Origin of the sequence: Pseudomonas sp. NPDC089554, from assembly GCF_050280645.1 — a bacterium.
Classification (GTDB): Bacteria; Pseudomonadota; Gammaproteobacteria; order Pseudomonadales; family Pseudomonadaceae; genus Aquipseudomonas.
This window is the reverse complement of sequence record NZ_JBNNVR010000013.1, coordinates 1-55,414: the sequence shown is the minus strand read 5'-3', so window position 1 is coordinate 55,414 and position 55,414 is coordinate 1. Positions and strand designations below refer to the sequence as shown.

Below are 55,414 nucleotides of genomic sequence, written 5' to 3'. Positions count from 1 at the left end.
TCATTGCCTTGCCCTGGGCTGGAAACCGGCGGCCATTGTCGGCTGGCCGCCGTTATTTGGCAAAGCGCACGGCTCAAGCCTTCAGGCGGCCTGGTAGCGGCAGCGCACCAGTGGCCAGCGCCCTGGCCCGGTCCACGCCCCAGGCCAGGGCGCGGGTCATGGTCTCGCCGGGGCGCGCGGGGTAGAACTCTTCCAGCAGTGCCTTGCCGTCGCGGGCATACAGGCCCAGGAACAGCTGGGTTGCGCCCAGGCACGAGAGCCGCACTTGTACATCCAGGCTGGTGCCATCGCTCAGTTCTTCATCGTGGCAGCGGCTGTGCAGGTGCGCATCGGCCCATTGCCAGTAGGTTTCTTCCCTGATCCTCATGACGCTCAATACTCCTTTTCTGAACCCTGCACAGGAAAACACAACGGACTTGGCTCGACGAGGGCTACCCGCCGAGACCCTGAGCAAGGTCAAGGAATACGAGGAAAACGCTGCCGTTCGGCGCCCGAGCCCAAACGAAAAAGCCCGCCCCTGGATCAGGGGCGGGCTGGGTCTGGTTGCCGCAGGTTCAGGACTTCTTCGCAGGCACTCGCGGGGTGAAACGCCCCTTCTTGCTGCGTTGCAGGCTTGCCGGAGCCAGTTGCTCCGAATCGTCCAAGGTCATGTTGGCAAAGCCCAGGCGAAAGGCTGACTGGCCGCAGCGCACCTGGCTGTTGATCGGGAATGCCTCATTGGCGTCTTCGAAAAAGGATTCGCTCATGCCCTGTGTCCCTCCAATGACAGCCACGCCGACCAGCAGATCGCTGGCCTAGAAAAACGCAGCCCGTTGAACTGAGACTAGCCGGTCATTTGCAGACCAACCGGACGAAAACTGCTTGCCCGACCAGTGGCACGACGCCCTACTTCAAGCGTACCGCCGTGCCCGTGGCGAACACCACGACCATACCGCCCTGCACCGATGGCATGCTGATCTCGAAGTCCACGCCCAGCACTGCATCGGCTTGCAACTGCCGTGCCCGGACCATCAGCTCTTCGGTGGCTTGCTCACGCGCCAGCTTCAGTGCGCTTTCCAGGGTCTGCGAGCGGCCGCCGAAGAAGTCGCGAAACCGTGCGAAGAAATCGCGCACGAAGTTGATGCCTTGCACCGACTCGGCGCTGACCACCCCGAGGTATTCGGCAACCGGGCGGCCTTCGAGCTGGCTGGTGGTGGAGATGATCATGGCGCGGCTCCTGCTGGACAAAGACCCGCATCCTAGCAGCAACCCGCTCTATTGTGCGGTCGCCCCGCGCAGGCGCCGTCCCAGGCGTGGCCCGAACACGTTGATCAAAAGCCCGGTCATCACCAGCAGCGCGCCCCAGCCTTGCACCTCGGTCAGCCGCTCGCCGAGCAGCCAGGCCGAAGAACTCAGGCCGACCACCGGCACCAGCAGCGAGAATGGCGCCACCTTGCCCGCCGGGTGACGCGACAGCAGCGTGCTCCACAGCCCGTAGCCAACCATGGTGGCGCCAAACGCCAGGTACGCCAGGGACAGCACCGACGGCAGGCCGATATTGGCCAGGGCATGACCAATGCGCTCGGGCCCTTCCAGCCAAAACGACAACGCCAGGAACGGCAACGGCGGAATCAACCCGCCCCAGATCACCATCGCGACCAGGTCCACCGAACCAAAACGCCGGGTAATGATGTTGCCCATGCCCCACATGGCACCGCCGCACAGGGTCAGCAGCAGCGCGACCAGCGGCACATGGCTGCTGTCCTCGCTGCCGATCAGCGCCAGGCCACTGGCCGCCACCAGCAACCCGAGCACACTGGCCAGGCGCAGGCGCTCACCCAGAAACAGCGCCGCGAAGCACAGGGTGAAGAACGCCTGGGACTGCAACACCAGCGACGCCAGGCCCGGCGGCATGCCGCTGTACATGGCCTGGAACAGAAAGGCGAACTGGCCCAAGGAAATGGTCGCGCCGTAGGCGATCAGCCAGCGCCAGGGCAGGTTCGGGCGCTTGATGAACAACACCGCGGGAAATGCCACCAGCATGAAGCGCAAGGCACCGAGCAGCATCGGCGGCAAGCCATCCAGGCCGACCTTGATGACCACGAAGTTGACTCCCCACACGACGATCACCACCAGGGCGATCAGCAGGTCCTTGAGCGGCATTGCGGCATTCCTTCTACAGGCGTTTTAGACATATTCCGTTACAGCATAAGGGCAAATGCCACCTCTGAACCGGTACAGCTGGGCGGCAGCGTTGCGCAACAGTCCGCAGGCAACCCACGTATCAACATACCTGTAGGAGCGGGCTTGCCCGCGAACCGGGGCTCGGCCCCGGCCATGCACCGCGGTGATTTCTTCGCGGGCAAGCCCGCTCCTACAGCGAGTGCAGCGCTCTTGAAAGCAGGCCCCGCAACTCACGAATTTGTTAATTGACCCATCTTGTATATACATGCTCATATAACCACAAGCCCCCATAACAACAAGCAAGCGGAGCCCTCTCCATGTCCAGCAAGCCCGTGATCGAGCGGCGCTCGATCGATTACATCCCCGAAGCCGAACGCCATGGACGCGTCTACAGCCAGTTCACCCTGTGGCTCGGTGCCAACCTGCAGATCACCGCCATCGTCACTGGCGCCCTGGCCGTGGTGCTGGGCGGCGATGTGTTCTGGTCGCTGATCGGCCTTCTCCTGGGCCAACTGGTCGGTGGCGCGGTCATGGCCCTGCACGCCGCACAAGGCCCACGCCTGGGCCTGCCGCAGATGATCTCCAGCCGCGTGCAGTTCGGCGTCTATGGCGCGGCCATTCCCATGGTACTGGTGTGCCTGATGTACCTGGGCTTCACCGCCACCGGCACGGTGCTTTCCGGTCAGGCCATCGGCCAGTTGCTCAGCGTCAGTGACAGCGCTGGCATCCTCATTTTCGCTGGGGTGATCGTACTGGCGACCCTGGCTGGCTATCGAGTGATTCACTGGATCGGCCGGGTGGCCAGCGTGCTGGGCATCATCGCCTTCGTCTATTTGTTCAGCCGTATCCTGATGCTGGCCGACATCGGCCAGTTGCTGGACAACCGCCACTTCAGCTGGGCCTCGTTCCTGCTCGCGGTCTCGTTGGCGGCGTCCTGGCAGATTGCCTTCGGGCCTTACGTGGCCGACTACTCGCGCTACCTGCCCAGCCACACCTCGCCGCTCAAGACCTTCCTCGCGGCCGGCCTGGGTTCGGTGCTCGGCGCACAGGCCTCGATGATCCTCGGCGTGTTCGCCGCGGCCATCGCCGGTGGGCAGTTCTCCGGCCGTGAAGTGGCCTATATCGTCGGGCTGGGCGGTGCGGGCACCACAGCAGCCTTGCTGTATTTCTGCATCGCCTTTGGCAAGGTGACCATCTCCACGCTCAACAGCTACGGCAGCTTCATGTGCATCGCCACCATCATCAGCGGGTTCCGTGGACACTTGCAGATCAGCCGCGTGCAGCGTCTGGTATTCGTGCTCGCCATTGTTGGCGCGGCAACCCTGGTGGCGCTGCTGGGCCAGCATTCGTTCCTCAGCGCGTTCAAGTCGTTCATCCTGTTCCTGCTGACCTTCTTCGTGCCCTGGAGCGCGGTGAACCTGGTGGACTACTACTTCATCACCCGCGAGCGCTACGACATCCCTGCCCTGGCCGACCCGAACGGCCGCTATGGCCGCTGGAACTGGCCGGGGATCAGCGTCTATACCCTCGGTGTGCTTGTGCAGATGCCGTTCATCGATACCAAGCTGTACACCGGGCCCATGGTCGCGCACCTGGGCGGGGTGGATGTGTCGTGGCTGATCGGGCTGGTGGTGCCGAGCGTGCTGTACTACTGGGTAGCGCGCCACCGCGCAGCCGAGGCGCCAGCGGCCATCGTGGTGCCTGAGGGGCGCTAGGTTGGCCGTCATTTTTCATTCACGTGGCTGTCGTAATCTGCGGACACCTTCATGTCATTAGGATTACGGCATGCCGCGCCTGCCCACCCTGCTGCTGTGCTTGCTCCCGCTGATGGCGATGGCTGAGCCTGGGGCACTGCGCATCCACGGCTCGAATACCATCGGCGCGGCCCTGGCACCCGCGCTGGTGCAGGGCATGTTGCAGGCCCAAGGCGCGACCGCCATCACCCGCCTACCGGGTGCACAGGCCAACGAAACCGAGATTCACGCCCACAGCCACGACGGCCAGCCCATTCGCGTCGAGATCGCCGCCCATGGGTCGAGCACCGGGTTTTCCGACCTGGGCGATGGCACTGCGGATATCGCCGCCGCCTCGCGTCCGGTCAGCGATGACGAAACTCAGCGATTGCAGGGCCTGGGCGACCTGCGCAGCGCTGCCAGCGAACAGGTGATCGGCCTGGATGGCGTGGCGGTGATCGTGCACCCCGGCAACCGACTGCAACAGATGACCACCGAGGAACTGGCCAGGGTGTTCTCCGGGCAGATCCAGCGCTGGGAGCAACTGGGCGTACCGGGCGGGCCGATACGCCTGTACAGCCGCGACAGCCGCTCAGGCACCTTCGAGACCTTCAAGGCGCTGGTGCTCAGCCCGCTACACCTGGAGTTGGCGCCCCAGGCGCAACGCTTCGAGTCCGCCGACGCCTTGGCCGCCCAAGTGTTGGCCGACCCACAGGCCATCGGCTTCAGCAGCCTGGCCACGACCCACGACGCCAAGGTGCTGGCGATCGCCGAAGGCGAAGCTGCTGCGATGCTGCCGACGCCAGCACGGGTGGCCAGCGAAGACTACCCCCTTTCGCGCAGGCTTTATTTCTACCTGCCGACCAACCCAACCGCCCAGGCCCAGGCCTTGGCCGAGTTCGCCCAGAGCCCGGCAGGACAAACCATCGTCGCGGCCCAGGGCTTCGTGTCCCAGCAGGTCAAGGCCCAGCCGGTCGTCGACCAACCCGACATGCCACCGGCCTACCGGGCATTGGTCGGGCAGGCCCAGCGCCTGAACGTCAACTTTCGCTTCCAGCAAGGCAGCGCCAGCCTCGACAACAAGGCCCTGCGGGACGTGCAACGGGTGGTGGAATACCTGCGCCAAGCCGGCAAGCTGAACGACAAGGCGGTGCTGGTAGGCTTCGGCGACCCCAAGGAAACCCCGGGTCGCGCTGCCCTGCTCTCACGCCTGCGGGCGATGGCGGTGCGCCGCGAGCTGGCGCGCCATGGCGTGGAAGCCCGCGAGGTGACCGGCCTGGGCGACGAACTGCCGGTTGCGGGTAACCACCAACAGCAGGGCCGCCTGCGTAACCAGCGCGTCGAGGTGTGGGTCTACTGAGGCTGGCTCAAGGCATCGCGAAAGCGCTGGGTGCTGGCCACTGCCAGCCCTAGCCCGGCCAGCGCCACCACACCGCCCACCAAGCCGATGTTTGCCACGCCCAGCTGGCTGCTGACGATGCTGCCCAGCAACGCCCCGCCGCCAATACCGATGTTGTAGATGCCGGAGAACAGCGCCATGGCCACGTCGGTGGCGTCGGAGGCCAGTTTCAGCGTCTTGGACTGCAACGACAGGCTGAAGCTGAGGATCGCCACGCCCCAGAACATGCTGAGCACGGCGAGCACCGGGAACTGCCCCGACAGCGGCAACAGCAACAGCAGGCACGTCGCCAGGCCGCCAATAGAGCCGATCAGAAAGCCCTGGGGGAAACGCTCGCTGTAGCGGCTGAACAGCAGCGAACCGAACACCCCTGCGCCGCCGAACAGCAACAGTAGCAAGGTGGTGCGTTCACCACCGATCTGCGCGACATGCAGGGCAAATGGCTCGATGTAGCTATAGGCCGTGAACTGCGCGGTGATCACCAGCGTCACCAGCACGTAGGTAATCACCAGCGCCGGGCGCCCGAACAACACCGGCAGGCTGCGCAAAGAGCCGGAGTTCTGGCTGGGCAACAATGGCAGCGACTTCATCAGGCACAGCATGGTCACCAGCGCCACCCCGGCAATGCTCAGGAAAGTGATACGCCAGCCCAGCGCCTCCCCCACCACACGCCCCAGCGGAATGCCCAGCACCATCGCCAGCGTGGTGCCGGTCGCCAGCAGGCCCAATGCCTTGGCCTGCTTGCCCGCCGGGGCCACGCGCACCGCAAGCGACGCCGTGATCGCCCAGAACACCGCGTGCGACAAGGCAATGCCGATGCGGCTTAACAGCAACATTGCGAAGCTCTGCGACAGCCATGACAACAGGTGGCTGACGATAAACACCAGGAACACGAACATCAGCAACCGACGCCGCTCGATATTGCGGGTGAGCAGCATCATCGGCAACGACGCCAGGGCCACCACCCAGGCATAGATGGTCAGCATCAGGCCAACCTGCGCGGTGCTCATGTCGAAACTGCGGCCGATGTCGCTGAGCAGGGCCACCGGAACGAACTCGGTGGTATTGAAGATGAAGGCCGCCAGCGCCAGCGCGATCACGCTCAACCAGCTACCACCTTGCACGGGGGCGGGCATCGTCGGGGGAATGGGTCCATTCATGGATACAGGTACAGCTCCGCAGGCATAGCAACACCACGCGCACCACTGGCCACGGGGGCGGCAGCGGGTGCACGGTGTTCTTATTGGAAGGATTACCCGGCATGGTACGCGTCAAGGGCGGGCCTCACAACCACGAGGCAGCGGCACGTGCCAGGGTGCTGGACAGCCAATGGGGGAAAATGCGACTGTCCGGCTTTCAATCCAGGGCTCCGTCATGCAGTTGACCCGCCACCTCGATGCCAATGCCACGCTCTGCTCGCTGGTCCGCAGCTTGGCCGGACGCGCAGGCTTCGTCCCGACCGCCCTGCCCCAAGTGAAGGTCATGTTGTGGAACCACTACGTGGCCAGCAGCCCACAGCTCTATGAACCGAGCCTGATCATCCTCGCCCAGGGCAGCAAGCTCGCACGCCTTGGCCCACGCACGTTCGAGTACGGCGCGGGCCACTACTTGGTGCAGGCGCTGTCGGTACCCTTCATGTGCGAGACCTTCGCCACCGACGAAACGCCACTGCTGGGCGTGGCCGTGGACATCGACCGGGTCATGCTGGGGGAGTTGGTACAGAGCATGGCGCTGCCACCGGACGCCTCGGTGCAGGCGCAGACGCCGCAGTCGATGAGTTCAGCCGAACTGGATGCACCGATGCGCGAGGCGGTCGAGCGCCTGCTGCGCTGCCTGCTGGACCCGCTGGAGGCCAAGGTGCTGGGGCCCGCCCGGGTACGTGAGGTGCTGTATGCCGCGCTGCGCGGCTCGCAGGCTGGAGTGTTGCGCGCACTGGTAGAGCAGCAAGGGCACTTTGCCCGTATCGGCACGGTGCTGAACTACGTGGGCGAACACTACGCCGAGCCGCTGAGCGTCGAGACCCTGGCAGGCCTTGCCAACATGAGCGTGTCGACCTTCCACGAGCATTTCAAACGCAGCACCGACCTGGCGCCCATGCAGTACCTCAAGCGCCTGCGCCTGCTGAAGGCGCAGCAGATACTGACCCGTGAAGGCCTGGGCGTGGCACAAGTGGCGCACCGTGTGGGTTACCAGAGCACCTCGCAGTTCTGCCGCGAGTACAAGCGCCAGTTCGCCCGCAGTCCAGGTGAAGAACTCAGCTACCAGGGCCAGCCAGCCTGAGCCCCGGGCCCTACTGACGCTCGACCATCGCCACGATCGTCGCACGCAGCTCGTCTTTAGCCTGCTGTGGCGTCAGCTCACCCATCGCGGCAGCCTGCGACAGGCACTCTACCGCGCCCATCAGCAAACGCAGCCCCGCCACGCTGATGGTTCCGCTGGCCGAGAATGGCCGCAGGGCTTCGCGACACTTGGCCAGGAACACGTCCTCATAAGCGCGCTTGAGTGCCTCCATCTCGGGCGAGCCTTCCAGGGCCGCCGTCAACCCGGGAAGCTCGCGCCCCTGGGTCATCACGCAATCCACGTAGGCCTCGGCGATTACCCCGGCACGGCTTTCCAGAGTTGCCTGGCAGGTGGCCAGGGCCACCTCGAGCATGGCCGTCTGGCGGGTGTCGTACTCGCCATACAGGGCCGCCAGCAGGCCCAGGCGGGTCTCGAAATGGTCATACACCACGGGCTTGGTCACGCCCGCCTGCTCGGCGAGACGCCCCAGGCTCAGGGCGTCGCTACCCTCTTGGCGCAACAGTTGCCAGGCTACATCGAGCAACTGTCGACGGCGATCCTCACGTGACATCCGCTTGCGCGGGAGCTTTTCTATGCTTGACATCAATAACCTACCAAAAGTAACTTACTAAACGTAACTTACCCCGAGTATATAACGCTCGAGGCCGTCATGCACAGACCCTGCGGAGAAGCAACATGCATGCCCTGATCGTCGTCGCCCACCACGACAAGCAATCCCTCACTCATGCCCTTGCCCAGCAAGTGGCCAAGGGCCTGGCCAGCGCCGGGCACACCAGCGAAATCGCCGACCTGATCGCCGAAGGTTTCGACCCGGTGTTCTCCAAGGCCGACCACGCCGTGCACCACGGCCTGGCCACCCCACCGCCAGATGTGCGCGCCGAGCAGACACGCATCGACCGCGCCGACACCCTGGTGCTGGTCTACCCGGTCTACTGGTGGTCGATGCCCGCGCTGCTCAAGGGCTGGGTCGATCGGGTGTTCAGCAATGGCTGGGCATTCGGCTACAACGCCGATGGGTCCACTCGAAAGCTGCTACGGGGCATGAAGGTGCACCTGCTGGCCGTCGCTGGCGCCGACACCGGACTGTTCCAGCGTCACGGCTACAGCGAAGCGATGCGCGTTCAGATCGAGCACGGCATGTTCGACTACTGCGGTGCCCAGGTGCTGAGCTCGACCCTGCTGACCGACAGCGAAACGCAAGACCCAAAAGCCCACCTGCGAACCGCGTTGGCAGTGGGTGAGCAGCTGTTCGCCGAGGTCAGTCCGTCAACGACCATTCGGCCAACGGCCAGTAACGCCCCTTACGCGACTCGTACAGCGTGAACTGACGGGCATTGAGGAAGAACTCCGGTGCCACGCCGGCTTCAGGCGGCTGGCCACGAAAATCCCGTGACAGGGTCAGGTGCGGCCGGTACTCGCGGCTAGGCCCCGCAAGGCCCAGAGTCAATGCTGCCTGCTCCAGGGCATAGACCAGCTGGCGCAGCACCGCAGGTGTATCCCTGGCGCCCAGCACCAGTGCGCCCGCCTTCGGCCACGCCTGCAACTGGTCGAGCAGCAGACGCAGCGGTGCGCCGGGGCGCTTGACCTGGTCAACGGCCGCGCACAATGCGGGCACCTGGATGGGGTCGACATCGCCGAGGAACAGCAAGGTCACATGGAAGTTTTCCGTCGGCACCGGCTTGCCGCTGCGCAGGTTCAAGCCGCGCCGCCATTGGGCGACGGCGCGGCGCTGGGTCTCGCCGATCGACAGGGCGAAGAACAGCCGCTTGAAAGGGGCGCCGCTGGGGCGTGCGTCCTGGGGCATGGGATCTCCTGGGCGGATAAAACGTTTGCGCCGTCGCTCGCGCTCAACGTAACAATATGTTCAAAGCACGGCGATGATTGTTTATGCTGGCGAGCTCAGGCCATGGCGCATGGCCATTTTCGACAAGTATCCGTCCATGAAAATTGCACTCGTACTGATTTTCGCCCTCTCGATCGCCTATGTGCACCTGCGCGGCCGCGTGCGCCACAAACTCACCCGCCAACTGGGCGACCACTCCAGCTTCCTGGCCCCGGTCAACAGCTTCCTCTACCTGTTCTCCCGCCACCCGGCCAAGCCTTACCTGCCGGTCGAGGCGTTCCCCGAGCTGCAACCGCTCAAGGACCATTGGCAGGAAATCCGCGAAGAAGCGCAGCACCTGCTGCATGCGGGCGAAATCAAGAAGTCTGACAACTATGACGACGTCGGTTTCAATTCGTTCTTCAAGACCGGCTGGAAGCGCTTCTACCTGAAGTGGTACGGCGAGAGCCACCCTTCGGCGATGACCCTGTGCCCACGCACCACCGAGTTGCTGCAAGGCATCGGCACCGTCAAGGCAGCGATGTTCGCCACCCTGCCGCCAGGCGCCAAGCTGGTGCGTCACCGCGACCCCTATGCCGGCTCCTATCGCTACCACCTGGGCCTGGACACACCTAACGATGATGGCTGCTACATCAATGTGGACGGCGAGAAGTACGCCTGGCGCGACGGCGAGGCGGTGGTGTTCGACGAGACCTACATCCACTACGCCGCCAACACCACCGAGCACAACCGCATCATCCTGTTCTGCGACATCGAACGCCCGCTCAAGTACCGTTGGGCCACCGCCTTCAACCGCTGGTTCAGCCGCAACGTGATGGCCGCCGCTGCAGCGCCGAACGACGCCAACGACAAAACCGGCGGCATCAACCGCCTGTTCACCCGCATCTACAAGATCCGCGAACGCGGCAAGGCGATGAAGAAACGCAACCGCACCCGCTACTACCTGGAAAAGTGGGCCGTGGTGGCTGGCTTGGTGCTGGTGTTCATCTATATCTGAATCTTCGTGTAGCCTGGGCGCTCCTACCAACCTGACCAGGTGAAGACAATGAGCATGATGGACTGGGACGCCTACCGTAAGCAGCTGATGGCCGGTATCGGCGACCTCAAGCACCTCTCCCCCGACACCGTCGCTGGCTATGCAACCGCCAGCGGCGCCGGCGCCAAGACCAACCACCTCGACGCCAAGACCCGCGAACTTATCTCCCTGGCAGTGGCTGTTACCACCCGCTGCGACGGCTGCATCGCGGTGCATTCCAAACAAGCCGTCAAGCATGGCGCCACCCGCGAGGAAATCGCCGAGGCGCTGGGCGTGGCGATTGCCGTGAACGCCGGTGCCGCGCTGGTCTATTCGGCACGAGTGCTGGATGCCGTGGGCAAGCCCGACGCGTGAATGCCCTGGCGCCGCCAGCCTTGCACGGTGGCGGCGCAACACCCAGACTGGCGCCCTCCCCGCACAGGTACCCGCATGATTCACATTCGCCCCATGGCCATGGACGACTTCGAGCGCTTCTGGCCAACCTTCCAGGCCATTGCCCAGGCCCGTGAAACCTACGCCTACGACCCCGACCTGAACCTCGAGCAGGCGCGCCAGCTGTGGCTGGAGCTGCCGTTGCACACGCTGGTGGCCGAGCAAGATGGCGAGCTGCTCGGCAGCTACTACCTCAAGGCCAATGCCGCTGGCCCCGGCGCCCATGTCGGCAACTGCGGCTACATGGTCTGCGAGGCGGCGCGCGGGCGCGGCGTGGCGCGGCTGATGTGCGAGCACTCGCAGAAGCTGGCGCGCCAGGAAGGCTTCCTGGCCTTGCAGTTCAACTCGGTGGTGGCCAGCAACGAAGCGGCGGTGGCGCTGTGGAGCAAGCTCGGCTTCGAGACGGTCGGGCGCCTGCCCAAGGCGTATCGCCATGCCCGCCTGGGGTTGGTGGACTGCCTGGTGATGTACAAGTGGCTGGCCGATGAGCCGGTGGTTGAAAAACCGCCACTGCTGATCGGGCGCAAGAATATCGAGGCGCGGGTATCGCGCCGACGTGGGCGATAAGCCATCACTCGCCCCATCTGCATTCCTTTTACCTATTCAAACGATTGACTACCCACCTGTTCGATGGTCATATGCGCGCCAGTTTCAGGTGTCCTGCGCCGCCGTGCGCAGGGTGAAACGGGAAGCCGGTGCGTCTTCATGACCAGTCCGGCGCTGCCCCCGCAACGGTAAGCGAGCGAACCCTTCGACACACCACTGTGCGCAAGCATGGGAAGGTGAAGGCTTCATGACCCTCGTAAGCCCGGAGACCGGCCTGAAGCTTCGGCTTTGTACGAAAAGTGCCTGCGCAGCGATCCTGCTGCGTTGAAAACAGGCTCGGAATGCTCATTGACAACCAGTCAAGTCGAGCGCGACTCCGACCGTTCCTCGCCTGTTTTCGCCTTGCAGGATCGCTGCTCGGCGACTTTTCGCACAAACCCAAGTTGGCAAACCCGCGGTGGGCGGGCGCAGGCCGGTGTTCGCGTGCGCGCCTGCGTGCGTGGTTGCTCGTCTTTGCGTTGTTTCCACCGGGATCCATTCCGTCCTGCAACAGTGGAACGACATGTCCCGTACCTACAAGCTTCATACCCTGGCGGCGTGCCTCGCCGTCTCGCTCCCGGCCCTGGCCGAAGAGCCTGGCAAGGGCGTCCTGGCCCTGCCCTCGACCGCCATCACCGATACCCTCGACGAGCAGAAGGTCGACCTGGCCACCCCGACCAAGGCCGGCTCGCGCCTGAACCTCAGCGCCCTGGAAACCCCGGCCAGCACCAGCAGCATCACCGCCGAGCAAATCCAGCAGCGCAACAACGTCACCGTACAGGACGCCGTGACCCGCTCCCCCGGCATTACCTCCATCGGCACCCCCGGCAACGGCAACACCGCCCTCTCCGCCCGCGGCTTCACCGGCCACACCTCGGTGATGACCCTGTTCGACGGCGCGCGCCTGTACACCGGTGCCGGCACCCAGACCTTCCCGGTCGACCCGTGGATGGTCGAGCGTATCGACGTGATCCGCGGCCCGGCCTCGGTGCTCTACGGCGAAGGCGCCACGGGTGCGGTGATCAACGTGATCCCGAAAAAGCCCTTTGCCGGTGAGATCCGCAACCACCTGCGCCTGGGCTACGGCTCCTGGGACCGCCAGCAACTGGGCCTGGACAGTGGCGGCAGCCTGAGCGAGCGTCTGAGCTACCGCGTCACCCTCAACAAGCAGGAAGCCAACGGCTGGGTCGACCGCACCGACTCACGCAGCCTGGCCCTGAGCGCCGCGCTGCGCTTCGACGCCACCGACGACCTGAGCTTCACCTTCGCCCATGAACGCGGTGACCTGGAGCCGGCCAACTACTTCGGCACGCCACTGATCAACGGCCATTACCGCGACAGCCTGCGCAAGAAGAACTACAACATCCAGAACGACGTGCAGCGCTACCACGACGAATGGACCCGCTTCAACACCGACTGGACCCTGAGCGACAGCGTCAGCGCCAGCAACCAGCTGTACTACATCAAGAGCCGTCGCCACTGGCGCAACGCCGAAGACTACAGCTGGGACCCAAGCCGCGAGCAACTGGCCCGGGAAAGCTTCCTGGAGATCAAGCACAACCAGGAGCAGATCGGCGACCGCCAGAGCTTCACCTTCGACCACGCGCTGTTCGGCATGGCCAGCAGAACCGTGGTGGGTGCCGAATACAACAAGATCCGCTTCAACGTCGACAACAACTCGCCCTACATCGATGTCGGCGGCGACTACATCGACCCGTGGAGCCCGGCCCCAGGTTGGTTCCAGAGCCAGTCGGTGCTGCGCCCGCAAACCCTCTCCACCACCCACACCTTCGCCCTGTTCGCCGAGAACCGCACGCAACTGACCGAGCGCCTGTCGCTGGTCACCGGCGTGCGCCGCGACCAGAACCACATCGACCGCGACAACCTGGTCAACGGCACCCGCGTCGACCGCAGCCTGCAAGGCGGCAACTGGCGCGCGGGGCTGGTGTTCGCGGTCACCGACGACCTGTCGCTGTACGGCCAGTACTCCACCAGCGAAGACGGGGTCAACAACCTCATCAGCCTGAGCCCGGCGCAGATCGACTACGACCTGACCGAGTCCAAGCAGACCGAACTGGGCCTCAAGCAGCGGTTCTGGGAAGGGCGTGGCGAATGGACCCTGGCGGCGTACCACATCGTCAAGAAGAAGCTGCTGGTCTACGACCCGGTCTTCAATACTCAACAACAAGCCGGCCAGCAGACCTCCGACGGCCTGGAAGCCACGCTTGAGCTGGCCTTGGGCAACCAATGGCAGCTGTCGGCGAACGCCGCCGTGGTGCGCGCCAAGTACGACGACTTCGAGGAAAACACCTCGGCAGGCGTGGCCGACCGCGCCGGCAAACGCCCGGCCAACGTGCCACGGCGCACTGCCAACCTGTGGCTGAGCAAAGGCTTCGGCCAAGCCGTCGACGCGGGCATCGGCCTGCGCTACGTCGACGAGCGCTATGCCAACACTGCCAACAGCCAGAACGTGCCGGGCTACACCGTGGTCGATGCCAACCTGGGTTGGCAGGTGCTGCCTGATGTGCGCCTGGGCTTGCAGTTGAACAACCTGTTCAACCGCGACTATGTGGTGGCTGCGCACAGCGGCGAGCAGTGGTTGCTGGGGGCGCCGCGGTCGTATTTCGCGACTGTTGATTACAGCTTCTAACGGTGCGAGTCGCTCCCCGGTCTAGCTGCCGTGGGAGCGACATGAGAGGTAAAATCACCACAACAATAAAGATACAAGATAACATTGCGAAATCTTCACTCGTAACTACCCTCCCTATGCAAACACCTTCCCTACGCCTGCACAGCATCGACGCCCTGCGCGGCCTGGTCATCCTGTTCATGCTGCTGGACCATGTCCGCGAAACCTTCCTGCTGCACCGGCAGGTCAGCGACCCGATGGACGTCACGGTCACCGAACCCGCCTTATTCCTCAGCCGCACCCTGGCGCACCTATGCGCGCCGGTGTTCATCCTGCTGACTGGCTTGTCAGCCTGGCTGTATGGCGAGAAGCACCAGGGCCTGCGCGATGTCTCGGCCTTCCTGTTCAAGCGGGGGCTGTTCCTGGTGGTGCTGGAGTTCACCCTGGTCAACCTGGCCTGGACCTTCCAGTTGCCGCCTTCGGTCATCTACCTGCAAGTGATCTGGGCCATAGGCCTGAGCATGATCGCTCTCTCGGCCCTGGTCTGGCTGCCGCGCCCGGTGTTGATCGGGCTGGGTCTTGCGATCATCGCCGGGCACAACCTGCTCGACGACCTGCACTTCGCAGCAGGTTCGGCGATGCATGTTCCCTGGGCGATCCTGCATGACCGTGGCTGGCTGGAGGTGTCGCCATCGCTTCGTCTGCGCACGTCCTACCCGGTGCTGCCATGGGTCGGCGTGATCGCCCTGGGCTACGGCCTCGGCCCCTGGTTCGCCCGTGCCCGCCAGGCACCGCGTCGCCAGGCACAGTTGCTGCTGGCGGGAAGTCTCGCGCTGCTGGGCTTCATCGTGCTGCGCCAGCTCAACCAATACGGGGAAGCGCCCTGGCAGGTCTACCCCAGCCTGGTGCAAACCTTGATGAGCGTGCTCAACATCACCAAATACCCACCATCGTTCGCCTTCCTGCTGCTGACGCTGGGCGTCGGGCTGCTTCTGCTGCGGGCCTTCGAACGCGCCGGGCAGGCACGCTGGATCAAGGTACTGGCGGTGTTCGGCGCCGCGCCCATGTTCTTCTACCTGCTGCACCTGTATATGCTCAAGGCGCTGTATCTGGCGAGGCTGGGGGTGTTCGGGCGCAACCAGGGGACGTACTTCGGCTTTGATAGCGTCGCGGCGATGTGGCTGCTATCCGCCGTGCTGGCGGTGTTGCTGTACCTGCCGGTGCGCCGCTTTGCCCGGTTCAAGGCGCAGCGGCGCGATATTGCCTGGCTGAAGTACTTCTAGACGCTACTGGCCCACTTGCCAGTGCTGGCGCTCCTGCGGCGTCAGGGTCCGCAACACGTGGTCGAACGCACCTTGCAGCTCGCCACTCACATTGCCGAACGCCTTGAAGTTGGTCAGCAGGTAGCGCTTGACCGTGTTCGGCCAGATACCGGCGTGGTACGCCGCATTGAGGATGCCCTTGGCGTCCTGGTAGTTGGCCGTGGGCTTCACCTCGCCCAGGCGGCGGTCGAACTGGGCGAAGGTCCACGGGTCGTCGCGGGCTTCGAATTCATCCAGCAGTTTCACTTTGTAAAGCGCCAGGTCAGGCATCGGCTTGCTCCTTCGGATCACGTCCGTTGTGGGGAATACCCCCACGGTAAGCAAAGCCAAAGAAACTGAAAATGAACGCAATGCACCTTTGTCTGAGTTGCCAGTAGGAGTCTTCCTAACACTTGGTAAAAGAAGCGCTCGGCGAGAGCCGGACAATTCGATTACCATCGCGCCCTTTCGCCTGCGGAAACCTGTTGCCATGAACAGAATGATCCAATTCATCGCCGTGGTGCTGACCTGCACCTTGATCGGCGTGGCCTGTGAGCGCTACGGCGTGAACCAGTACCTGAAATGGCTGCTGATGGCCCTGCCGGCGATTATCTGGGTGCGCCTGCGCAAGCCGCTCTAGGCCTCACAGCGCAGCTTCCTTGAGCAGCCAGTCGCGAAACGCCTGCACCTTCTCCAGCGCTGCGCTTTCAGGCCGGTAGACCGCGTAGTACGCCTGGGTCAGTGGGCAATCCAGCCCCTTGTCGGCGAATGGCCGGATCAGCCGCCCGGCGGCCAGGTCGTCGCGCACCATCACACTGCGCGCCAACGCCAGGCCCTGGCCGTCCATGGCCGCCTGCAACACGGCGGCGGAATTGTTGATACGCAGCCCCTGGTTGGCCTTGAGCGCGGTGTAGCCCGAAGCGTCCAGCCACATGCGCCAGGTGGGGTAGTCGGGGTCGCTGGCCATCGACAGGTCGTGGATCAACGTACTGCGCGCCAGGGCCTCGGGCGTCAGCTTGCCATCCTTGAGCAAGGCAAAACCTGGGGCGCACACCGGGAAGATCACCTCGTCCATCAATTGCACGGCATGCAGGCCAGGCCAACGTCCGCTGCCGTAGCGCACGCCGATATCGATGCGCTCGGCCTGGAAGTCCAGCGCGCGGGCATTGGTGTCGAGCAGCACATCCAGCTCCGGGAACGCCAGCTGGAAACGCTCGATCCGTGGCAACAGCCATTTGGAGGCGAATGCCGGGCTGACACTGACCGTAAGCCCCGTGCGCGCCCCGACCTCACGCAGCCGTGTCAGCCCCAGGGAAAGACGCTCGAAGCCATCGCGAATGTCCGGCAAGGCCGCACGCGCAGCATCGGTCAGCTCCAGGCGCGTCGAACCACTGCCGGCGCGGGTGAACAAGCCAATGCCGAGCCAGGCCTCGAGGTTGCGCACCTGCTGGCCGACCGCCGCCGGGGTGACATTCAGCTCCTTGGCCGCCGCCGAGAAGCTGCGGTGACGGGCAGCAGATTCGAAAGCGCGCAGGGCATTGAGGTAAGCAGGGCTGGTCATCGATAGTTTTTCTTTTCTAGTAATGGAGTGATGGGCATCGCCGCAGACCGACAGCTGCGACTATAGCAAACCGCTGTTGCTTGGGAGCGTGGCGCAGATGAATAGTTTTTCTAGTGCTCAAGCCTTCGGTTCATGGCGCTTCGCTACCGACAACACCTGCTTGCCCAGCTACAGTAGAATCGCCATTCACCCGTGCCACCCAAGGCTTCCAACCCCATGCCTCGCCTGTCCGCCCTGCTGCTGCCGTTGTTCCTGCTCGCCACCCTCGCCGCCTGCGACCAGAAACCCACCCGTGAAGAAAAGATCCTCGCCAACCTGCCTTTGCAGGAAGCCTACGACCACAACATCGGGCGCATGGCCTCGCTGCTGGCAATGACTCACCCGCAGCTGAACGAAGAACAGATCAAGGAGGTACTGCGCAAGCACCTGACCGTCGACGACCAGCGCAAGGACCTGTTCAAGCTCTACAGCGAGAAGAACTTCAGCGACGCCGAGTTCGACACCATCGTCGCCGCCACCCAAGACCCGCAGAAAGCCCGCGAGCTTGGGCAGAGCGAGGCAGGCAAGCAGCTCAGCGAGAAGCTCACCGGGCTGATGCGCGAAAGCGCACGCGACCCCGAGGTGCAGGCGTTGGCTGAAAAGCGCATGCAACAGGTGGAAGACGAACTGGCGAGCCTTGCCGTAGCCCCGACGCCTCAGAGCGAGTAAGGTTATTCCTACTGCCCTGTAAGCGAGGTGTGGATTGCCACACGCCAAGCAAGGCCTGCGCCTGGACCTGCGCACGCTCATCCTCCTGCTCTCTACCCTCACTGCCCTGGTGATGCTGCTGACCAGCTATTTCGCCAGCTACCGGGTGCAGCGCCAGTTGCTGATCGACCATTCCCTGGAGTCCAACCGGGTGTACGCAGCAAAGCTTGCGTCGATCACCGAGACCTTCATCAGTAGCGCCATGCAGCAACTGGCGTTCAGCGCCCAGGACCGTGTCCGGCAGATGGACGACACGGCGGTGCTGGACGCCGAAACCGAGCGCCTGCAACGCCAGAGCAGCGCATTCAACTCGGTGTTCGTGGTCGACGCCCAGGGCGTGATGCGTGCCATCTCCCCTGCCCCCTTGCGCAAGGTGGTCGGCAAGAAACTCGACTCACCAGGCGCCATCGAAGCCCTGCGCGAGCAGCGCCCCCTGGTTTCGATGCCCTACGTATCAGCGGCCAACAACCTGGTGGTGGTGCTGTCGCAACCCATCCACGACGCCCAGGGCAAGTACCTGGGGTATGTGGGCGGCACGCTCTACCTGCGTGAACACAATGTGCTCAACAGCCTGCTGGGCAAACACTTCTACCAGGACGGCTCCTACCTCTACGTGGTCGACCGCAACCGCCGCCTGCTCTATCACCCCGACCCGCAGCGGGTGGGCACGGTGGTGGGCGACAACCGCCTGCTCGACGACCTGGCGCACCGCGCCCAAGGTACCGAACGTCTGTACAACAGCCTCGGCGTCGAGATGCTGGCCGGCTTTGCGACCGTACCCAGCACTGGCTGGGGGGTGATTGCGCAACAACCGCTGGCCCGCACCGTCGAACCTTCACAGGGGTTGATCCTCAATGTGGTAACCCTCTCCGCGCCCTTGGCACTGCTCGGTGGCCTGGCGCTGTGGTGGCTGGCGCTGACCATCACCCGCCCGCTCTGGCAACTGGCAGCCGGCGCGCGGGCGCTGGACCACGCTAGCACCCCCGAACGCATTCGCGCGGTGCGCGCCTGGTATTTCGAGGCTGCCGAGCTCAAGCGTGCGCTGCTGTTCGGGCTGAACCTGCTGCAAGAACGCATCGGCCGCCTGCACCGCGACGTGCAGACCGACCCACTCACCGGCCTTGGCAACCGCCGCGGCCTGGACCTCACCCTGTCGCTGCTGCAAGCCGAAGGCCAGGCCTTCTGCGCCATCGTGCTGGACGTCGACCATTTCAAGCGGATCAACGACAACCACGGCCACGATGTCGGCGACCAGGTGCTGCGCGCCCTGGCCGAGCTGATGCGTAGCTGCTGCCGGGAAGGCGACATGTTGTGCCGCACCGGCGGCGAGGAATTCCTCATGCTGCTGCCCGGCGCCTCGCTGGACCGCGCCAGCAGCGTGGCCGAGCGCCTGCGCCGGGTGGTCGAGGACGCCGCGATCGACCCGGTGGGCGCGGTGACCATTTCCCTGGGCGTGGCCCGCTGGGCAGGCAACGACGAGGACCCGCTGCTGACCCTCAGCAAAGCCGACCGCGCGCTGTACGTCGCCAAACAAGGTGGGCGCAACCGTATCAGCATCGCCCCGGCCTGAGCATCCGTTGAACCATTGGGCTGGCAGTGGATCCATCAGCACACCCACGCTGTCCAACCTGCACGCCCCACCAGGATCACCCCTATGCCTCGCCTCGGCTTCGCCTGCCAATACCGCCACCCGCACCGCGACCTGTCGATCAAGGAACTGGAAGACATCGAGCGCAGCTTCAACCCGCGCACGACCACACTGCGCTGGCTCAGCGGCGCCAGCCATGAGCAGGCGGCGGCCAAGCTACTGGAACTGGTCGAGCACAACCTGGCCGCGCAGTTGCGCCTGCTGGCCCACGTCGCCGAACAGCCCGCGATGCTGCGCATGGTGCGCCTGTCCAGCGACCTGCTGCCGCTGTACAGTCACCCCGACGTCGCGGCGTTCTACCAGGCCAGCGACGTGCAGACCCTGTTGCACAGCCGCTTTGCCGCCATCGGCGCCTTCGCCCGCAGCCATGACATCCGCCTGTCGTTCCACCCCGGTCAGTACTGCGTACTCGGCTCGGACCGCCCGGAGGTCGTGGAGAACAGCCTCGCCGAGTTCGAATACCACGCCGACATGATCCGCATGATGGGCTACGGCCAGCGCTTCCAGGACTTCAAGTGCAACATCCACATCGCCGGACGCCTGGGTGCCGAGGGCGTGCGCGCGGTGTGGCCAAGGCTTTCGAGCGTGGCGCGCAACGTCATCACCTTCGAGAACGACGAGAAAACCTATGGCGTGGACGACTGCCTGGCGCTGGCCGACCTGGCGCCGGTGGTGCTGGACATCCACCATTGCTGGATTCACGAAAACGACTACATCTGCCCTGATGACCCACGGGTGCAACGCATCATCGACAGCTGGCGTGGCGTGCGCCCGGTGATGCATTACTCGCAACCGCCAGAGCGTCTTCAGGAACTGGGTTTTGACGCCGAGCACAAGCTGACCCTTCCGGCACTGCTGGAGAAGGTCAACAAACGCGACCTGTACCTGCACAGCGACCGCATGTGGAACGACTGGACCAACCGCTACGCTCTGCAATTCGTCGAGCGCTTCGACATCATGTTCGAGGCCAAGCACAAGAACCTGGCGACGCTGGATTTCTACCAGCGCTATTGCTAACCCGCATTCCTTCGGGCAGCGGCAACCGACTGCGGCTGCCGCACTTATGACCTGCGCTCATACCCCCTTGATTTCTTCTCCCTACTGCCACTTCCCGCCCGCCTGATAAAAATCTCGTCACTGGCCCCGCCAGCACAGTTCGCCCCACAACAACAAAGAACTCCGCTAGTGATCGAGGTATTCCATGCTGCAACTCGCCCTGTACATCGGTGAAGGTTTCGAAGGCCCAGGTGTCAATGCCGCGCATATCAACCTCATGATGGGCCCGCGCAACGGCCCTGCCGGCCAGGCCTTCGCCAACAGCCTGGCCTCGCCCAGCCAGGGCCACTGCCCGTTCATGGTCATCGCCCAGCCGAACCTCCCGGTCAAGCCCATGACCCTCTACGTCAACAAGGCCGAGATCAACGGCGACCTGCATGCCAACGCCACCTGGGGCGCGTCCCAGGCCGGTATCGCCAAGGCCGTCACCGAAGCCCTGCTCGACGGCACCCTGCCTGCCGAGGCCGAGGATGAGTGGGCCATCGTCACCGCCAACTGGGTCAACCCCGCCTGCAACGACCTCGACGCGGTGTACCTGAACAACTACAACGCCTGCCGCACCGCCATCCGTGCCGCGCTCCAGGGCCTGCCGCAACGCGCCCAACTGGCCGATGTGGTGAACCAGATCGCCAACCCCTTCTACACCCCGAAAGCCTGAGGAGGCCCGCCATGCAATACATCCGTCTGGGCCATTCGGGCCTACAGGTGTCCAAGCTGTGCCTGGGCACCATGAACATGGGCACCCCGCAGTGGAAGCCATGGATCTTCGACGAAGCGGCCAGCGAGCCGATCGTGCGCCATGCGCTGGACAAAGGGGTGAACTTTATCGACCTGGCCGACTTCTATTCGGCCGGCGTCGGCGAAGAAGTGGTGGGGCGCATACTCAAGCGCCTGGTGCGCCGCGAGGACGTGGTGGTGACCACCAAGGTGGGCTACGGCACCCGCAGCGGCATCAACGCCAGCGGCCATTCGCGCAAGCACATCCTCGATGGCATCGACGCCTCCTTGCAGCGTGCCGGCATGGATTACTTCGACGTGTACATGCTGCATTTCTTCGACCTCAACACCCCGGTCGAGGAAACCATGGAAGCGCTCAACGACATCGTGCGCGCCGGTAAAGCCCGCTATATCGGGGTTTCGACCATGCTCACCGGGCAGCTGGCGAAGATCCTCCTGGCCTGCGAGCGTAACGGCTGGGCCAAGCCGATCAACATGCAGCTGCAGCTGAACTGCGCCTACCGCGAGGAAGAGCGCGAGATGATTCCGTTCTGCCGCGACCAGGGCCTGGGCGTGTCGGTGTTCAGCCCGCTGGCCCGTGGCCTGCTGACCGGCGACGCGCAGTCCACGCGCAACCAGACCGACTTCTTCACCCAGCAGATGTATGCCGACGAAGCCTCGTTCGCCATCGCCCAGTCGGTGCAGCGCGTGGCCCAGCGCCACGGCGTGTCCAACGCCCAGGTGGCCCAGGCCTGGGTGCTGCAACACCCAGGCGTCGACAGCATGCTGGTCGGCGCCGACTCCACCGCACAGTTCGACAGCGCCCTGGCCGCCCTGGACATGCGCCTGGACGAGGACGACCTGTTCGAGCTGGAACGTAACTACACCCCCTGCGACCTGATTAACGACTACACCGCCGGCAAGCGCATCCTGCGCGTCGCGCGCCCGCCGCGCGGCGACTTCGCGCTCAAGGAGGCCGTGGCATGAGTGCCTTGCTCAAAGCCGGCCACTACATCGACGGCCAGTGGCTGAGCGGTGGCCCGACCTACGCGGTACTCAACCCGGCCAGCGGCGAAACCCTGGCCCAGGTGCCCAGCGCCGGGGCCGAGGAAACCAACGCGGCCATTGCCGCCGCCGCACGCGCCCTGCCCGCCTGGCGCGCCAAGCTGGCCAAGGAGCGCGCCCAGGTGCTGCGCCGCTGGAGCGAGCTGATGCTCGAACACCGCGACGCGCTGGCCAGCCTGCTCAGCCGCGAACAGGGTAAGCCCCTGGCCGAGGCCAAGGGCGAAGTAGCCTACGCGGCGAGCTTCCTCGAGTGGTTCGCCGAGGAAGCGCGCCGCGTCTATGGCGATGTGATCCCCACGCCCAAGGCCGATGCCCGGGTGCTGGTGACCAAGGAGCCGATCGGCGTGGTGGCGGCCATCACGCCATGGAACTTCCCCCTGGCGATGGTCACCCGCAAGGTCGGCCCGGCCCTGGCCGCCGGTTGCACGATGATCCTCAAGCCGTCCGAGGAAACCCCGCTGTCGGCCTTCGCCCTCGCGGTGCTGGCCGAGCAGGCCGGCGTGCCGCCCGGGGTGTTCAATATCGTCTCCGGCGATGCCCCGGCCATCGGCGGCGCGCTGCAAGCCAGCGGCGTGGTGCGCAAGCTGTCGTTCACCGGCTCCACCCGCACCGGCAAACTCTTGATGCGCCAGGCCGCCGACACCTTGAAGAAGGTGTCGCTGGAGCTGGGCGGCAACGCCCCGTTCATTGTCTTCGACGATGCCGACCTGGACGCCGCCGTGCGCGGCGCCATGGCTTCGAAATTCCGCAACACCGGGCAGACCTGCGTGTGCGTCAACCGCTTCTACGTGCAGGACGGTGTGTACGAAGCCTTCACCGCCAAGCTGGCAGAAGCCGTGCGCGCCCTGCGTGTGGGCGATGCCTTGCAAGGCGAGAGCGACCAGGGCCCGCTGATCAACACAGCGGCGCTGGACAAGGTCGAGCAGCACGTGGCCGATGCGCTGGAGCAAGGTGCGCGGCTGCTGTGCGGCGGCCGTCGCCATGCGCTGGGCGGCACCTTCTACGAGCCCACCGTACTGGCCGATGCCCAGCCAAGCATGCTGTTCGCCAGCGAAGAAACCTTCGGCCCGGTAGCCGGGTGTTTCCGCTTCAAGGACGAAGCCGAGGTACTGCGCCTGGCCAACGACACGCCCTACGGGCTGTCGGCCTACTTCTACAGCCGCGACATCGGCCGCGTGTGGCGCATGAGCGAAGGCCTGGAGGCCGGCATCGTCGGCGTCAACGAGGGCATCATCTCCACCGAAGTGGCGCCGTTTGGCGGCATCAAGGAATCGGGCATGGGCCGCGAAGGCTCGAAGTACGGCCTGGAGGATTACCTGGAGATCAAGTACGTGCTGATGGGTGGCCTGAACGACTAGGAACAGCCTGTGGGAGCGGCCTTGCCGGGGCGCTCCCACAGGGATAGCAGCGCTTTTAAAATTTCCCCCTGACCCAAACAAGAACAACGAGGTGTCAAATGACGGGACAGACAATCAAGATCGATGACCTGCCGATCGGTCGTTTCCATATCAAGATCGCCGGCCTCACCTTCGGCGCGCATTTCACCGACGGCTACATTCTCGGCCTGATCGGTATCGCCTTCACCCTGATCAACCCACAAATGCAGCTCGACCCGTTCTGGCAAGGGCTGATCGGCGCCTCGGCACTGCTGGGGCTGTTCTTCGGCAGCCTGTTCTTCGGCTGGATCTCCGACCGCCTGGGGCGCCAGAAGATCTTCCTGATCAGCTTCGTGCTGATCACGATCGCCTCGGTGATGCAGTTCTACGTCGAGACGGCCATGCAGCTGTTCCTCTGCCGGATCCTGATCGGCATTGGCCTGGGCGGTGACTTCAGCGTCGGCCACGCCATGCTCGCCGAGTTCGCCCCGCGCAAGCACCGCGGTGTGCTGCTGGGCTCGTTCAGCGTGATCTGGACCTTCGGCTACGTTGCCGCCACCTTCGTCGGCACCGCCCTGCTGCCCCTGGGCGACGATGCCTGGCGCTGGATGTTGGCGTCCTCGGCCATTCCGGCGGCGCTGATCCTCATCGCCCGCATCGGCACGCCCGAGTCGCCGCGCTGGCTGATGCACCAGGGCCGCAGCGAGGAAGCACGGGCCATCGTGCGCAAGCACCTGGGCGCCAACGTGGTGCTCGACGATGAAGTGGCACGGCCCAGCCACGCAGGCTTCAGCGCGCTGTTCAGCCGCGAATACCGCAAGCGCACGGCGTTCAACTGCCTGTTCTTCATCTGTATCGTCATGCCCTACTTCGCCATCTATACCTTCCTGCCGTCGATTCTCAAGAAGATGGGCCTGGCCGAGGGCTTCGGCACCGAGATGATGCTCAACGCCCTGCTGGTGGTAGGTGCGCTGCTGGGGATCTGGGCCACAGTGCGCTTCAGCCGCCGGGGCTTCTTGATCAACAGCTTCCTGATACTGGCTGGCGCGCTGTTCCTGCTGGTGCTGATGCCGTCGAGCATGGCCTGGGCGATGGTGGCGCTGTTCGGGCTGTTCACCCTGGTGTTGTCGGCGGTGAGCAACCTGGTAGGCGTGTACCCGGCCGAGAGTTTCCCCACTGAGGTGCGCGCCAGCGGTATCGGCCTGGCCACCGCTGCCAGCCGACTAGGCTCGGCAGTGAGCACCTTCCTGTTGCCGGTGAGCGTGGCGGGCATCGGGCTGAACCCGACCATGGCAATACTGGCCGGCATCCTGTTGCTGGGGGCGCTGATGTCGATGGCCTGGGCGCCGGAGACCAAGAGCCTGTCGCTGGCCGAGGCGTGCCGTGGCGACGAGGGGGCTGAGGTACAGCCTGCTCGAGACGCAAGGCCGCTCGCGCAGGGCTAGTGCCTCAGGGGTTGCTGACCAACGCCAGCCAATCCGCAAAGCGCTCCACCTTCGACAACCCGCGCTTGTCGCTCGGTACCTCGAGCCAGTAGCCATAAGGGCCGATCACCTCCACCGGGGTGATCGGCAGCAGGCTACCGGCGGCCAGCTCGCGCTCGATCATCTGCCGGTCGATCACCGCCAGGCCGCCACCGGCCAGCGCGGTGTGGATCACCTGGTCGAGGGTGCTGAACTCGATGCCGCTGTCGGCATCCACGTCGCTGCGTCCGGTGGCCGCCAGCCAGTTCTCCCACACCCGCAGGCGCCGGCCCTCATGCAGGATATGCAGCAGCGGGTGGTCGCGAAGGCAAGGTTCGCCGCCGTCGACGAACAGCTCCGGGCTGGCCACGGCGATATGTCGTTCCATCACCAGCAAGCGGCGGTTACCAGCGCCTTCGTCTTCGCGACTGAACAGGATGCGGCAATCCAGCTCGCCGGGGTGTTCGTCGTCGCGCTGGCTGGTGACGCTCAGGCTGATGTCCGGGTAGCGCTGCATGAACCCGCGCAGGCGCGGCGACAGCCAGCGCGTGGCCCAGGTTGGTGGCGCCAGGATACGCAGGCGCTGGCGCAGGTTCGGCACGCGCACCGCTTCCAGCGCCCGCTCGATGCGGTCGAACGCCTCGCCCAGGTGCGGCGCCAGGGCCTGCCCGGCTTCGGTCAGCGCCAGGCCGCGCGGGCCACGCATGAACAACACCACGCCGAGGTAGTCCTCCAGCTGCTTGACCTGTCGGCTGACGGCGCCCTGGGTAACGTTCAGCGCATCGGCGGCGCGGTTGAAGCTGCGGTGGCGGGCAACTTCCTCGAAGACCTTGAGCATGTTCAAAGGCGGCAGGGTACGCATGGGCAGGGATCGCTGATCGTTGTTTTTGTAGGACGATTCTACGATTCCACGAACGCCTGTAAACATGCGTTTTTCTCGGGTTAGTGCGGCGTAATGGTCGTTTGTGTGGGTGCATGAGCCTTAGATAGGGTCGCCCCCTATCGCGGGCTTGCCCCGCGATGGGCTGCAACGCAGCCCCAATAACGACAAGAAGACACCAAAGGTTTCCCCCATGTCCGCACTTCACCTGCGTCACGCCCTGCTTCCTGCCCTGCTGACCCTGAGCGCCACGACCCAGGCCGTACAGGTCACCGACCACCTCGATGTCGGCGGCGCCATCCGCGCACGCTTCGACCACGACCCGGACCGCGACATCGACAAGGCCGGCCTGGACGCCATCATGCTGCGCGTGAACTACGACTCAGACACCTGGATCGGCGCCGCGCGCTACCGCTTCTACGGCAAGGCCTACCCCTACCAGTACACCGACAAGGTCGGCGACGTGCAGTTCGCCGAGTACGCCTGGGTCGGCTACAAGTTCGACGAAAACCGCCAGTTGCACGTGGGCCTGAACAAAATCCCGTTCGGCTTGCAGCCGTTCTTCGGCAGCACCTTCTACGAAACCCTGGGCAACGTCATTGGCCTTGAGGACGTCGAGGCGGTCGGCGCCAAGTACATCCAGCAGAGCGGCGACTGGAACCTGCAGCTGGGCCTGTACGGCCGCAACGCCTGGCCGGGGCGCGGTACCAGCAATGGCAGCACCTATTCCAGCGTGGTGACCAAGGCCGACGACTACGTCACCGATGGCAGCAACAATCAGGAACGGCAGATCGCCGTGGCGCGGCTGGCCTACGCCTTCAAGCTCGGCGGCTGGCAATCGGAGGCCGGCATCTCCGGGCTGACCTCGCGCCTGGAAAACCGCGACACCAACGATGATGGCCGGCGCAATGTGGTGGGCGTGCACTACCTGGGCCAGAACGGCCCGTGGGGCATCCAGGCGCTCGCCGCGCGCCAGCAGATGTCGCCGCGCAACGCCGGCAGCGACGAGCACGTGACCTTCGGTGGCTACGACGGCACCTACAATGTCGCCAGTCGCGGTAACCTGTACGTCGGCGACCTCAGCTACAGCGTGCCGGGTGCTTTTCTCGGCGACTGGGTCAGCGGGGTCAAGCTGTATGGCAACTACAGCCGCTACGACAAGTCGGCCGCAGGCTTCGATGCCTCCGAGCGCTTCATCCTCGGCACCTCGTTCTCGGTGCGTAAGTTCTACATCGCGCTGGAGTGGCTGAACGGGCGCAACGACCCCTACATCGGCGGCAGCAGCTACACCGACAGCCTCGCCCAGGGCGGTACCGACCATTGGGAAAACCAGCTGTACATGAACATCGGCTATTACTTCTGAGAACACTGGGGCCGCCTTGCGGCCCTTTCGCGACACAAGGCCGCTCCTACAAGCAGCCCCAAAGGAGCCCCGCAAGTGAAACGCAAGATCCCGGCACTCAACGCCCTCAAAGCCTTCGAGGTGGCCGGCAGCACCGGCAGTTTCACCCGCGCCGCGGAACTGCTCAACGTGACCCAAAGCGCGGTCAGCCGCCAGGTGCGCCAACTCGAGGAGCAGTTGGGCGAGCCGTTGTTGCAACGCCGCCACCACCATTTGCAACTGACCGATGCCGGGCGCACGCTGCTCAACGCCTTGCAGCAGTCGTTCGACCGCATCGAACTGACGGTACGCGGCATCCAGCAGCGCAAGCAGCCCACGCGCATCCGCCTCAACGCCCCGCCGACCTTCGCCAGCCGCTGGCTGCTGCCACGCCTTGGCCGTCTGCGCGAGGCCTGCCCGGGGCTTGAGGTGACGCTGACCACGCACTTGCAGGACAACCTGGCGGAAATTGCCACGCTCGATTGCGCGATCCGCTTCGGCAACGGCGAGTGGGATGGCCTGGACAGCTCGCTGTTGATGCACGAACGGCACATCGCCGTGTGCTCGCCCGCGCTACTGGCCCAGCAGGAAGAACGCCGGGTGGACTTGCGCAACATGCCCCTGCTGCATGTGCTGGCCCGTGAAGACCAGCGCTTCCTGACCTGGCGCCACTGGCTGGATGCTGCGCGCATCCAGGGCGTGGACCTGCGCGGCGGCTATGAATTCGACACCCTGGACCTGTCGATCCGCGCGGCCATCGATGGGCTCGGCATCACTATCACCGACCGGCAGATGGTCGCCCGCGAGCTGGCGGCCGGGCAGTTGGTGCAGGTGCTGGACGTGCAGGTCGACGGGCATCAGTCGTACTGGCTGGTGACCCGCCCGGAGCAGGAACTGCCGCCCCACGTGGAGCAATTCCGCGACTGGCTGATGCAGGAGGTGTGGCTGGCCGAGCGCAACCTGGGTGGGCCTTCGGAAGTGGCGGTCTGCGAGTAGGCGGCGCTCTTTTCGTGGGTAAAACCGCTCCCACAAGTTCATCGCCGCACCTAAGAGCAACGCTGTGCCTGTGAGAGCGGGTTTACCCGCGAAGCAGACAACGCGGTGTATCCCCTGAACCCTCACTAACATGCGTTTTTCGCACGTTACCCCCACGCATTAATCGTTTGTTCCCCCACCCCCGCCTGCGACAAATTGTCCGCCATAACCCACAAGAAAACCGCTGCGCGCCCTGCCCGCGCGCCAGCCCTTGTGGGGTCGTTCAACCCGCAAGCGGAACCTGCCATGCGTACAGAGCACAACTTCATCGACGCACGCTTCGTCGACGCCCCCGACCAGCCACGCCTGAGCGTCTTCGACCCGGCCACCGGTGCGCCGGTCGGCAGCGTCAGCGCCGCCAGCCATGCACAGGCCACTGCCGCCGTCGACGCGGCCGCAAAGGCCCAGAAGGCCTGGGCCAAACTGCCATCGATCGCTCGCGGCCAGTACCTGCGCCGCCTGGCCGACGCCCTTGAAGCCTGTGCCGACGACATCGGCGCAGCCTTGGCCAGCGAGTCCGGCAAGGCCCCGCAGGAAGCACGCAACGAAGCGCTGTACGCCGCCGAGATCACCCGCTACCACGCCGAATGGGCGCGCCGTATCGAAGGCGAAGTGATCCCCAGCGACACCCCGGACGAAACCCTGCTGCTGCAACGCGAACCCATCGGCGTGGTGGCCTGCCTGATCCCGTTCAACTACCCGGTGTACACCCTGCTGCGCAAGGTCGCCCCGGCCTTGATCGCCGGCAACACCGTGGTGGTGCGCCCCAGCAACAACACCCCGCTGTCGGCCTTCGCCATCGCCCGCGCCGTGCAGCAAGCGCAACTGCCCGAGGGCGTGGTGAATATCCTGGCCATGCAGCACGACGTGGCCGCCACCCTGTGCAGCCACCCGGCCGTGGGCATGATCACCCTGACCGGCAGCGTACGCGCCGGGCGTACCGTGCTCGACTACTGCAAGGCCAATATCGCCAAGCCCTCGCTGGAGCTGGGCGGCAAGACCCCGGCGATCATCGAGGCCGACGCTGACCTGGAGGCCGCCGCCAGCGCCATCGTCGCCTCCAAGACCACCCACTGCGGGCAGCTGTGCACCGCCATCGAGCGGGTCTATGTGCAGGCCAGCGTGCACCAGCGTTTCCTTGAACTGCTGCGCGAGAAATTCGCCGCCGTGCGCATCGGCAACCGCGCCGAAGATGCCAGCTACATGGGCCCGCTGATCAGCGCCAGCGCCCGCGAGGATGTACACGCCAAGGTGCAGCGTGCCGTGGCTGCCGGCGCCCGTATCGAAGCGGGCGGCGTCATGCCCGAAGGCCCAGGCCACTTCTACCCCGCCACCCTGCTCAGCGATTGCCGCCAGGACATGGAGATCGTCCAGGAAGAAACCTTCGGCCCGGTGCTGCCGGTGTTGGCCTACGAGACCCTCGACGACGCCCTGGCCATGGCCAACGACCACCAGTTCGGCCTGTCGTCGGTGCTCTACACCGAGCACTACCGCAACGCCATGAAGGTGGCCAACGCCATCGAAGCCGGCGAGCTGTACGTCAACCGCACCCCGGCCGACCCCTACCAGGGCTACCACGCCGGCTGGAAGCGCTCGGGCCTGGGCGGCGACGACGGCAAGCACGGCATGCTCGAGTTCACCCAGACGCGCCTGGTCGTCCTGAAGTTCTGAAGCAGATCGGCGCGCCTGCCTGCGCGCCCCTACCCACCCTTGGGGCGACAGCCTCGCCCTCGAGAACCACAATGAAAAAAACAATAAATACCGAGGCAACCGCTGTGGCCGCACCTTCTGCCGCCAATTTCTCGCGCTACCTGCAACTGGCCCTGCTGGTGCTGGCGGCCGGGGCCATCTACCCGATGCTGTACCTGCGCCAGGTGTACCAGAGCACCATGCTCGAGGCCCTGGCCATCAGCAACAGCGAGCTGGGCTACCTGTACTCGATTCTCGGCACCGCGTTCCTGGTCAGCTACCTGCCCAGCGGCTGGCTGGCCGACCGTCTTTCCCCGCGTTTCTTGATCAGCTTCTCGCTGGTCGGTACCGGCCTGCTGGGGGTCTGGTACGCGCAACTGCCCGACTTCACCTCATTGCTGGTGATCTACTGCGGCTTCGGCATCACCACCGGCCTGACCTTCTGGGCATCGCTGATCAAGCGGGTGAAGATGATCGCCGGTGAGTCCGAGCAAGGCCGCTTCTTCGGCGTGCTCGACGGTGGTCGCGGGCTGGTAGAGGCGCTGCTGGCGACCATCGCCATCGCCCTGTTCGCCCAGGTGGCCGACAGTGCCGGCGGCACCGCCCTGGGCCTGACCCGGGTGATCCACTTCTATGCCGCCTGCTGCGTGCTGCTGGGCCTGGCCCTGTTGTTGGTACGCGACCCACAGGCCAAGAGCGACGCGCCCAAGGTTCGCGAGAAGGCCAACCTGCTGAATGACCTGCGCACCTTGCTGGCCATTCCCGAACTGTGGCTGGTCACCGCCATCGTGTTCTGCGGCTACCACTTCTTCTGGGCCACCTACAGCTTCTCGGCCTACCTGCAAGAAGGCGGCTTCGGCCTGAGCGCCACCGCGGCCGGGCTGATCACCACCATCAAGCTGTGGATGCGCCCGCTGGGTGGCATCGGCGGCGGCTGGCTGGGCGACCGCTTCTCCAAGGTCGGCGTGCTGGCCTGGGCCATGGTCCTGGCGGCGCTGGGCATGGTCGGCCTGATCGTGCTGCCGAGCCTGCGGGTATTGGGCGTACTGGTGTTCCTGGTGATCTTCATCGGCCTGATGACCTACGCCATCCGCGGCCTGTACTGGGCGATCCTGGACGACTGCCAGGTGCCGCTGCGGGTCACGGGCCTGGCCATCGGCATCATCTCGCTGGTGGGCTACTCGCCGGACGTGTTCCTGCCCCTGCTCAACGGCTGGATCACCGACCGCTTCCCGGGCTTCCTCGGCTACCAGATCTACTTCTCCTACGTGGTCGTGATGGGCCTTCTGGGCGTCGTCGCCACCCTCATCCTGAATAAACGCATCAAGGCAAAGGCGGGCAAAGCATGAAGATCGTTTCCCTGCAGACCCACGTGGTGGCTGTGCCGCCACCGCATGTGGGCGGCATGTACTGGCTGTTCGTGACCCTCAAGACCGACTGCGGCATCGAAGGCGTCGGCGAGATCTACGCCGCCACCTTCCACCCGCGCGCCATGGTGCCGGTGATCGAGGACGTATTCAGCCGCTACCTGCTCGACCAGGACCCGCACCATATCGAACGCTTCTTCCGCCGCGCCTACTCCAGCGGTTTCACCCAGCGCCCCGACCTGACCATGATGGGCGTGGTCAGCGGCCTGGAAATGGCCTGCTGGGACATCATCGGCAAGGCGGCGAACAAGCCGGTGTACGAGTTGCTGGGCGGCCAGGTGCACGAACGCCTGCGTTCCTACACCTACCTGTACCCGGTCAACGCCCAGGGCGAATACGACTACAGCGACCCGGACCTGGCCGCCGAGTGCGCGGTGCAGAACATGGAACTGGGCTTCACTGCGCTGAAGTTCGACCCGGCCGGCCCCTACACCGCGTTCTCCGGCCACCAGCTTTCGCTTGAGGTGCTGGAGCGCTGCGAGACCTTCTGCCGCAAGATCCGCGAGGCGGTGGGCAACCGTTGCGACCTGCTGTTCGGCACCCATGGGCAGATGGTGCCCTCCTCGGCCATTCGCCTGGCCAAGCGCCTGGAGAAATACGACCCGCTGTGGTTCGAAGAGCCCATCCCGCCTGGCCAGGAAGAGGCCATGGCGCAGGTCGCGGCGAAAACCAGCATCCCCATCGCCACCGGCGAGCGCCTGACCACCAAGTACGAGTTCTTCAAGCTGCTGCAAGCCGGTGGCGCGTCGATCCTGCAAATGAACGTGGGCCGCTGCGGCGGCCTGCTCGAGGGCAAGAAGATCGCCAGCATGGCCGAGGCCTACTACGCGCAGATCGCCCCGCACCTCTACAACGGCCCGATCGGCGCGGCGGCGAGCTTCCAGTTGGCGGCCTGCACACCGAACTTCCTGATCCAGGAAAGCATCGGCACCTGGGACGGCTTCCATGCCGAGATCCTCACCAAGCCCTTGCAGTGGGAGGACGGCTACATCATCCCGTCCCGCGAGCCGGGCCTGGGGGTAGAGCTGAACATGGACGTGGTTCGCCGTCATTCGGGCTACGAGGGCGAGCGCCTGCACCTGCAAATGGCGCCCCACCCGGTCGACGTCAAGGACGTCTCCCCGGCCAAGGGCTGAGCGCCGAGCCGCCCCCTGCGCGGGGCGGCCCTTCATTCACAGGGTTAGCGATACATGAAAGATTTCGACTACATCATCGTCGGCGCCGGTTCCGCCGGTTGCATCCTCGCCGCACGCCTGAGCGCCTCGGGCCAGCACAGCGTGCTGCTGCTCGAAGCCGGCGGCAAGGACAGCTCGCCGTGGTTCAAGCTGCCGGTGGGCTTCGCCAAGCTGTACTACAACCCCACGTTCAACTGGATGTACTACAGCCAGCCCCAGGCCCAGTTGGCCGGGCGCAGCCTGTATGCACCACGGGGCAAGGTGCAGGGCGGCTCGGGCTCGATCAACGCGATGATCTACGTGCGCGGCCAGGCCCACGACTTCGACGACTGGGCGGCCAACGGCGCCGAAGGCTGGTCGTTCAAGGACGTGCTGCCGTATTTCCGCAAGCTCGAGTCGCACCCGGCGGGCGAAAGCGAATACCACGGCGCCAGCGGCCCGATAGGCATCACGCCCATGAAGGGCCAGGCGCACCCGATCTGCGATGTGTTCCTCAAGGGTTGCGAGCAGCTCGGCTATCCGCGCAGCGAAGACTTCAACGGCCAGCACTTCGAAGGCGCGGGTATCTACGATGTGAACGTGCGCGATGGCCGACGCAGCTCCAGCAGCTTCGCCTACCTGCACCCGGCCCTGGGCCGACCGAACCTGACCATCGAGCACCATGCGCTGACCGAACAGGTGCTGTTCGAAGGCCGCCGAGCGGTGGGCGTGCGTGTCTCCCAGCAAGGCCAAACCCGCGAGTTCCGTGCACGCCGCGAGGTGATTTTGGCGGCCGGGGCGGTGGACACACCGAAGCTGTTGCAGCTGTCCGGCGTGGGTGACCGCGCGTTGCTCGAACAACACGGCATCAACCTGCGCCACCAGTTGCCGGCCGTGGGCAAGAACCTGCAAGACCACCTGTGCGTGAGCTACTACTACAAGGCCAGTATCCCGACCCTGAACGATGAGTTCGGCTCGCTGCTGGGCAAGCTCAAGCTGGGCCTGCAATACCTGCTGACCCGCAAGGGGCCGCTGGCGCTCAGTGTGAACCAGTCCGGCGGGTTCTTCCGCAGCGACGCGCAGCAGCCGCACCCGAACCTGCAGCTGTACTTCAACCCGTTGTCGTACCAGATCCCCAAGAACAACAAGGCCAACCTGGAGCCGGAGCCTTACTCGGGCTTCCTGCTGTGCTTCAACCCGTGCCGCCCGACCAGCCGCGGCGAGATCCGCATCGCCTCCCGCGACCCGCAGGCCCCGGCGCTGATCGACCCGAACTACCTGAGCACGCAGAAGGACATCGACGAGGCGATCCAGGGCAGCCGCCTGATGCGCCACATCATGAACGCCCCGGCGCTCAAGGCGATCACGGTCGAGGAAGTGTTACCAGGCGCGGCGGTGGACGACGACGAAAGCATGCTGCGCTATTTCCGCGAGAACTGCGGCTCGATCTACCACCTGTGCGGCAGCTGTGCGATGGGCAGCGACCCGGACACCAGCGTGGTGGATGCGCGCCTGGCTGTGCATGGGCTTGCGGGTTTGCGCATCGTCGATGCGTCGGTGTTCCCCAACGTGACCTCGGGCAATACCAATGCGGCGGTGATGATGGTGGCGGAGAAAGCGGCCGACCTGATTCTCGAGGATGCCCAGGAGCAACAGCGCTGCGCTTGAGGCGCTGCGCTGTCGACACCGGCCCCTTCGCGGGCAAGCTCGCGAAGGGGCCGGGATTGACCCACTGCGATTAGTCCTACAACATAAAGGGGTTTCTCTCGAGCGAGCAAGGCCATTAAGCTTCGCGCCCAACCGGAGCAAGTATGCTCCGTCGCCCGCTCAAGGATGTCTCCCGTGTTCGATACCGCTTTAACCTCCCGTCCATTGAAACTGGGCCTGGCGCTGTCTGCTGCGTTGCTCGCGGCCTGCCAAGGCATACGCCCTGCCCCGGCCGATCCCCAGCTTGTCCAAGCCTGGCAAGGGCAGATTCTGAACATGTTGCAGCGCGACATGCTGGCCGCCTCCGGCGGCAGCATGGTTGGCGCGATCAACCTCAATATCACCCTCGACCGCCTGGGCCGCCCCATCGCCTGCTCGACCCAACGGGCCAAGCACTCGTTTGCCCAGGCGATTTCTCCCGACGCCCTGCTCACCGACCGCAAGGTGCTGGCCCGGGCCGTAGAGGCGCAGTGCTGGAGAAGTGTCTACCCTTTGCCGCCGGATGCATTGTTCGAAGGCGATACCCTGGAAGTCGTGGCCCCGCTGATCCTGATGAAGCCACCCTACGTCAGCGAGAACGAGCAGGCACGACGCCAGGCCGCCGCCCGACAGGCGTTTTTCTGGACAGCCCTGATGCGCGAGGAACCGGTGGCCAGCATCGGCCTCGCGGAAATCCGCTACCAGACCAACCCCACCGGCAAAGTCACCGGCTGCCTGGTCACCCTCAACCCGCACCCGCTGCGCAGGGACGCCTTCCGCCTCGACGGCGAGCTACAAGCACGCCTGACCCAACGCTGCAATGGCCTCGACCTGCAACAGCTGCCCGGCTTTGCGCCTAGCACCCCAGGTGGTCTCGAAGGCTACACCCGGGTCGAATACGCGCCATGGAAGGTCGGGCGCAACTGACCCGGCGCACGCGACGATACCTGCCGTCGGCAGCGAGTACGGGAATTTCCCTCCGGCTCTCGTTGCCGCGCACATTTGCCGGTATGGTGTTGTCAAAGAAGGATGTTTTACCCGCACAGGAAAGACTTAGATGCTCCAACGCAATGTCATCAACGCATCCGTCAGCCCCAAAGGCAGCCTTGAAACCCTCTCGCAACGCGAAGTGCAACAACTGAGCGAAGTCGGCACCGGCAGCCTCTACAACCTGTTCCGCCAATGCGCCCTGGCCATCCTCAATACCGGCGCCCATGTCGACAATGCCAAGACCATCCTCGAGGCCTACCGCGACTTCGAAGTGCGCATCCACCAGCAGGACCGCGGCGTACGCCTGGAACTGCTCAACGCCCCGGCCGACGCCTTCGTCGACGGCGAAATGATCGCCAGCACCCGGGAAATGCTGTTCAGCGCCCTGCGCGACATCGTCTACACCGAAAGCGAGCTGGCCAGCCAGCGCATCGACCTGGAGAGCTCCCAGGGCATCACCGACTACGTCTTCCACCTGCTGCGCAACGCCCGCACCCTGCGCCCGGGCGTGGAGCCGAAAATGGTGGTGTGCTGGGGCGGCCACTCGATCAGCAGCGAGGAATACCAGTACACCAAGAAGGTCGGCCACGAGCTGGGCCTGCGCAAGCTGGACGTCTGCACCGGCTGCGGCCCAGGCGTGATGAAAGGCCCGATGAAGGGCGCCACCATTGCCCACGCCAAGCAGCGCATGCACGGCAGCCGCTACCTGGGCCTGACCGAGCCGGGCATCATCGCCGCCGAGGCGCCGAACCCGATCGTCAACGAACTGGTGATTCTGCCGGACATCGAAAAACGCCTGGAAGCCTTCGTGCGCGTGGGCCACGGCATCATCATCTTCCCCGGTGGCGCCGGTACTGCCGAAGAGTTCCTGTACCTGCTGGGCATCCTGATGCACCCGGACAACCAGGGCCTGCCCTTCCCGGTCATCCTCACCGGCCCACGCAGCGCCGAGCCCTACCTGCAACAGCTGCACGCCTTCGTTGGCGCGACCCTGGGCGATGCGGCGTACCGCCATTACCAGATCATCATCGACGACCCGGCCGAGGTATCGCGACAGATGGTCGAGGGGCTCAAGGCGGTGAAGCAGTTCCGCCGCGAGCGTAACGACGCCTTCCACTTCAACTGGCTGCTGAAAATCGAGGAAAGCTTCCAGCGTCCGTTCGATCCCACCCACGAAAACATGGCCAACCTGGCCCTGCGCCAGAGCCTGCCGCCCCATGAACTGGCGGCCAACCTGCGCCGGGCGTTCTCCGGGATCGTCGCGGGGAACGTCAAGGACAAGGGCATTCGCCTGATCGAAGAGCATGGGCCGTACCAGATTCGCGGCGACAGTGCGATTCTCGACCCACTGGGCCGGCTGTTGCAGGCGTTCGTCGACCAGCACCGGATGAAGCTGCCCGGCGGCGCGGCGTATGTGCCGTGCTACCAGGTCGTAAGCTGATAATGGCGGCGGCCCCGCAATGGGGCCGCCGCAATATCTTGCAGACAATTCCCACGCCAATCGGTGAACCTGCCGACAAAAAAACGGTCTTTCGCTGACGGTCAATCCACCGACCGGTTCGCCGGCCCAGTCATCGGGCCTTCAATTGTCCTGATTCAGCGAAGACAACCATGCCTGATTTGCGCCTTCCCACCCTGTTCGCCGCCCTGCTCGCCACCGCCCCCCTGGCCCATGCCGAAGAACCCGCCAACGATGCCCGCTGGGTCAGCGATGGCCTGAGCACCTATGTGCGCAGCGGCCCCACCGATGGCCACCGGATCGTCGGCTCGCTCAAGTCCGGGCAACAGGTTGCCCTGGTCACCAGTCAAGGCAACTACAGCCAGGTGCGTGGGCAAAGCGGTGACCTGGTGTGGATTCTCACCAGCGACCTGCAAGCGGTACCCGGCCAGAGCGAACGCCTGCCGCAGCTCGACGCCCAGGTCAGCGAGCTGTCCGCCCAGCTCAAGACCATCGACGACGGCTGGAAAACCCGCGTGCAGGGCATGCAGGAAACCCTCGATTCGCGCAAGGCACTGGTCGATGAGCTGGAAAGCCGCAACAAGGCCCTCAACGAACAGCTCGAACAGGCCCAGTCGAGCCTACGCGAAACCCAGGCACGCCTGGGTGACGAGAACAAGCAGGTGATGATGCGCTACATGGTGTACGGCGGCAGCATCGCCGGCGCCGGCCTGCTGGCCGGCTTGATCCTGCCGATGCTCAGCCGCGGGCGCAAACGCAACGACCGCTGGTTCTGAGGCTACTTCGGCTGGTTGGTGACGCCGAACGGGATGTGCACAGAGGGCACCACGGTGCTGGTGTTCTTCAAGTGGCCGGTCTGGTCGTCGAAGAAGATATGCGGCTTGAGCACCTGCAACACCCGCCGCTTTTCGATGCCACCCAGGAAGAACGCATCGTTGGCCATCACGCCCCAACTTTTCAGGGTATTGAGTGCGCGCTCGTGGGATGGCGCGCTGCGCGCCGTCACGATCGACACCCGCAGGCGGTTCGAATAGTCGGGGTGCGTCAGTTTGTACTGTTCCTCGACCGCCTGGATTCTGGCGATACGCACGAAGAACTCCTTGAGCGGCCCTGGGTTATGCGGCTGTGTGGCGTTCAACACTTCATGGGCATGGAAACTGCCCAACCCTGACGATTGCATGACCGCTTCGGACTCGTCATTGGCCAGCACACCGTCGAAGTCGAAGGCGATACGCAGGCTGTCATCGCTCTCGTCGTCATCGAATTTCGAATCCAGCACAGTGCCCGCTGGGTAGCCGGCCTTGATCGCCGCCTCTACATGCGTCTTTTCGGCAGACAGGAACAGCGCGATGTTTAATGCCGGGATGTACTCGTAGGGTGAACGCCCCTGCATGAAGATGGCGCGGGTCATGTTCAGCTTGTAATGCTCGATGGTCTTCATCACCCGCAAACCCGTGTCCGGGTCGTTCTGCGACAGCAAGACCACCTCGACCAAGGGGTCCTCAGGGTCGGGGCTCAGGTCATTGAGTGCCAGCAGGCGCTTGATGAAGGGAAAGGCGATGCCCTTCTCCAAGGGGCTGTTCAAGTTCTTGCGCTGGTACTTGCGGTACTGCGCCTCGCCTTTCTTTTCGAAGACGGCGTGCGACTTGCTCAGGTCGAATACCGCACTCGACGCCACGCCGATCACCAGGCGGTTGTCCAACTCATAGGGCATAGGCCGTTCCTTGTTCTACATTAGGCGTCAGTGCGCCCTTCCAGGCGCGGCGTCCAGTCTTCCAGCTCACGTTGCTCGAGGCGCCGCTGCAAGGTCTTGCGCCATGACGGCACCAAGGGCAGCGCCAGGCATTCGCGCAACAGGTCGGGCTCCAGGCGCTTGTCGAACAGCACTGCCGACAGCCGCGCCACCGATCAGTCGCCGAACGGCCGCTCGAGCAGTTCCAAACGCTCGCCCGCCTGCACCACGCCTTCCTCCAGCACCCGGTAGTACCAGCCGGTGCGCCCACTCTGCTGCACCCGCAGGGACATCTGCGCCACCGCGAAACGGTCGTTGAGCTTCCAGCACGGCAGTCGCCCCTGGGACACTTCCAGCAAGGCACTGCCCACTCGGACGCGATCACCCAGGCAAACATCGGCCTCGCGCCAGCCGCTGCTGCTGAAGTTCTCGCCGAAGGCGCCCGGTTGCTCCAGCAGAGGATGCTCGCCCAGCTCGTCGGCCCAGGCGGCGTAGTGTTCGTACGGGTAGTGGTGGATGGCTTTCTCGACCCCGCCATGCACCCGCAGGTCGCCCTGTTGGTCGCCTTCGATACCCAGCGTGGTCACTTTATGAGGGCCCTGGCGCGGCTGCTTGTCGATGGCACTGTGCGACCCGGGCCGGGTGAAGGGACGGGCAATGCCGATGAGCAGCTCATCGAGTACGAGACTGGCCAGGGTCATGGTGGGTTCTCTGGGAAAGGGTGAGAAGCCCGCAGGATACATCAGGGAGCCGCGCGGCGGCTCCCCGGATTACAGCAAGCAGCATTCAGCGCGAACGTGCCTTGTTGTAGATGCTCTTGGCGCGGTCGGCCGAGGCTTGGCATTTGGTGTAGTCGCCAGCGGTCTGGGCTTCCTTGGCCTGGGCCAGCAGGTTGCGGAAGTCTTCGACCATGCCACCGGCAAGGCCCGGGCCGTCGGCCTTGATGAAGCCCTCGAGTTCCTTGATCTTGGCATCGCAGTTGGTGGCCGGGTCGGCCAGGACGTGGGTACTGAGGCTCAGCACCGAAGCAGCAAGCAGCAGTGTCAGCGATTTCATGGAGTGTTCTCCTGGGAAGGGATTGGTCGACCATCGGGATACGGCGTAACGCAGCATTGAGCATAGTTGTGCAGCACGCGCCCGCAATTGGATAAATGTGCTGACCACTGCACTAAACATCCAAGACCGCCAAGGCTGTAGACTGTCCACCCCGCGCCAACCGGCGCGGGGTGAGAACCGCCGCCGGAGCCCGATTACCGATGTTCATCCTCAGCCGCCCTGACGGCGCGCTCCCTGAATCCTTCCAGAACCAGATCCGCCAGCTGGTGATCGACCATGTGGGCGAACTCAGCAGCGTCGCCATCACCTCCAGCAACCCCTTGTACCCGCTGTACCAATACGGTGTCGGCCTGGAGGTGCATCAGTACCTGCAAGCCCTGGACGGTACCCGTGGCCTTGCCGTGCAGGTGCTGCTGGCGCTGGATGGCGACGCCCCGGACCAACTGCTGGGCTTCGCCCTTGCCCTGCCCGCCCAGGACGATCCGCAAGCCTGCGCCCTGGCATTTCTTGCGGTGTCGCCAGCGCACCGCCGCCAAGGCATCGCACGCGCCCTGATCAACGACCTGCGTGGGCGCTTCGCTTGTCTGGAGCTAAGTACCTTCGCCAACCAGGTGCCATGGTTCGAGGCCATGGGCCTGCAAGCGGTGTCAGCCAGCGGGCCGCAGGTACTGATGAGCAGCACCGGCCAAGCCAGCGGCGCGCTGATTGGCCGCCTGGACATCGCGCCGATCTACCAGACCCTGGAAGTGCGGCAGATCCACGCCTACCTGCTCAAGCAGCATGGCGAGGAAGCGATGATCGAGGCCGAGCACCAGCGTGATGAGCGGTTGGATGAGTTGGCGGAGTTGGCGCGGGCTTGCGTGAAGGCGCGCAAAACGGTGCATTGAGCCTCGGTGATGGAGGATGGCACCGCCGGTGCCATCCCTCGCTATTCAGGCATGCACCCAGCGCCGGTGCAGCCCACGGGCCATGGCATCGAGCATGAACCCCAGCACACCGATCAACAGCACCATGGCCATCAGCTCGGAATAGGCCAGCCGGTCACGGGTGTCGAGGATGAAGTAACCCAGCCCCGCGCTGACCCCGAGCATTTCGCACGGCACCAGCACGATCCACAGAATGCCGATGGCCAGGCGCACGCCGGTCAGCACATGGCCGATCACCCCAGGGATGATCACCTTGCACAACGTCTCCCAACGCGTGGCGCTGAGGCTGCGCGACAGTTGCAACCAACGCGGGTCGAGCTGGCGCACGCCTGCGGCAGTGTTGAGCAGGATCGGCCACAGCGCGGCGAAGGCCAGCAGGAAATAGATAGGCTGGTCGCCCACCCCCATCAGCATCACCACCACCGGCATCCACGACAGCGGCGAAATCATCCGCAGGAACTGGAACGCCGGGGTGGTCGCCGCTTCCAGATGCCGGTAGCTGCCCACCAGCAAGCCCAGTGGCACACCGATCAGCAGCGCCAGCAACAGGCCGATCAGGATGCGCTTGAGGCTCACCCAGACATGCCCGTAGACCTCGCCCTGGCCCAGCAGCTCGACCAGGCTGGCCAGGGTCGCCTGGGGCGAGAAGCGCGCCGACAGGCCATCGGCCTCGCCGAACAGCTGCACCCCGGCCCACCACAACAGCAACAGCGCCGCCAGCCCGGCCAGGCCCAGGGCGCTGTGTACGACATGCTTGCGCATCAGCCTGTGAACTCCTCGCTGCGCTCGAAGCTGTCGGCGATGCCGAACACCGACAGGCCACCGACCGCAGCGATGGCATTGCGCACGAAGCGGTCGTCCACCAGGTCGCGGGCCGTCTGCGCAGGATCCAGCGCCGCCAGGAAGGCGTTGTCGCCTTCGATCAGGGTGTTCTTCAGGCGCTTGACCAACTCCTCGGTGTAGCTGGGGAACGGGTATGGCTGGAAGTCGATGCGCTTTTCGTCCCACTGCTGGTGCTGGATCGCGCCACTGGCCAGGTAGCCTGCGCGGTCCTCGGCAGCGGGGGCCAATACCTTGGTCAGTACTGCCGGCTCATGCGGGGTGTACTTGTTCGGGCCGGCCTTGGAAAGCAATGCAGCCGCCTCGGCGCGGTGTTCGCGGGTCCATTGCTGGGCCTTGACGATGGCGTTCACCACCTTCTGCGACCACTCCGGGCGGTTGTTCAGGTCATGCTCGTGCATGAACACCACGCAGCAGGCATGGTTGCGCCACACATCCCCGGTAAAGCGCTGCACCCGCCCGACCTTGAGGTTCTCGGCCAGGGCATTGAACGGTTCGGCGACGATGTAGCCGGCAATACGCTTGCTGGCCAAGGCCGGCGGCATGTCCGAAGGCGGCAGCACCAGCAGGTTGACCTCGTTGGCGGCAAGCTTGGAGCCGGCCGGCTTGGACACAGGCTCCAGGCCCGCGTCGCGGAACAACTGCTGCACCACCACGTTGTGGATCGAGTACCAGAACGGAATGGCCACGGTCTTGCCGGCCAGTTGCTTGATGTCGTTGATCTCCGGGGCCACGGTCAAGCCCGAGCCGCCGACATGGTTCCAGGCCACGACCTTGGCCGGCACCTTGCTGCCGTAGCGCGCCCAGATGGTCATTGGCGACAGCAGGTGGATGACGTTGACCTGGCCCGAGATGAACGCCTCGATCACCTGCGCCCAACTGCGCAGCAACACCGGACGCTCGGCCTTGATGCCCTCGGCCTCGAACAGGCCATTGTTGTGCGCCACCAGCAAGGGCGTGGCGTCGGTGATCGGCAGGTAGCCGATGCGCACCGGCGCGTCCGGCTCTGCGGCAGCGCGCGCTTGCAGGCTGGCCAGCATGGGCATGGCGCCCGCTGCGGTGAGCATGGCGCTGAGCTTGATGAAGTCACGACGGGAAGTGGAGGAGCAGCAATCATCCATGCACATGGGCAGTCTCCGGCGGCAAGGGTGTGGAAGTGGGTTCGGGGGTGCGGCTCGCCCGCCGTAGGGTTTTCAGAATGTCGATGCGCAGCGCGCCCAGTTCCTCGACTCGCTGCGTCCGTGGTTGCGGCAGGTCGATGTGCCATTGGCCGAGGACCCGCGCCGGGTGGTTGCCCAGTAGCAGGACGCGATCGGACAGCAGCAAGGCTTCGTCGATATCGTGGGTGATCAACACCGCAGCGGTGTTGTGGGTAGCGATCAATTGCAGCAGCAACTGCTGCATGTCGGCGCGGGTCACTTCGTCCAGCGCACCGAAGGGTTCGTCCAGCAGCAGCACCTCGGGTTGCCGGGCCAGGCAGCGAGCCAGCGCGGTGCGCTGGGCCATGCCGCCGGACAGTTGCGCCGGGTAGTGGTTGCGCGCATGGGCCAGGCCCACGGCATCGATGGCATGGTCGATACGCGCCTTGCGCTCGCCGGCAGCGAGCTTGGGCTGGCGGGCGAAATCCAGGCCGAAGGCGACGTTCTTCTCAAGGTTCAGCCAAGGCAGCAGGCTCGGGTCCTGGAAGGCCACGGCCAGGCGCGGGTGCGGGCCTTGCAGGGCTTCGCCATGCAGGGTCACGCCCCCAGCGCTGGGCTGCTGCAAGCCTGCCAGCACGCGCAGCAGGCTGGACTTGCCGACCCCGCTGGGGCCGAGAATGGTCACCACCTCACCGGGCGCCAGGTCCAGGTCGAACTGCGCCAGCACTGCCTGCCAACCGCCGTCGCGCGGGTAGCCCAGGGCGATGCCACGGGCTTGCAGCAACGCCTCGGTCATGCCCCGGCCGCCTGGCGTTGCAATTCAGCGCGCAGTTGCACCAGGCTTGGGGTGACGATCGGCACGAACGCCGACTCGCGCCAGCGCCGGGCGAAGCCTTCGCCATAGGCGCTCAGGTAAGCCTTGCCGCCGCTGGCCTGAAGCTCCATCTGCACGGCATCGGCGGCGCTTTCGGCCAGGGTGATGCGCAGCTTGAACAGGGCTGCCGGCTGCTTGAGGAAACGCCCGTCGAGCAGGCCTTGCTTGAGCTCGCCCACAGTGTTTTCCAGGCGTTCGCGCAGCACCTGCTCGGCTTCGGCGAGGAACGAACCGCGTCCCTGCAGGTGCTCGCGTACTTCATCCAGCGCACGCCGGGTCAGGCCGATGGACATGCCGCATTGCAGCGCCAGGAAGGCCGGGCGCACGCGGGGCAGGAACTCGCGGGCGTTCTCATGCAGCAGCCATTCGCGGCCCAGCGCTACCTGGTGGAAAGCCAAGGCAGCCGTGCTGCTCGATTGCAGCCCCATCAGTTGCAGATCTTCGGAACGCTCCAGCCCCGCAGCGCCGGACGGGATCGCCACGACGAAAGGCGCCTGGCCCTCCTCGCCCTCGATTGCCGCTGCCACCACGAAACCGCTCTTGCGCAGGTTGGTCACCCAATGCAGGCGCCCCTCCAGTGCCCAACCGTCGCCCTGCGCAGTGGCCTGCACCTGCAAGGATTCGATACCGGAAAGGAACTTCATGGCGTTGGAAAGCCCCGTGGCGCCCGCCAGCTCGCCGGTCAGCAGCTCAGGCAGCAAGCGTTCGCGCAGGGCCTGGTTGGGGCTTTGCAGCAAATATTCGATGAATGCGCGCTGGCCCCAGCAGACGAAGGCCGAAGCCAGGGAGCGGCTGGCGATGGCGGCAATGGCCTCAACCGCGTCGGTAACGTCGCCACCGGAGCCGCCCAGGGCCGGGTCCACGCCAACGCGCAGCACCTGCGCTTCGGCGAGGTGCGCCAGTACCAGGTGCGGGTCGCACTGGCCTTGGTCGATGGCCTCGGCGTTGGCATCCAGCCATTGTCCAAGTGTGGAATCAAGCATTTCCCTTCTCCTTTAAAACGCCGGCACGACCGGCACCCATTCGGCTTAGGCCGAAGGCTGCCAGCGGTACTTGGCCAGTTCGTCGTTGAGCGGCGTCTGGGCGAACACATTAGCAAAGTTGCACAGCGTTGCGAGGCTCACCCCGAGGATCACTTCCAGCGCGTTGCCTTCGCTGAAACCGGCATCGCGAAAAGCCTGGTAGGTGGCGTCGCCGACATTGCCACGGGTGGCGATCACTTCGCGGGCGAACTCGGCCAGGGTTTCGTAGCGGGCATCGGGCAGCTCGCCACGGGCACGCAGGGCATCGACCACTTCCTGGGGCAGCTTGGCCTTGTTCAGCGCCACAGCGGTGTGGCCGGCCACGCAGAAGTCGCAACCGTGCTTTGTGGCGGCGATCAATTGCACCACTTCGCGCTCGGCCAAGGTCAGTTCAGACTTGCCGTTGAGCGCCGAAACGGTGACGTAGGTTTCCAGCGCAGCCGGGGCGTTGGCCAGGATGCCCAGCAGGTTGGGAATGAAGCCCGAGGCTTTCTGGGCGTTCTCGAGGAAGGGACGTGCGGCTTCCGGGGCGCTCTGCAGAGTGTGTAGAGTAATGCGCGAGGACATGGAGTGGTCTCCTTGGGGGGTGTCGCTACAGTCTGTTGGTTATAAGAAGTAGCATCCATATTCATCAGTCGCCTTTCCTTGCTCCTGAGTCTTTGCATTAGATGATTTCATCCAGCCACCTTGTCGATTGGTTATTAGAGAGCCTGGAGCTCGATGCCAGCCTGTTTCATGTCGGGCGCTACTGCGGTGGCTGGCACGCCAGCACCCAGGGCATGGGGCGTGCCAGCTTCCACCTGGTGGTGCAGGGGCATTGCTGGCTGCATATCGATGGCTACCCCGAGGCGCTGCGCCTGGAAAGCGGCGATGCGGTGTTTTTACTGCGTGACCTGGCGTACCGCTTGTCCAGCGATGCCGACCCGCTCGAGGCCTGCGCCCAGCCGCGCCAGACCATGCAGGCGCTGGACCTGGAGTCTGGCGATGGGGTGGGCCTGGTGTGCGGGTTCTTTCACTTCCAGTCGGGTTTGTCGTCGCTGATCGTCGAGGGGCTGGCGGACTGGATTCTGCTGCGCGCCGGCGACCCGGCCGGCAGCGCGGCGCGGGCCTTGTTCGAGCTGATCCTGGCCGAATGCCGACGCGAGCCTGCGCCCTCGCAAACCCTGCTGGAGCGCCTTACGCACCTGTTGTTCCTCTACGTACTACGCCAGCAGGTGCATGGTAACGCGACCCTGGGCGGCCTGATCGCCCTCGCCCGCCAGCCGGCGTTCGCGGGGCTACTGGAGCGTTTGATCGAAGAGCCTGGCCAGCCCTGGCCACTGGAAACCATGGCAGCCTGTACGGGGCTGTCGCGTTCGGCGTTCTTCAAGCGCTTCAATGAGCTGGCCGGGCAATCGCCGGGGCAACTGCTGTTGGCGCTGCGCATGCGCCATGCCAGCCAGTTGCTGCGCTCAGGCAATACCGTGGAGCAGGTGGGCGCGCAGGTGGGCTACCAATCGGTGGCAGCCTTCACCCGGGCATTCGCCAAGGCCGTGGGGGTGCAGCCGGGGGCGTATCGCAAACAGCATGAGGGGCGCAGCAGTTAGAGCTGCGTCACCGCAATATCGCCACCGGCGCCCTTGCCCTCGCGCCGTCCGTTGATCCAGTCATTGACCTTCTGCCCGTACTCGGCCGGGGCCTTGCGCGTCAGGCGGCGGCTGAGGTCGAGGATGGTCTGCTGGGCCAGGGCTTCTTCCATGCGCTTCTGCGCACCCAACATCACCGCGTGGATCGCGCAGGTGCCCTCGGTCGCCCAGCTCGGCGCATCGCCTTCGAACACCGAGCAACGCCCACGGATCTCGCGGCAGTCGAAGATCTTCTTCGGCCCGTCGATGGCGTTGACGATATCCAGCACGGTGATTTCATCGGATGGTCGGGCCAGGCGAAAGCCGCCGCGCACGCCTTCGGTGGCCGTTACCAGTCCGCCGCGCGCCAGCTTGGTGAAGACCTTGGCCAGGTACTCCTGTGGCACGCCTTGCAGCTCGGCCAGGTCGCGCACGCTGGAGTCACGGCTGTCACCGCGCTCGTCGACCAGGTACAGCAGGCAGTGAATGCCGTATTCGACGCCGGCACTGTATAAAGACATTTCAATCTCCGACTGAATTTGTCGCAAATATTACGCCTCTCTCTGGTGCCTGGCAAAGCCACAGGCAACCATTCGTCGTCCGCCGAAGTTTCCATACACCCTTCAAAAGCAATGCCTGCAAGGAATCCCTGAGGTTTCCCGACGGCGCACCCGTACCCGCCGTGAAAAAAAAGCTTGCCGATTTAAACTACGACCAATAGAGTCGTAGTTATTCGGCAGGCACACAGCGCCATCCCGAAGCCCTACTTCAACCTTAAGAATCGACCCAGCGGAGCACCTTCATGACCCCACATATCCTGATCATCGGTGCCGGCTTTGCCGGTGTCTGGAGCGCCCTGAGCGCCGCCCGCCTGCTCGAACTCGCCCAGCGTGGCGACGTCAGCATCAGCGTGCTCGCCCCGCAACCCGAGCTGCGCATTCGCCCGCGCTTCTACGAGCCGGACGTCCATGGCATGAAGGCGCCGCTGAGTGAACTGTTCGACGCGGTCGGCGTGAACTTCATCAAAGGTCACGCCCAGGCCATCGATGCCGAGGCCAACACGGTCACCTACGCCGATGCCGAGGGCCGTGTCCGCGTGCTGGGCTACGACCGCCTGATCCTGGCCGCCGGCAGCGAAGTGGCGCGCCCTCCGGTACCGGGCCTGGCCGAGCACAGCTTCGACGTCGACCAGATGGAATCGGCGGTACAGCTCGAACGCCACCTCACTGCCCTGGCCAGCCAGCCCAACACCCCGGCACGCAACACCGTGGTGGTGTGCGGCGGCGGCTTTACCGGCATCGAGACCGCGACGGAAATGCCACCGCGCCTGCGCGCTGCGCTGGGCAACGATGCCGCCGTACGGGTATTGATCGTCGACCGCGGCCAGTCGGTCGGCCAGGCGCTGGGCGCCGGCATCACCCCGGCCATCGTTGCAGCCTCCGAGCATGCAGGCGTGGAATGGGTGACCGGCGTGTCGGTGGTGTCGGTAGATGCCGGCGGCGTGACCCTGGACAACGGCGAATACATTGCCAGCAAGACCGTGATCTGGACCGCCGGCGTGAAAGCCAGCCCGCTGACCGCGCAAGTGGCTGGCGAGCGTGACGCCCAAGGCCGCCTGAAGGTGGACGGCCACCTCAAGGTGATCGGCCAGCAGCGCATCTATGCCACCGGTGATGTGGCCTGGGCCGCGGTCGACGACCTCGGTAACCACGCCTTGATGACCTGCCAGCACGCCATCCCCATGGGCCGCCACTCGGGCAACAACGCCATGGCCGACCTGCTGGGCGTCGAGCCTGTGGTCTATCGCCAGCCCAAGTACGTCACCTGCCTGGACCTGGGCGACTGGGGCGCGGCCTACAGTGAAGGCTGGGAGCGCGAGCTGCACCTGCAAGGGCAGGAAGGCAAGGAACTCAAGCGCCAGATCAACTCGGTATGGATCTACCCGCCTGCGGCCGACCGCACGTCGGCCCTGGCGGCTGCCGACCCGATGATTCCAATCGTTGCGTAACGCACACCGAGGGCCGCTATTGCGGCCCTTTTCATTTCTGCCCCACGAACCAACCTGACCAATTGGTCAAATAGTGAACCAAATGTGTAAACCTGTAGTTACATTGAACGACTGGTCAATAGTAGTGGCCACATGGCATCATCGAGAAATAACAACAGGACCGGTGAGGCCATTCCAACCCTTTTGCAGCGCCGTCTCGGAGCCTGACCCTCCCTTCTGCCCTTGACGCCTGCCAGCCACACGTCAAGGAGCAGTGCCATGCATTTAAGGAACATGAAGATCGGTCGACGCGCAGCCAGCCTGTTCGCACTGCTGGGCGTACTGATCATGGCCATGGGCGCGGTTTCCCTCTACGAGACCCATCGTATGGACCAAGCCACCGACGAAATCCGCGTCACCTGGGTGCCCGCCATTACCGCGCTGGGCGAAGTCAGCACCAACCTCGGCCGGGTCCGCGCCTTGACCCTGCGCAGCATCCTCGAAGACCAACCTGAAGTCCGCCAAACCAGCCTTGCCAAAGTGGTCGAGATCAACCAGGCCCTGGACACGTCCATCAAGGAATACCAAAGCACCATCATCGCCGCAGATGACCGCGCCTTGTTCGACACCTTCGTCGGCCACGCCAAGCGCTACCAGGACCTGCAGAAAACCGTACGCGAAGCCATCGCTGCCGGGCGCCTCGACGAGGCCAAGGCCCAGGTCAACGGCGCCCTGGCCGACTACGCCGACAACATGATGAAAGCGCTGGCAGCGCTGATCCAGTACAACACCGACGGTGCCGACGCCGCCTCGGCGCGCAGCAGTGACGCGTCCGAGGAAGCCTTCACCCTGATCATCGCGGCGTTGGTGCTGATCATGCTGGCGCTGGCCATCATCGCCACCCTGCTCACCCGAAGCATAGTCGTGCCATTGGCCGAGGCCGTGGTGGTGGCCGAACGCGTCTCCACCGGCGACCTGACCCGCGACATCCAGGTGCTCGGCCAGGACGAGCCGGCCATGTTGCTGCGCGCCTTGGCCGCCATGCAAGACAACCTGCGCCAGACCATCCGCAAGATTGCCGCCTCCTCCGACCAGTTGGCCTCGGCCTCCGAAGAGCTGCACACGGTCACCGAGGACACCAGCCGCGGCCTGCACCAGCAAAGCGCCGAGATCGACCAGGCCGCCACGGCGGTCAACCAGATGACCGCTGCGGTAGAAGAAGTGGCCAACAACGCGGTAAGCACCGCCGACGCCTCCAACGGCGCCGACCGTACCACCCGCGATGGCCGCGACCAGGTCAACCAGGCGCTGAGTTCCATCCAGCAACTGGTGGCCGACGTGACCGGCACTTCCACGCAGATCCAGGAACTGGCCAGCAACGCCAACGAGATCAGCCGCGTGCTGGACGTGATCGGCGCGATCGCCGGGCAGACCAACCTGCTGGCGCTTAACGCCGCGATCGAGGCCGCACGCGCCGGTGAGGCCGGTCGTGGGTTCGCCGTGGTGGCCGACGAGGTGCGGGCATTGGCGCACCGCACCCAGCAGTCCACAGCGGAAATCGAGCAGATGATCGGCGGCATCCAGACCGGCACCGAGCGTGCAGTGGGCGCCATGCACAGCAGCCAGGCCCGCGCCAGCGGCACCCTGGAAGTGGCCCAGGCCGCAGGCCAGGCGCTGGAAGTGATCGCCGAGGCCATCGCCTCGATCAACCAGCGCAACCTGGTGATCGCCAGCGCGTCGGAAGAGCAGGCCCAAGTGGCCCGTGAGGTGGACCGCAACCTGGTGAATATCCGCGACCTGGCCATGCAGACCTCGGCGGGGGCCAACCAGACCAGCGCGGCGGCCCAAGAGCTGTCGCGCCTGGCGGTAGAGTTGAATGGGATGGTCGCTCAGTTCAAGGTGTAGACCATAAGAAAGGGGCCGCTCTGCGGCCCCTTTTTCATTTTTCCCAACTCATCAGTCAGTCGTTGACGCTCACAGCCCGCCCAGCCTTCTGCACCTTGCCCCGCGTTGCCAGGCAGTAATACAGCGGCACGGTCACCAACAGCCCAAATACCCAGGAAAGATCCGCCCCTTCCACCAGGTTCGAATACGGTCCGACATACAGCGAGGTATTGGCGAACGGCAACTGCACCAGGATCCCGCAGGCATAGGCGACGATCGCATGGTGGTTGAAGCGCCCGTAGATACCGCCATCGGCACGGAAGAACGAAGCGATGTCGTACTGTCCCTTCTTGATCAGGTAGAAGTCCACCAAGTTGATCGACGCCCACGGCACCAGTACCAGCAGCAGCGCCAGGATCAAGCCGATGAACTGGCCGATGAAGCCCGCTGAAGCATTCAACGCCACCAGCGCGCAAGCCAGCAGGATCACCGCGGCCAGCACCACCCGCACCCGCACGCTGGGCGTCCAGTGGGCGATGGAGGTCTGGATCGCGGTGACGATCGACAGCACCGCGCCGTACAGGTTGAGGGCGTTATGGCTGATGATGTTGAGCAGGAACAGCAACATCAGGATCGGCCCCAGCCAGCCGGTGGCCTGCTTCACCGCATCCATCGCATCCACGCCCTCGGGCACGCACAGCACAGCCACCGCACCAAAGGCGAAGCACAGGATGGTGCCCAGGGTCGCGCCGAAATAGGTGGCCCAGAACGGCTTGGCGATGCCCACCTCACGCGGCAGGTAACGCGAGTAGTCGGAGGTGTATGGCGAGAAGCTGATCTGCCAGATGGTGCCCAGCGACACCGTGGCGATGAAGCCCGACAGGTTGAACGCGCCCCGGCTGAAGAAGTCGGCTGGCAGCTCCTGGGCGAACATCATGATGAAGCCGGCCAGCAGCGCCGAGCCCATCACCCAGGTGCCAACGCGGTTGAGGATATGAATGAAGCGGTAGCCGATCACGCCAATGGCTGTGGCGCTCAAGGCGCCGACGATGATCGCCGCCGGCATCGGCACGCTGGGGGCGATGCCATGGATCGACTTGCCAGCCAGCACGATGTTGGAAATGAAGAAGCCGACGTAGATCACCGCCGTGAAGAATACGATCAGCAAGGCGCCATAGCGGCCGAACTGCCCGCGGCTCTGCACCATCTGAGGAATACCCAGTTGCGGCCCCTGGGCCGAAGCCAGGGCCAGCACCACGCCGCCCAGCAGGTGGCCGAGCACGATGGCCACCAACCCCCACACAAAGTTCAGGTGGAACACCTGGATCACCATGGCGCCGGTGACGATGGGCAGTGGCGCGATGTTGGTACTGAACCACAGGGTGAACAGGTCGCGTGACTTGCCATGGCGCTCGGCAGGCGGCACATGATCGACCGTATGGTTCTCGACAAATTGGTGTTGCGACGTCGGTTGGGACATAGGTTTTCAGCTCGAAAGGATCATTTTTTATCGTTGTAGGAAACCGCTCTAGGCGGCCTCTCAGCTGAGGACCATATTATGGTATTCCAAACTTTTCACAACACTGCTCCGCGCTTTTTCAACGCATCTGCTCCGCTACAAGCCCCGTATTGAAGCGCCCTCCCCCAAGCAAAACCCAGCATTCATGGGCTTTGTACCGTTCATCGCACACAGAGCAGGCCTGAAAATTCCGCTTGCAATATAGGTATTACGGTATACCATCAGACACATCAACGATAAAAACCGCGGACCACCGCAGCCTTTCCGAGGTACTCGCCATGATCGACGCAACCGTCTACAAACACGTCCTGGGTTCCTTCCCCTCCGGCGTCACGGTCATCACCACCCTGGACGACGACGGCCAGATCGTCGGCCTGACTGCCAGCGCCTTCTCCTCCCTGTCGATGGACCCACCGCTGGTGCTGTTCTGCCCCAACTACAGCTCCGACTCCTACCCCGTGCTGATGCGCAACAAGCGCTTCGCCATCCACCTGCTCTCGGGCGAGCAACAAGCCGAGGCCTACGCCTTCGCGAAAAAAGGCAAGGACAAGGCCGTGGGCATCGAGTGGACCCTGAGCGCGCTGGGCAACCCGCTGCTGGCCGGGGCCACAGCGGTGATCGAGTGCGCGTTGTGGCGCGAATACGAAGGTGGCGACCACGCGATCATGGTCGGCAAGGTACAGAACCTGATCGTGCCCGAGCAGGCGCCGCGACCGATGGTGTACTGCCGCGGCAAGATGGCCAGCCTGCCCACCTTCGCCTGACACCTATCCTTATATGAACCCACGGGCGCCGGGCGCGCCTGTCGAGACCTTCACGCTTCGAGGAAAGCCCCATGAAATTTTCGCTGTTCGTGCACATGGAACGTTGGGATGACCAGGTCAGCCACCGCCAGCTGTTCGAAGACCTGACCGAACTGACCTTGATGGCCGAGCGCGGCGGTTTCAGCACCGTGTGGATCGGCGAACACCACGCCATGGAATACACCATCTCGCCCAGCCCCATGCCGCTGCTGGCGTACCTGGCCGCACGTACCGAAACCATCCGCCTGGGCGCTGGCACCATCATCGCGCCGTTCTGGAACCCGATTCGCGTGGCCGGTGAATGCGCCCTGCTCGATGTGATCAGCAACGGCCGTATGGAAGTGGGCCTGGCCCGTGGCGCCTACCAATTCGAGTTCGACCGCATGGCCGGCGGCATGCCAGCCACCGACGGTGGTAAGGCTCTGCGTGAAATGGTGCCGGTGGTACGCAAGCTGTGGCAGGGCGACTATGCCTTCGAGGGCGAGGTGTACAAGTTCCCCACCTCCACCAGCGTGCCCAAGCCTGTGCAAAAAGAGCTGCCACCGATGTGGATCGCCGCCCGCGATCCGGACTCGCACAACTTCGCGGTGAAGAACGGCTGTAACGTGATGGTCACCCCGTTGATGAAGGGCGACGAGGAAGTACTGGACCTGAAGAACAAGTTCCAGGCCGCCCTGGACGCCAACCCCGAGGTGCCGCGCCCGCAACTGATGGTGCTGCGCCATACCCATGTACACAGCCCGGCCGAGCCTGAAGGCTGGAAGGTGGGCGCCGAAGCCATTTCGCGCTTCTACCGCACCTTCGATGCCTGGTTCGGCAACAAGACCACCCCGGTCAACGGCTTCCTGGCCCCCAGCCCCGAGGAGAAGTTCGCCGAGGTGCCGGCATTCGGGCTTGAGAACATCCGCAAGAACACCATGATCGGCACCACCGAGGAAATCATCGCGCGCATCAAGTACTACCAGGAGCTGGGCGTCGATGAGTTCAGCTTCTGGTGCGACAACAGCCTGCCCCATAGCGAGAAGAAGAAATCGTTGGAGCTGTTCATCAAGGAAGTGGTGCCGGCGTTCGCCTGAATTCCCTTTGCCTGACTGATTGCGGGAACGGCCCGCCCCTGTGTGCGGGGGTGGGCATTTTTTTGCCCGCGATAGGGCCATAACAAACGACCGTAAAAGAGAAATTCTGCATCCCCTCTTGCACAACCAATATTATGGTATACCATCAGACAACAAAGCCTGATAACCCTAGAATCCAGGAGCCCCTCATGAGTTTCGAAATCCGCAAGATCGTCACCTACTCCGAAGAGACCCGCATCGAAGGCGGCAAGGCCACCGACAAGCCGGTGACCATGGTCGGCCTGGCCGTGGTCATCAAGAACCCATGGGCCGGTCGCGGTTTCGTCGAAGACCTCAAGCCGGAAATCCGTGCCAACTGCTCCGAACTCGGCGCGCTGATGGTCGAACGCCTGACCGCTGCCATCGGCGGTGCCGACAAGATCGAGGCCTACGGCAAGGCCGCCGTGGTCGGCGCCGATGGCGAGATCGAGCACGCCTCGGCGGTCATCCACACCCTGCGCTTCGGCAACCACTACCGCGAAGCCGTGCAGGCCAAGAGCTACCTGAGCTTCACCAACAAGCGCGGCGGCCCGGGCACCTCGATCCAGATCCCTATGATGCAAAAGGACGACGAAGGCCAGCGCTCGCACTACATCACCCTGGAAATGCAGATCGAAGATGCACCACGCGCCGACGAGATCGTGGTGGTGCTGGGCGCCTCCGACGGCGGTCGCCTGCACCCGCGCATCGGCAACCGCTACATCGACCTGGAAGAACTGGCGGCCGAGAAAGCCAACGCTCAATAACGATAACCCGACGGGCCGGGGCGTCGCCTGAACGCCCTGCCCTTCAAGGAGCGCGCTCCATGATTCAGCCTGTCGCTGAACGTACACCGGCCGGGACCAGCTACCTGAGCCTCGGCCAGGGCCAACCCGTGGTGCTGATCCACGGCGTGGGCCTGAACAAGGAAATGTGGGGCGGCCAATTCGTTGGCCTTGCCGCCGACTACCGCGTCATCGCCTACGACATGCTCGGCCACGGCCAGAGCCACCTGCCCAGCGCCGACACCGGCCTGGAAGGCTATGCCGAGCAACTGGTCGAGCTGCTCGACCACCTGCAATTGCCGCAAGCCACGGTGATCGGCTTCTCCATGGGCGGCCTGGTGGCCCGCGCCTTCGCGCTCAACCACCCACAGCGCCTGGCCGGCCTGGTGGTGCTCAACAGCGTGTTCAACCGCACCCCCGAGCAGAGCGCAGGCGTCATCGCCCGTGCCGCGCAAGCCGCAGAGCTTGGCCCGGACGCCAACGTCGATGCCGCCCTGGACCGCTGGTTCAGCCGCGAATACAAGGCCGCCAACCCGGCCCAGGTCGCCGCCATCCGCCAGGTGCTGGCCGGCAACGACCCCCAGGGCTACCACACCACCTATGCTCTGTTTGCCACCCAGGACATGTACCGCGAGGCCGACCTTGGCAGCATCCAGGTGCCGACCCTGATCGCCACCGGCGAACTCGACCAGGGCTCCACCCCGGCCATGACCCGCCAGCTCGCTGCTCGCATCCCTGGGGCGCATTGCGTGGTGCTGCCCGAACAGCGGCACATGATGCCGGTGGAAGCCCCGCGTGAAGTCAACCGCATGCTGTTGGACTTCCTCAAGCAAGCCCGCACCCTCACCGAATCCGCCAAGGGGATAGTTGCATGACCCTCGTTCGTTTCCAGATGTGCATCGACGGCCAATGGCACGATGCCCAGAGCGGCAAGACCTTCGACAGCCTCGACCCGGCCACCGCCAAGGCCTGGGCACAACTGCCCGACGCCGACGAAGCCGATGTGGAACTGGCCGTGCAGGCCGCCCAGCGCGCCTTCGAAAACCCGGCCTGGCGTGGCCTTACCGCCACGACCCGGGGCAAGCTGCTGCGCCGTCTGGGCGACTTGATCGCCGACAACAAGGAGCACCTGGCCCAGCTGGAAAGCCGCGACAACGGCAAGCTGATCCGCGAAACCCGTGGCCAGGTGGGCTACCTGCCGGAGTTCTTCCACTACACCGCAGGCCTTGCCGACAAGCTCGAAGGCGGCACCCTGCCGCTGGATAAGCCCGACCTGTTCGCCTACACCGTGCACGAGCCGATCGGCGTGGGCTTCCACACCATCCCGTAGCCCGCTTCCTTGGCGTACTTGGTGCCGCCCTCGATGATCAGGCCAGCGAACTGCATGCCTGCC

At 64.7% G+C, this 55,414-nt stretch carries 54 protein-coding genes, 3 pseudogenes and 1 riboswitch (1 of these 58 cut by a window edge); of the genes and pseudogenes, 36 read left to right on the top strand and 21 right to left on the bottom strand.

Translation table 11 applies throughout. From position 1 onward, the window contains the following. The 5 genes from cobF to ACQKPE_RS06510 form a co-directional block, all read right to left on the bottom strand. On the bottom strand, positions 1-4 hold the beginning of the coding sequence (gene cobF / locus ACQKPE_RS06530; protein WP_427664255.1) for a precorrin-6A synthase (deacetylating). It extends 746 nt beyond the left edge of the window; 4 of the gene's 750 nt are visible here — the first part of the coding sequence; the start codon lies at positions 2-4; its stop codon lies off the left edge, out of view. Between the two features lie 69 nt (positions 5-73). After that, positions 74-367: a hypothetical protein gene (locus ACQKPE_RS06525; protein ID WP_427664253.1), complete on the bottom strand. Its 294-nt coding sequence runs from the start codon at positions 365-367 to the stop codon at positions 74-76. Between the two features lie 187 nt (positions 368-554). Further along, entirely contained in the window at positions 555-746 is a 192-nt protein-coding gene (locus tag ACQKPE_RS06520; protein WP_427664251.1) for a hypothetical protein, read from the bottom strand. Positions 747-885: 139 nt separating this feature from the next. Then, entirely contained in the window at positions 886-1,206 is a 321-nt protein-coding gene (locus tag ACQKPE_RS06515) for a heavy metal-binding domain-containing protein (RefSeq protein WP_427664249.1), read from the bottom strand. Between the two features lie 48 nt (positions 1,207-1,254). After that, positions 1,255-2,142, bottom strand: a complete 888-nt coding sequence (locus tag ACQKPE_RS06510; protein ID WP_427664247.1) for an EamA family transporter — start codon at positions 2,140-2,142, stop codon at positions 1,255-1,257. Positions 2,143-2,480: 338 nt separating this feature from the next. Here ACQKPE_RS06510 and ACQKPE_RS06505 point away from each other — a divergent pair, with 338 nt between their 5' ends. Both ACQKPE_RS06505 and ACQKPE_RS06500 read left to right on the top strand, forming a co-directional pair. Beyond that, positions 2,481-3,878: a purine-cytosine permease family protein gene (locus ACQKPE_RS06505; protein WP_427664246.1), complete on the top strand. Its 1,398-nt coding sequence runs from the start codon at positions 2,481-2,483 to the stop codon at positions 3,876-3,878. 70 nt (positions 3,879-3,948) lie between these two features. After that, positions 3,949-5,256: a substrate-binding domain-containing protein gene (locus ACQKPE_RS06500; RefSeq protein ID WP_427664244.1), complete on the top strand. Its 1,308-nt coding sequence runs from the start codon at positions 3,949-3,951 to the stop codon at positions 5,254-5,256. On the opposite strand, the gene ACQKPE_RS06495 is transcribed toward ACQKPE_RS06500, so the two are convergent. After that, a complete protein-coding gene (locus tag ACQKPE_RS06495; RefSeq protein WP_427664242.1) occupies positions 5,250-6,455 on the bottom strand; it encodes a sugar transporter in 1,206 nt (401 codons plus the stop codon). The two genes, ACQKPE_RS06500 and ACQKPE_RS06495, sit on opposite strands and share 7 nt — an antisense overlap. 214 nt (positions 6,456-6,669) lie before the next feature. Here ACQKPE_RS06495 and ACQKPE_RS06490 point away from each other — a divergent pair, with 214 nt between their 5' ends. Next, complete coding sequence (locus tag ACQKPE_RS06490) at positions 6,670-7,575, top strand: AraC family transcriptional regulator N-terminal domain-containing protein (protein WP_427664240.1); 906 nt, start codon at positions 6,670-6,672, stop codon at positions 7,573-7,575. A 10-nt stretch (positions 7,576-7,585) separates the two neighbouring features. Here the strand turns inward: ACQKPE_RS06490 and ACQKPE_RS06485 are convergent, their stop codons facing one another. Then, positions 7,586-8,179: a TetR/AcrR family transcriptional regulator gene (locus ACQKPE_RS06485; RefSeq protein ID WP_427664238.1), complete on the bottom strand. Its 594-nt coding sequence runs from the start codon at positions 8,177-8,179 to the stop codon at positions 7,586-7,588. Positions 8,180-8,271: 92 nt separating this feature from the next. Here ACQKPE_RS06485 and ACQKPE_RS06480 point away from each other — a divergent pair, with 92 nt between their 5' ends. After that, complete coding sequence (locus ACQKPE_RS06480) at positions 8,272-8,919, top strand: NAD(P)H-dependent oxidoreductase (protein WP_427664237.1); 648 nt, start codon at positions 8,272-8,274, stop codon at positions 8,917-8,919. Here ACQKPE_RS06480 and thpR read toward each other — a convergent pair. Further along, positions 8,855-9,400 carry an RNA 2',3'-cyclic phosphodiesterase gene (gene thpR, locus ACQKPE_RS06475; protein WP_427664235.1) on the bottom strand — a complete coding sequence of 182 codons (546 nt, stop codon included), beginning with the start codon at positions 9,398-9,400 and terminating at the stop codon, positions 8,855-8,857. The genes ACQKPE_RS06480 and thpR overlap by 65 nt on opposite strands. 136 nt (positions 9,401-9,536) lie before the next feature. Between thpR and lpxO the strand changes: the two genes are divergently transcribed. The 5 genes from lpxO to ACQKPE_RS06450 all read left to right on the top strand — a co-directional run bounded on the left by lpxO (position 9,537) and on the right by ACQKPE_RS06450 (position 15,404). Further along, positions 9,537-10,436: a lipid A hydroxylase LpxO gene (gene lpxO, locus ACQKPE_RS06470; RefSeq protein WP_427664233.1), complete on the top strand. Its 900-nt coding sequence runs from the start codon at positions 9,537-9,539 to the stop codon at positions 10,434-10,436. Positions 10,437-10,484: 48 nt separating this feature from the next. Continuing rightward, positions 10,485-10,829, top strand: coding sequence for a carboxymuconolactone decarboxylase family protein (locus ACQKPE_RS06465; protein WP_427664231.1), 345 nt, complete (start codon positions 10,485-10,487; stop codon positions 10,827-10,829). Between the two features lie 75 nt (positions 10,830-10,904). Continuing rightward, positions 10,905-11,474, top strand: a complete 570-nt coding sequence (locus ACQKPE_RS06460) for an N-acetyltransferase family protein (protein ID WP_427664229.1) — start codon at positions 10,905-10,907, stop codon at positions 11,472-11,474. Between the two features lie 69 nt (positions 11,475-11,543). Then, a riboswitch (cobalamin riboswitch) is annotated at positions 11,544-11,745 on the top strand. Positions 11,746-12,015: 270 nt separating this feature from the next. After that, positions 12,016-14,142, top strand: a complete 2,127-nt coding sequence (locus ACQKPE_RS06455; RefSeq protein ID WP_427664227.1) for a TonB-dependent receptor — start codon at positions 12,016-12,018, stop codon at positions 14,140-14,142. A gap of 116 nt (positions 14,143-14,258) precedes the next feature. Then, positions 14,259-15,404 (top strand): DUF1624 domain-containing protein, encoded by a 1,146-nt coding sequence (locus ACQKPE_RS06450; RefSeq protein ID WP_427664225.1) that lies wholly within the window; start codon positions 14,259-14,261, stop codon positions 15,402-15,404. 3 nt (positions 15,405-15,407) lie between these two features. Here ACQKPE_RS06450 and ACQKPE_RS06445 read toward each other — a convergent pair whose 3' ends face one another. After that, positions 15,408-15,713 carry a hypothetical protein gene (locus ACQKPE_RS06445; protein WP_427664223.1) on the bottom strand — a complete coding sequence of 102 codons (306 nt, stop codon included), beginning with the start codon at positions 15,711-15,713 and terminating at the stop codon, positions 15,408-15,410. Between the two features lie 199 nt (positions 15,714-15,912). On the opposite strand from ACQKPE_RS06445, the gene ACQKPE_RS06440 reads away from it, so the two are divergent. Next, positions 15,913-16,062 carry a hypothetical protein gene (locus ACQKPE_RS06440; protein WP_427664221.1) on the top strand — a complete coding sequence of 50 codons (150 nt, stop codon included), beginning with the start codon at positions 15,913-15,915 and terminating at the stop codon, positions 16,060-16,062. Between the two features lie 3 nt (positions 16,063-16,065). Here the strand turns inward: ACQKPE_RS06440 and gcvA are convergent, their stop codons facing one another. Beyond that, a complete protein-coding gene (gcvA, locus tag ACQKPE_RS06435; RefSeq protein ID WP_427664219.1) occupies positions 16,066-16,983 on the bottom strand; it encodes a transcriptional regulator GcvA in 918 nt (305 codons plus the stop codon). Between the two features lie 216 nt (positions 16,984-17,199). On the opposite strand from gcvA, the gene ACQKPE_RS06430 reads away from it, so the two are divergent. From ACQKPE_RS06430 to ACQKPE_RS06400, 7 genes are all read left to right on the top strand, one after another. Further along, positions 17,200-17,691 (top strand): hypothetical protein, encoded by a 492-nt coding sequence (locus tag ACQKPE_RS06430; RefSeq protein ID WP_427664217.1) that lies wholly within the window; start codon positions 17,200-17,202, stop codon positions 17,689-17,691. 34 nt (positions 17,692-17,725) lie between these two features. Then, positions 17,726-19,300: a sensor domain-containing diguanylate cyclase gene (locus tag ACQKPE_RS06425; protein ID WP_427664215.1), complete on the top strand. Its 1,575-nt coding sequence runs from the start codon at positions 17,726-17,728 to the stop codon at positions 19,298-19,300. A gap of 84 nt (positions 19,301-19,384) precedes the next feature. Then, entirely contained in the window at positions 19,385-20,395 is a 1,011-nt protein-coding gene (locus ACQKPE_RS06420) for a UV damage endonuclease UvsE (RefSeq protein WP_427664213.1), read from the top strand. A gap of 184 nt (positions 20,396-20,579) precedes the next feature. Continuing rightward, positions 20,580-21,092: a formaldehyde-activating enzyme gene (gene fae, locus ACQKPE_RS06415; protein WP_427664211.1), complete on the top strand. Its 513-nt coding sequence runs from the start codon at positions 20,580-20,582 to the stop codon at positions 21,090-21,092. Positions 21,093-21,103: 11 nt separating this feature from the next. After that, positions 21,104-22,138: an aldo/keto reductase gene (locus ACQKPE_RS06410; RefSeq protein ID WP_427664209.1), complete on the top strand. Its 1,035-nt coding sequence runs from the start codon at positions 21,104-21,106 to the stop codon at positions 22,136-22,138. Beyond that, complete coding sequence (locus ACQKPE_RS06405) at positions 22,135-23,574, top strand: NAD-dependent succinate-semialdehyde dehydrogenase (RefSeq protein WP_427664207.1); 1,440 nt, start codon at positions 22,135-22,137, stop codon at positions 23,572-23,574. Before ACQKPE_RS06410 ends, ACQKPE_RS06405 begins: the two co-directional genes overlap by 4 nt. Positions 23,575-23,672: 98 nt before the next feature. Then, on the top strand, positions 23,673-25,037 hold the full coding sequence (locus tag ACQKPE_RS06400) for an MFS transporter (RefSeq protein WP_427664205.1): 1,365 nt from the start codon (positions 23,673-23,675) through the stop codon (positions 25,035-25,037). Between the two features lie 4 nt (positions 25,038-25,041). Here the strand turns inward: ACQKPE_RS06400 and ACQKPE_RS06395 are convergent, their stop codons facing one another. After that, positions 25,042-25,917 carry a LysR substrate-binding domain-containing protein gene (locus tag ACQKPE_RS06395; RefSeq protein ID WP_427664203.1) on the bottom strand — a complete coding sequence of 292 codons (876 nt, stop codon included), beginning with the start codon at positions 25,915-25,917 and terminating at the stop codon, positions 25,042-25,044. Positions 25,918-26,128: 211 nt separating this feature from the next. Here ACQKPE_RS06395 and ACQKPE_RS06390 point away from each other — a divergent pair, with 211 nt between their 5' ends. From ACQKPE_RS06390 to ACQKPE_RS06350, 9 genes are all read left to right on the top strand, one after another. Continuing rightward, positions 26,129-27,298: a porin gene (locus ACQKPE_RS06390; protein ID WP_427664201.1), complete on the top strand. Its 1,170-nt coding sequence runs from the start codon at positions 26,129-26,131 to the stop codon at positions 27,296-27,298. 75 nt (positions 27,299-27,373) lie between these two features. Then, positions 27,374-28,312 (top strand): LysR substrate-binding domain-containing protein, encoded by a 939-nt coding sequence (locus tag ACQKPE_RS06385; protein WP_427664199.1) that lies wholly within the window; start codon positions 27,374-27,376, stop codon positions 28,310-28,312. 285 nt (positions 28,313-28,597) lie between these two features. Next, positions 28,598-30,022 carry an aldehyde dehydrogenase gene (aldA, locus tag ACQKPE_RS06380; protein WP_427664197.1) on the top strand — a complete coding sequence of 475 codons (1,425 nt, stop codon included), beginning with the start codon at positions 28,598-28,600 and terminating at the stop codon, positions 30,020-30,022. 71 nt (positions 30,023-30,093) lie between these two features. Further along, the gene (locus ACQKPE_RS06375; protein WP_427664194.1) at positions 30,094-31,389 is read left to right on the top strand and encodes an MFS transporter; all 1,296 of its coding nucleotides are present in this window, start codon (positions 30,094-30,096) and stop codon (positions 31,387-31,389) included. Continuing rightward, a complete protein-coding gene (locus ACQKPE_RS06370; RefSeq protein WP_427664192.1) occupies positions 31,386-32,603 on the top strand; it encodes a mandelate racemase/muconate lactonizing enzyme family protein in 1,218 nt (405 codons plus the stop codon). Before ACQKPE_RS06375 ends, ACQKPE_RS06370 begins: the two co-directional genes overlap by 4 nt. A gap of 54 nt (positions 32,604-32,657) precedes the next feature. After that, positions 32,658-34,289 carry a GMC family oxidoreductase gene (locus tag ACQKPE_RS06365; RefSeq protein WP_427664191.1) on the top strand — a complete coding sequence of 544 codons (1,632 nt, stop codon included), beginning with the start codon at positions 32,658-32,660 and terminating at the stop codon, positions 34,287-34,289. Positions 34,290-34,463: 174 nt separating this feature from the next. After that, a complete protein-coding gene (locus ACQKPE_RS06360) occupies positions 34,464-35,234 on the top strand; it encodes a hypothetical protein (RefSeq protein WP_427664189.1) in 771 nt (256 codons plus the stop codon). Positions 35,235-35,364: 130 nt separating this feature from the next. Further along, on the top strand, positions 35,365-36,738 hold the full coding sequence (gene ppnN, locus ACQKPE_RS06355; protein ID WP_427664187.1) for a nucleotide 5'-monophosphate nucleosidase PpnN: 1,374 nt from the start codon (positions 35,365-35,367) through the stop codon (positions 36,736-36,738). A gap of 170 nt (positions 36,739-36,908) precedes the next feature. Continuing rightward, entirely contained in the window at positions 36,909-37,532 is a 624-nt protein-coding gene (locus ACQKPE_RS06350; protein ID WP_427664185.1) for a TIGR04211 family SH3 domain-containing protein, read from the top strand. Positions 37,533-37,534: 2 nt separating this feature from the next. Here the strand turns inward: ACQKPE_RS06350 and ACQKPE_RS06345 are convergent, their stop codons facing one another. The 3 genes and pseudogenes from ACQKPE_RS06345 to ACQKPE_RS06335 form a co-directional block, all read right to left on the bottom strand. Continuing rightward, positions 37,535-38,470: a 5'-nucleotidase gene (locus tag ACQKPE_RS06345; protein WP_427664183.1), complete on the bottom strand. Its 936-nt coding sequence runs from the start codon at positions 38,468-38,470 to the stop codon at positions 37,535-37,537. Positions 38,471-38,490: 20 nt separating this feature from the next. Further along, a pseudogene (locus tag ACQKPE_RS06340) lies at positions 38,491-39,189 on the bottom strand (MOSC domain-containing protein). A gap of 85 nt (positions 39,190-39,274) precedes the next feature. Beyond that, complete coding sequence (locus tag ACQKPE_RS06335) at positions 39,275-39,544, bottom strand: hypothetical protein (protein ID WP_427664182.1); 270 nt, start codon at positions 39,542-39,544, stop codon at positions 39,275-39,277. 200 nt (positions 39,545-39,744) lie between these two features. Here ACQKPE_RS06335 and ACQKPE_RS06330 point away from each other — a divergent pair, with 200 nt between their 5' ends. Further along, entirely contained in the window at positions 39,745-40,431 is a 687-nt protein-coding gene (locus tag ACQKPE_RS06330) for a GNAT family N-acetyltransferase (RefSeq protein WP_427664180.1), read from the top strand. 45 nt (positions 40,432-40,476) lie between these two features. Here ACQKPE_RS06330 and ACQKPE_RS06325 read toward each other — a convergent pair whose 3' ends face one another. The 5 genes from ACQKPE_RS06325 to ACQKPE_RS06305 are packed head-to-tail and all read right to left on the bottom strand — an operon-like array spanning position 40,477 to position 44,912. Beyond that, positions 40,477-41,232 carry an ABC transporter permease gene (locus ACQKPE_RS06325; protein WP_427664178.1) on the bottom strand — a complete coding sequence of 252 codons (756 nt, stop codon included), beginning with the start codon at positions 41,230-41,232 and terminating at the stop codon, positions 40,477-40,479. Beyond that, the gene (locus ACQKPE_RS06320; RefSeq protein ID WP_427664176.1) at positions 41,232-42,437 is read right to left on the bottom strand and encodes an ABC transporter substrate-binding protein; all 1,206 of its coding nucleotides are present in this window, start codon (positions 42,435-42,437) and stop codon (positions 41,232-41,234) included. The genes ACQKPE_RS06325 and ACQKPE_RS06320 overlap by 1 nt, the downstream gene beginning before the upstream one ends. Continuing rightward, positions 42,424-43,245 carry an ABC transporter ATP-binding protein gene (locus tag ACQKPE_RS06315; protein ID WP_427664174.1) on the bottom strand — a complete coding sequence of 274 codons (822 nt, stop codon included), beginning with the start codon at positions 43,243-43,245 and terminating at the stop codon, positions 42,424-42,426. The genes ACQKPE_RS06320 and ACQKPE_RS06315 overlap by 14 nt, the downstream gene beginning before the upstream one ends. Beyond that, the gene (locus ACQKPE_RS06310; RefSeq protein ID WP_427664172.1) at positions 43,242-44,306 is read right to left on the bottom strand and encodes an acyl-CoA dehydrogenase family protein; all 1,065 of its coding nucleotides are present in this window, start codon (positions 44,304-44,306) and stop codon (positions 43,242-43,244) included. Before ACQKPE_RS06310 ends, ACQKPE_RS06315 begins: the two co-directional genes overlap by 4 nt. Before the next feature lie 45 nt (positions 44,307-44,351). Then, positions 44,352-44,912: a carboxymuconolactone decarboxylase family protein gene (locus tag ACQKPE_RS06305; protein ID WP_427664171.1), complete on the bottom strand. Its 561-nt coding sequence runs from the start codon at positions 44,910-44,912 to the stop codon at positions 44,352-44,354. Positions 44,913-45,013: 101 nt separating this feature from the next. Between ACQKPE_RS06305 and ACQKPE_RS06300 the strand changes: the two genes are divergently transcribed. Beyond that, complete coding sequence (locus ACQKPE_RS06300) at positions 45,014-45,931, top strand: cupin domain-containing protein (RefSeq protein ID WP_427664169.1); 918 nt, start codon at positions 45,014-45,016, stop codon at positions 45,929-45,931. Here ACQKPE_RS06300 and ACQKPE_RS06295 read toward each other — a convergent pair. After that, on the bottom strand, positions 45,928-46,470 hold the full coding sequence (locus ACQKPE_RS06295; protein WP_427664167.1) for an RrF2 family transcriptional regulator: 543 nt from the start codon (positions 46,468-46,470) through the stop codon (positions 45,928-45,930). The two genes, ACQKPE_RS06300 and ACQKPE_RS06295, sit on opposite strands and share 4 nt — an antisense overlap. A 281-nt stretch (positions 46,471-46,751) precedes the next feature. Here ACQKPE_RS06295 and ACQKPE_RS06290 point away from each other — a divergent pair, with 281 nt between their 5' ends. The 3 genes and pseudogenes from ACQKPE_RS06290 (at position 46,752) to ACQKPE_RS06280 (ending at position 49,841) form a co-directional block, all read left to right on the top strand. Continuing rightward, positions 46,752-47,957: an NAD(P)/FAD-dependent oxidoreductase gene (locus ACQKPE_RS06290; RefSeq protein WP_427664165.1), complete on the top strand. Its 1,206-nt coding sequence runs from the start codon at positions 46,752-46,754 to the stop codon at positions 47,955-47,957. Between the two features lie 258 nt (positions 47,958-48,215). Continuing rightward, positions 48,216-48,986: pseudogene (locus tag ACQKPE_RS06285) on the top strand (MCP four helix bundle domain-containing protein); the annotation flags it as partial. After that, entirely contained in the window at positions 48,978-49,841 is an 864-nt protein-coding gene (locus tag ACQKPE_RS06280) for a methyl-accepting chemotaxis protein (RefSeq protein ID WP_427664306.1), read from the top strand. The pseudogene ACQKPE_RS06285 and the gene ACQKPE_RS06280, both read left to right, overlap by 9 nt. A 55-nt stretch (positions 49,842-49,896) precedes the next feature. Here ACQKPE_RS06280 and ACQKPE_RS06275 read toward each other — a convergent pair whose 3' ends face one another. Further along, a complete protein-coding gene (locus ACQKPE_RS06275) occupies positions 49,897-51,300 on the bottom strand; it encodes a purine-cytosine permease family protein (protein ID WP_427664163.1) in 1,404 nt (467 codons plus the stop codon). Between the two features lie 317 nt (positions 51,301-51,617). Between ACQKPE_RS06275 and ACQKPE_RS06270 the strand changes: the two genes are divergently transcribed. From ACQKPE_RS06270 to ACQKPE_RS06250, 5 genes and pseudogenes are all read left to right on the top strand, one after another. Continuing rightward, positions 51,618-52,103 carry a flavin reductase family protein gene (locus ACQKPE_RS06270; RefSeq protein WP_427664162.1) on the top strand — a complete coding sequence of 162 codons (486 nt, stop codon included), beginning with the start codon at positions 51,618-51,620 and terminating at the stop codon, positions 52,101-52,103. Between the two features lie 71 nt (positions 52,104-52,174). Further along, positions 52,175-53,218 carry an LLM class flavin-dependent oxidoreductase gene (locus tag ACQKPE_RS06265; RefSeq protein ID WP_427664160.1) on the top strand — a complete coding sequence of 348 codons (1,044 nt, stop codon included), beginning with the start codon at positions 52,175-52,177 and terminating at the stop codon, positions 53,216-53,218. A 188-nt stretch (positions 53,219-53,406) separates the two neighbouring features. Further along, entirely contained in the window at positions 53,407-54,003 is a 597-nt protein-coding gene (locus ACQKPE_RS06260; protein ID WP_427664158.1) for an amino acid synthesis family protein, read from the top strand. 59 nt (positions 54,004-54,062) lie between these two features. After that, positions 54,063-54,896, top strand: coding sequence for an alpha/beta fold hydrolase (locus ACQKPE_RS06255; protein ID WP_427664157.1), 834 nt, complete (start codon positions 54,063-54,065; stop codon positions 54,894-54,896). Continuing rightward, a pseudogene (locus ACQKPE_RS06250) lies at positions 54,893-55,348 on the top strand (aldehyde dehydrogenase family protein); the annotation flags it as partial. The gene ACQKPE_RS06255 and the pseudogene ACQKPE_RS06250, both read left to right, overlap by 4 nt. Positions 55,349-55,414 lie beyond the last annotated feature (66 nt).

Coding starts and splice junctions, on each gene's coding strand:
- ACQKPE_RS06525 (WP_427664253.1), bottom strand. CDS start 367: ATGAGGATCAGGGAAGAAACCTACTGGCAATGGGCCGATGCGCACCTG.
- ACQKPE_RS06520 (WP_427664251.1), bottom strand. CDS start 746: ATGAGCGAATCCTTTTTCGAAGACGCCAATGAGGCATTCCCGATCAAC.
- ACQKPE_RS06515 (WP_427664249.1), bottom strand. CDS start 1,206: ATGATCATCTCCACCACCAGCCAGCTCGAAGGCCGCCCGGTTGCCGAA.
- ACQKPE_RS06510 (WP_427664247.1), bottom strand. CDS start 2,142: ATGCCGCTCAAGGACCTGCTGATCGCCCTGGTGGTGATCGTCGTGTGG.
- ACQKPE_RS06505 (WP_427664246.1), top strand. CDS start 2,481: ATGTCCAGCAAGCCCGTGATCGAGCGGCGCTCGATCGATTACATCCCC.
- ACQKPE_RS06500 (WP_427664244.1), top strand. CDS start 3,949: ATGCCGCGCCTGCCCACCCTGCTGCTGTGCTTGCTCCCGCTGATGGCG.
- ACQKPE_RS06495 (WP_427664242.1), bottom strand. CDS start 6,455: ATGAATGGACCCATTCCCCCGACGATGCCCGCCCCCGTGCAAGGTGGT.
- ACQKPE_RS06490 (WP_427664240.1), top strand. CDS start 6,670: ATGCAGTTGACCCGCCACCTCGATGCCAATGCCACGCTCTGCTCGCTG.
- ACQKPE_RS06485 (WP_427664238.1), bottom strand. CDS start 8,179: ATGTCAAGCATAGAAAAGCTCCCGCGCAAGCGGATGTCACGTGAGGAT.
- ACQKPE_RS06480 (WP_427664237.1), top strand. CDS start 8,272: ATGCATGCCCTGATCGTCGTCGCCCACCACGACAAGCAATCCCTCACT.
- thpR (WP_427664235.1), bottom strand. CDS start 9,400: ATGCCCCAGGACGCACGCCCCAGCGGCGCCCCTTTCAAGCGGCTGTTC.
- lpxO (WP_427664233.1), top strand. CDS start 9,537: ATGAAAATTGCACTCGTACTGATTTTCGCCCTCTCGATCGCCTATGTG.
- ACQKPE_RS06465 (WP_427664231.1), top strand. CDS start 10,485: ATGAGCATGATGGACTGGGACGCCTACCGTAAGCAGCTGATGGCCGGT.
- ACQKPE_RS06460 (WP_427664229.1), top strand. CDS start 10,905: ATGATTCACATTCGCCCCATGGCCATGGACGACTTCGAGCGCTTCTGG.
- ACQKPE_RS06455 (WP_427664227.1), top strand. CDS start 12,016: ATGTCCCGTACCTACAAGCTTCATACCCTGGCGGCGTGCCTCGCCGTC.
- ACQKPE_RS06450 (WP_427664225.1), top strand. CDS start 14,259: ATGCAAACACCTTCCCTACGCCTGCACAGCATCGACGCCCTGCGCGGC.
- ACQKPE_RS06445 (WP_427664223.1), bottom strand. CDS start 15,713: ATGCCTGACCTGGCGCTTTACAAAGTGAAACTGCTGGATGAATTCGAA.
- ACQKPE_RS06440 (WP_427664221.1), top strand. CDS start 15,913: ATGAACAGAATGATCCAATTCATCGCCGTGGTGCTGACCTGCACCTTG.
- gcvA (WP_427664219.1), bottom strand. CDS start 16,983: ATGACCAGCCCTGCTTACCTCAATGCCCTGCGCGCTTTCGAATCTGCT.
- ACQKPE_RS06430 (WP_427664217.1), top strand. CDS start 17,200: ATGCCTCGCCTGTCCGCCCTGCTGCTGCCGTTGTTCCTGCTCGCCACC.
- ACQKPE_RS06420 (WP_427664213.1), top strand. CDS start 19,385: ATGCCTCGCCTCGGCTTCGCCTGCCAATACCGCCACCCGCACCGCGAC.
- fae (WP_427664211.1), top strand. CDS start 20,580: ATGCTGCAACTCGCCCTGTACATCGGTGAAGGTTTCGAAGGCCCAGGT.
- ACQKPE_RS06410 (WP_427664209.1), top strand. CDS start 21,104: ATGCAATACATCCGTCTGGGCCATTCGGGCCTACAGGTGTCCAAGCTG.
- ACQKPE_RS06405 (WP_427664207.1), top strand. CDS start 22,135: ATGAGTGCCTTGCTCAAAGCCGGCCACTACATCGACGGCCAGTGGCTG.
- ACQKPE_RS06400 (WP_427664205.1), top strand. CDS start 23,673: ATGACGGGACAGACAATCAAGATCGATGACCTGCCGATCGGTCGTTTC.
- ACQKPE_RS06395 (WP_427664203.1), bottom strand. CDS start 25,917: ATGCGTACCCTGCCGCCTTTGAACATGCTCAAGGTCTTCGAGGAAGTT.
- ACQKPE_RS06390 (WP_427664201.1), top strand. CDS start 26,129: ATGTCCGCACTTCACCTGCGTCACGCCCTGCTTCCTGCCCTGCTGACC.
- aldA (WP_427664197.1), top strand. CDS start 28,598: ATGCGTACAGAGCACAACTTCATCGACGCACGCTTCGTCGACGCCCCC.
- ACQKPE_RS06375 (WP_427664194.1), top strand. CDS start 30,094: ATGAAAAAAACAATAAATACCGAGGCAACCGCTGTGGCCGCACCTTCT.
- ACQKPE_RS06370 (WP_427664192.1), top strand. CDS start 31,386: ATGAAGATCGTTTCCCTGCAGACCCACGTGGTGGCTGTGCCGCCACCG.
- ACQKPE_RS06365 (WP_427664191.1), top strand. CDS start 32,658: ATGAAAGATTTCGACTACATCATCGTCGGCGCCGGTTCCGCCGGTTGC.
- ppnN (WP_427664187.1), top strand. CDS start 35,365: ATGCTCCAACGCAATGTCATCAACGCATCCGTCAGCCCCAAAGGCAGC.
- ACQKPE_RS06350 (WP_427664185.1), top strand. CDS start 36,909: ATGCCTGATTTGCGCCTTCCCACCCTGTTCGCCGCCCTGCTCGCCACC.
- ACQKPE_RS06345 (WP_427664183.1), bottom strand. CDS start 38,470: ATGCCCTATGAGTTGGACAACCGCCTGGTGATCGGCGTGGCGTCGAGT.
- ACQKPE_RS06335 (WP_427664182.1), bottom strand. CDS start 39,544: ATGAAATCGCTGACACTGCTGCTTGCTGCTTCGGTGCTGAGCCTCAGT.
- ACQKPE_RS06330 (WP_427664180.1), top strand. CDS start 39,745: ATGTTCATCCTCAGCCGCCCTGACGGCGCGCTCCCTGAATCCTTCCAG.
- ACQKPE_RS06325 (WP_427664178.1), bottom strand. CDS start 41,232: ATGCGCAAGCATGTCGTACACAGCGCCCTGGGCCTGGCCGGGCTGGCG.
- ACQKPE_RS06320 (WP_427664176.1), bottom strand. CDS start 42,437: ATGTGCATGGATGATTGCTGCTCCTCCACTTCCCGTCGTGACTTCATC.
- ACQKPE_RS06315 (WP_427664174.1), bottom strand. CDS start 43,245: ATGACCGAGGCGTTGCTGCAAGCCCGTGGCATCGCCCTGGGCTACCCG.
- ACQKPE_RS06310 (WP_427664172.1), bottom strand. CDS start 44,306: ATGCTTGATTCCACACTTGGACAATGGCTGGATGCCAACGCCGAGGCC.
- ACQKPE_RS06305 (WP_427664171.1), bottom strand. CDS start 44,912: ATGTCCTCGCGCATTACTCTACACACTCTGCAGAGCGCCCCGGAAGCC.
- ACQKPE_RS06300 (WP_427664169.1), top strand. CDS start 45,014: ATGATTTCATCCAGCCACCTTGTCGATTGGTTATTAGAGAGCCTGGAG.
- ACQKPE_RS06295 (WP_427664167.1), bottom strand. CDS start 46,470: ATGTCTTTATACAGTGCCGGCGTCGAATACGGCATTCACTGCCTGCTG.
- ACQKPE_RS06290 (WP_427664165.1), top strand. CDS start 46,752: ATGACCCCACATATCCTGATCATCGGTGCCGGCTTTGCCGGTGTCTGG.
- ACQKPE_RS06280 (WP_427664306.1), top strand. CDS start 48,978: ATGCAAGACAACCTGCGCCAGACCATCCGCAAGATTGCCGCCTCCTCC.
- ACQKPE_RS06275 (WP_427664163.1), bottom strand. CDS start 51,300: ATGTCCCAACCGACGTCGCAACACCAATTTGTCGAGAACCATACGGTC.
- ACQKPE_RS06270 (WP_427664162.1), top strand. CDS start 51,618: ATGATCGACGCAACCGTCTACAAACACGTCCTGGGTTCCTTCCCCTCC.
- ACQKPE_RS06265 (WP_427664160.1), top strand. CDS start 52,175: ATGAAATTTTCGCTGTTCGTGCACATGGAACGTTGGGATGACCAGGTC.
- ACQKPE_RS06260 (WP_427664158.1), top strand. CDS start 53,407: ATGAGTTTCGAAATCCGCAAGATCGTCACCTACTCCGAAGAGACCCGC.
- ACQKPE_RS06255 (WP_427664157.1), top strand. CDS start 54,063: ATGATTCAGCCTGTCGCTGAACGTACACCGGCCGGGACCAGCTACCTG.